Raw genomic sequence first — 57671 nt, forward strand, 5'->3', positions numbered from 1 at the left:
CTTTTGATCTGGCTTCCGGATTGCAAATCCGGAAGAGCTGGTATTGGTCGGTGACGCTCGTTTATCTGATCGTTTTTCATAGTATAAATTCATTCTCGCTAAACACCTACCAAGGCGAGTGGAAAACTCCGACAAGGGCGGAGAATATTTTATACATAATGTTGCCAAACGTTTTTTATTCTTATTTTCAATCAAAAAAGATATTTGTGAGTGCCTATTCCAGCTATCATAAAGTATTTCCCTTTTCTAAATTCATCTTCTGATTCTTCATCAGAAAAATTTTCAGGTATCACAGGTCTCCATAAAGTAAGTCCTAATTCTGGAAAAAAATATCCAAAAGGATCTTTTCCTAGATCTTCAAAATTTGTCAGCCTTGTTAATTCTTTTATAAGTTCATCACCATTCGTTTCAAATAGGTCAATGTTATTGAAAAACAATTTATAAATCTTTGGATTATAAGAAATCTCAACAAAGTCAACTTTATTATCTATATCAAAGAATATTTGCAATGAATTATCCAAATATGCATCAGTCTTCTTTTTAGAATCTTCTGTCTTTTTATATTCATTGAACTTGCTATTCATAGCGATTCTTGATTCCGCTCTATCCATTCCAAGTTTAATAGGGCCGATTCCAATCTTTGGGAAAACATCAAATCGCAAAAAGTTATCCATAAAATGGTTATGATTTAAAATGGTTTAAACGAGTCGGTACACGCAACAGGGTGTTCGCCCTTGTCGGAGTTTCCCGCCAACAAATATATAAATAAGAAACCCATTTCCAGCGGGAGCTCCGACAAGCGTTTGTTAGAGAAAGGCTTTTTTTCTTATATTGAAAAGCTATGGATAAAATTATTTTTCACCCTGAATTTGTAACTGCTACAATTTATAATTGGCAGCATTTATTAAAGAGAATCGAACACAAAGAGATTATTTGCAATAGTTTAAAGTTTTTAGTCGATGATAATCGCATTATTCTATATGCTTATTGCATCATGGATAATCATATTCATTTAATTGGCAGGTTAAAGGTAAATGGAAAACAAGTGATGTAAAGCGTGACTTTTTTAAATATACAGCACACCAACTAAAACGTAGTGTTCAAAAATTTCATCCCTCAGAATTAGAAAACTACCGCGCGACCCAACAAGACAGAACATATCAGATTTGAGAACGTAATTCTCTTTGTATTGAATTATTTACTCCTGCTGTTTTCAATCAGAAATTAGATTACATACATTACAATCCTGTTAAAGCAGGTCTGTGTGAACAGCCGGAGCAATATACTTTTTCCAGTGCTGAATATTATTTGAAAGGTTTAGATAAATTCTCTTTCCTTACTCATATCAACTTTTGAGTAAAACCGAACAACTTGTCGAAGATCCCGCAGACAGAGTACTACATAATGTTAGAATTTATTAGCGGGAAACTCCGACAAGGGCGGAGAGATTACGGTATGTTGCTGTTCGGGATTTGCAATCCCGAACGCAGATAAAAGAGATTTGTAATCTCTATACTAAGCATAGAAACGGATTACAAATCCTTTTGATCTGGCTTCCGGATTGTAAATCCGGAAGAGCTGGTATTGGTCGGTGACGCTCGTTTATCTGATCGTTTTTCATAGTATAAATTCATTCTCGCTAAACACCTACCAAGGCGAGGTATACAATACTCGTCTCCTACCCACAGCCTACCTAACTCCTGGCCTCAGCCATATATATTCCGCCTATGTTCCGTGTATGATCCGGGTACCTTCCGCCTCTGTTCCGCCTCGGCTGCAAAATCTATGATTGTCTTTATGGGTCGTGAAAGTAAAAAATGGGTTACAGCGCTCTGTTAAAGCTTTAAAAATAGATTGATACTGCTGCACAAACATACAAAACAAAACCCCGATGCACAACACCGGGGTTCCTATTATCATTAAGCGTTTACTAATTACGCTAATTGTTTCTTCATTGCTTTTGCCATTGTCTCGCCGATGTCTGCAGGAGACTGTACCACGTGGATACCGCACTCAGCCATGATCTTCATCTTCGCTGCTGCTGTATCATCTGCACCGCCAACGATTGCACCCGCGTGACCCATACGACGGCCCGGAGGAGCTGTCTGGCCTGCGATGAAACCAACTACTGGTTTCGTACCGTGTGCCTTGATCCACTTCGCAGCATCTGCTTCCAGCTGACCGCCAATTTCACCAATCATGATGATACCATCTGTTTCCGGATCGTTCATCAATAATTCAACCGCTTCTTTCGTAGTTGTACCAATGATCGGGTCACCGCCAATACCGATTGCAGTAGAAATGCCGTAACCGGATTTCACAACCTGGTCTGCTGCTTCGTATGTTAACGTACCTGATTTGGATACGATACCGATTCTGCCTTTCTTGAAGATAAAGCCCGGCATGATACCTACTTTTGCTTCTTCCGGTGTAATTACACCCGGACAGTTCGGACCAACCAATGTTACTTTTCTCTTCGTTACATATGCTTTCGCATCGATCATGTCACGTACCGGAATACCTTCCGTGATACAGATGATCACTTTTATACCACCGTCTGCTGCTTCCATGATCGCGTCTGCCGCAAATGCCGGCGGAACGAAGATGATAGAAACGTCTGCTCCTGTTTTAGCAACAGCGTCAGCAACGGTATTGAACACGGGCTTATCCAAGTGAGAAGATCCACCTTTACCTGGCGTTACGCCACCAACTACATTCGTTCCATACTCAATCATTTGTTGTGCATGGAAAGTCCCCTCCGTACCGGTGAAACCCTGTACGATAATTTTTGAATTTTTATTTACCAGAACGCTCATTATATATATTAGCTAAAAGGATTTAAGTTGTACAAAAATATAAGTTTTTGGGGGTAAAAAAAGTCTGAAAGCATTAAAATTGAAGTTATTCCCCCTAAGGTGGACAAATACCTATTGGCGGGGAATGATGTAAACCACCCTGACCATGGCCACAAAATAGCCGTCCAGCCCGAAACGGGTACCCCGTAATTGTCCGGGAGCGGTAGACGAAACATAGGAATATCCGTCGGAAGTGGTCAGAATGGGGTATCCAAGGTCATTCTGGATATAATTCAGATCCCGTTCATGGCCGTTAAACTGGTTGTGGGATTCAGCAGAACGGTTTGAGAAATACCGGGCATCACCATTTTGTAGACTCGCCGGGTCAACGTATTCGCCTTTGGCATCGTCCAGGTAATCGGTAAAGGTAAAGCGATATCCGAATTCCAGTTCCAGATCGATATGGTTGGCCAATTTAAACGACACACCTGCCGAAACAGGAATGTATGCGGTAAAAGCGCTATACGATCTGTTTTCGGTATGGATGGGCCGCAGGTTGCGCCAGTGCCCGGTGGAATCCTTTGCACGCGGGTTGCTGTATAGCACACCCAGGCCAATGGTACCAAAATAATTGACTTCTTTGCGCCTCGTGAAATAATCGATGCAGGGATATAACTCGAAACGGGCGTGCGCACCTACCTCTGCCACATCGTTGCGCATGTGCAGGTTGCGGATGTAATCATCAGCCGTTGAACGCTTTCCGGTTGAAGAAGAGCTTTCATCATCAGCCACCAGGCGGATGTAATTGGCATCTACCGTGAAAGCTATGTTGGACTTTACTTTGTAATAGTATTGCAGTCCCCAGCCCGAACGGATGGTTTTAATGCTTGAAGCAACATCACCCCAGAAATAAGAACCGATTGCCTGCGCGCCAAAAGAATGATACTTCGCCCGCCGGTCTTTGTTCTGAGCAAAAACGGTGAGCTGAAGCAGGCATAGAAACAGGAATAAAAAACTTTTTTGAATCACAACGGTTATTATGGCTTCTGAATGAGCTAATAACGTAAATATACGTGTGTAATTATGAATTATGAATTATAAATTATGAATTTTAGAAGATAGGGTAATTATTTTATCTGGCGAACGCCTTGGTGAAAGAAATAGGAAACGCTCAATTCATTTCACCACGACGAATTCATAATTCATAATTCAAAATTAATACTTGTATTTGCCCTTCCACCGCTTCTGCAGGAATGTTCTCAGTTCCTGCTCACGGGCATTGTTTCCCGGCTCGAATATTTTTTTACCCGACAGTTTATCCGGCATGTATTCCTGCTCCACGAAATTACCTTCGTAAGAATGCGCATATTTATATTCTTTTCCGTAATCCAGATCTTTCATCAGCTTGGTTGGCGCATTGCGCAAATGGATCGGCACGGGTAAGTCTCCGTGCGAGCGCACGAGCTGCTGCGCTTCGTTGATCGCCATGTAGGAGGCATTGCTTTTCGGTGACGAGGCAAGGTATGTTGTTACCTGCGAAAGAATAATCCTGGATTCGGGCCAGCCAATGAAGCGGACGGCGTCAAAGGCTGTTGTTGCCATAACCAAAGCGGTTGGGTTGGCGTTTCCTACATCTTCCGATGCCAGGATCAGCAAGCGGCGGGCAATGAATTCTACATCTTCTCCCCCTTCAATCATACGGGCCAGCCAGTATACAGCTGCATTGGGATCGCTGCCGCGCACCGATTTTATAAATGCGGAAATGATGTCGTAATGCATCTCACCGTTCTTGTCATACGAAGCCACTTTCTTCTGCGCGATCTTCTGTACATAGGCATCGGTGATTACTACAGGGTCCTTGCCCGATGCATCAATCACCAGCTCCAGCAGGTTCAGCAGCTTGCGTGCATCGCCGCCGGATAAACGTAATAGTGAGTCGTGTTCCTTGATTTCAACCGAACGTGTTTTCAGATACTCATCTTTCTCCAGCGCGCTGCGCATCAGTTCTACCAGCTCTTCTTCGCTTAATGGCTGCAGCACATATACCTGGCAGCGCGACAACAATGCGGGAATTACTTCGAACGATGGATTCTCCGTTGTAGCGCCGATCAGCTGGATCGTTCCTTTTTCAACAGCGCCCAGCAAAGCATCCTGTTGCGACTTGCTGAAACGGTGGATCTCATCAATAAACAAAACAGCCTTACCAACATGCTGCGCATTGGAAATTACTTCACGCACTTCCTTTACACCTGAGCTGATTGCCGACAAGGTGTAAAACGGCAAGCCCACGGTTTTAGCAAGCAGCTGTGCCAGTGTGGTTTTACCAACACCGGGAGGCCCCCACAGGATCATCGATGGAATTTTACCTTCTTCCACAAACCGGCGGAATACCATTCCTTCTCCGATCAAATGTTGTTGTCCGTATACATCCTGCAACAAAGTTGGTCGCATACGTTCTGCCAGCGGAATTAATTGCATATATATCTGGTTGAGTCAAGTAGAATGAAATTCATGCTGCCGAAATTTTTATTTCATTTCAGAAGGCAGCCTCAACAAATTTACATAAAATTGCTGTTGAATTCAGTAAAACAAATGAACAGAATCGCGCGCGCCCACATTTTTTTATCCATACTTACCATCATTTCGGGATTTAACTATACCATTGCCAAATGGGCGATGCCTGCACATATTCAGCCTTCCTCCATCATCTGGATCCGCATGTGTTGCACGACCATTTTCTTCCTGGTTTTCATCCTGCTAGCCAAACGTTCTTTTTACATTGCGCCCAAAGACCGCCTGCGGCTTTTTCTCTGCGCCATCTTTGGCATTACCATCAACCAGATTTTTTTCTTTGAAGGACTGAACCTTACCAAACCCATCAACACTTCGCTGATCATGTCGGGTATACCAATCACAGTTTTCGTTTTATCAGCCATTTTTTTAAAAGAAAAAATCAACTGGATGAACACCCTGGGATTGTTATTAAGCGCCGCCGGCGCGGCATTGCTGCTGATCGATTCCAAAGGAAAACTGAATGGTTTGTTTCTGGGTGATTTATTCATCCTGATCAATGCTATTTCCTATGGCATCTTTCTCATACTTGCACGACAACTCATGCGCGGTTATGATTCGGTCACGGTGATCTTCTGGATTTTCCTCATCGGCGCGTGCATTACGTTTCCATACAGCTATATCCGGTATGAATATACCGACTGGGCGCACCTGCCTTCCTACGCATGGGCAGCGCTGGGTTTCATTGTTGTATTTGCAACGATCATTAATTACTACATCGGTGTGGATGTGCTGAAAGATGTGAGTCCGGCGGTATCAAGCATGTATGTTTACATACAGCCTATCATAACAACATTGATCGCTCTGTATTTCAGTTCTGATAAAATGGATCTGCAGAAATTCCTTTATTCACTGGCAATTCTGCTGGGTGTATACCTGGTGAGCAAAGGCACGACAAAAAAATTACCGGAGGCAGAAACAGCCACTGCTGAATAGAGCCGGGTTTTAACCTATGTAAACGTTAAAAGGCGTTTTTTTGAAGGAATCTGGCCTTTCCTGCTTTACTTTTAGTGTGCGAAAGGCAGGATAACCTAAAAAACAGCTGAATTTAATTTAATAAAAAAGGTTAAAGTATAGTTGTTGAATAAAATAAGGTTATTTTTGTACAAACAAGTTACTATCAATTTACACTACGTTATTTATTATTATGAACATCTTTGTTGGAAGCCTTCCATTTAGTTTAGAAGAAAGCGAATTAAGAGAATTTTTTGAAGAGTATGGTGAAGTAAGTTCAGTGAAAATTATCTCTGACAAATTCACAGGAAGAAGCAAAGGCTTCGGTTTTGTTGAAATGCCTGATGATGCACAAGCACAAAAAGCAATCGATGAATTAAATGGAGCAGAAGTTAACGGACGTACAATCGTTGTTAACAAATCTGAAGAGAAAAAAGATGGTCCAAGAAGAAGCAGCTTCAGCGGTGGTGGTAACCGTGGCGGTGGATTCGGCGGTGGTAACAGTGGCGGCGGTTATGGCGGCAACCGTGGTGGTGGAAACTACGGCGGCGGCGGTAACAGCAGAGGTTTCGGCGGAAGCGGAAACGGCCGTAACAGCAGAGGTGATCGTTAATTCATACCCATATACAAAAAAGGCTTTGTAACATTGTTGCAAAGCCTTTTTTGTTTGATATACCAGTAACTGTATATCCAATAACTAGTATCCCTCTCTTATTTTTCGTATATTTAACTATGGAAAATTTCCGTTTAGATAGAACCAAATTAACCATTAGCCGCTTAGATGCACAGGAATCATCTACCTCTTATTGGCGTACATGTTCTGCAGAAAAAGCGATAGAAGCCATACAATTTTTACGCATACAATTTCATCCTGAATTAAATGATTCTACAACCCGACTTCAAAGAGTTTATAGAATTACTCAACGAAAAACAAATTGAATTTCTAATTGTTGGTGGTTATGCTGTAGGTTTCCATGGCAGACCTCGCTATACAGGTGATATGGATTTTTGGATCAATAACACTACTAAAAATGCTCTCCTCATGAAAGAAGCATTAGATTTATTTGGTTTTTCTTCTTTTAATATTCATGCCAGTGAATTCGAAAAAGAAAACCTAGTTCTCCAACTTGGCTACGAACCTGTACGCATTGATATCCTTACCACAATTTCGGGAGTAGATTTCGAAGCATGTTATAGTAGAAAAGTAATTGCACAGATTGATAATATACAAGTACCCTTCATTCATATTGATGATTTAAAAGCAAACAAACGCTCAACTGGCAGAGCAAAAGATTTAGGCGATTTAGAAGGATTAGAAAGTTAATACTTCTCTCTTTCCGCATCATTTAAACGATCTCGTAATTTTTAAATCAAACAATATGAAATACACCTTAAGCGACGGCTTTCTCTATTACATCGAATACCTGGGCAATAAGGATTACCGCAAGCAACTCGCATCCAAAGAAAACTTAGGCTTACTTCATTCTATTTCTGAAGAAAAATCTTCATACAAGTATGCTCCGGGAAAATGGAGCATCAAAAAAATCATCGGTCACCTCAGCGACCACGAACGGATAATGACCTACCGAATGCTTTGCTTCAGCAGAAAAGACTCTACTCTTTTACCAGGTTATGACCAGGATATGTTTGTTGAGAACAGCCGCTTCGACGAACAATCTTTCACACAGCTGCTGAATGATTTTGAAAATGTACGCACAGCTACTTTAAGTTTCATCCGCTCTTTATCCGAAGAACAATTACAACTCACCGGCAAAGCCTGGAAGTTTGAACTGACCATAGAAGATTTTTTAAGATCCATCGCTGGCCATGAACAGCATCATATAGATGTAATCAGAGAAAGATATTTACGATAAGCAGCCTTGCTTCCCCATCATAAAACATCGAAATTTGTTCATATTGCTGATACAATCAATAAGTTTTCCCATTACTTATGGCTATTGCATTTACTCCAAAACATACAGAGCGCTATCCGCTTCACACATTCACTAAAGAAGAATTCCTTGCACTCTTTTATAAGACAGCTCAAACATTGGGCTGGCGGGTACTATACATGAGCCATGCCGGTATGATCGCACATACAGGCATCGGCGCATTTACCCGGAATTCGGAAATCAAAATAACCTTCGAAGAAAATACGGCCGTTATCCAAAGTTCCTCTACGGGCGGCGAAATGGCTGACTGGGGAAAAAATGAGATCAAGGTTAATGAATTCCTATCAACATTAAATACCACGATAGCATCTTCTTCAAAAGAAGAACTACATGCTACGTACATGTTATTAAAAGAACACTTTGTACCGGAGAAAGAAGATATTTTGCTCCTGCCGCCTCCAACAGCAGCAGAGCATACAAAAAATTTCTTTTCTATCTTTATTCCTAACAAGCAACAGCTTTTCACACCGCTTTTACTGAACATCAACATCCTGATCTTTATTCTGATGATCATAAACGGTGCTGACATCCTCTCGCCAACCAGCGAGTCCCTGCTTGCATGGGGAGCAAGCTTCAGGCCGGCAACACTATCCGGCGAATGGTGGAGACTCATAACCAGTTGCTTTGTACATATCGGAATTATTCATTTGCTCATGAATATGTATGCGTTGGTAAATATAGGTCTGATACTGGAGCCTATGATCGGCAAGGCACGGTTTATAACCGCTTACATGCTTGCAGGATTAACATCAAGCATTACCAGTTTGTGGTGGCACGACTATGCCGTAAGTGCCGGGGCTTCAGGCGCAATCTTTGGTATGTATGGTGTCTTTCTCGCGCTGCTTACGAGTAACTTAATTCATAAAGACGAGCGGAAAAGCTTATTATCAAGCATCGGAGTTTTTGTCATTTATAACTTAATGTTCGGCATGCTCGGAAATATTGATAATTCGGGGCATATCGGCGGACTTGCCGGCGGTTTTCTCATCGGTTTGACTTTCATTCCGGGCATGCTTCATCCTGATAAAGCTATATTAAAAATTCCTGTAATCGGTTTATCGATTCTGGCTATTCTTGCAGCCTCATTCTTCGTTTATAAAAATATTCCGAATGACATCGGTATATATAATGAAAAAATGAAAGAATTATCTTTACTGGAAAGCAAGGCGTTAGAACTGGAAGCAAACCTTGGAACGATGACTTCGAAGGCAGAAATTCTTCAGGAACTTACTACAACGGATATAGGCAACTGGAAAAAATGTATAGAGATCATGAATACTACGGATGCGTTAAATTTACCTGGCGCGTATCTGAAACGAAATCGTCTGATCAAAGAATACCTGGAATTACGCCTGGAAAAATCTCAACTGATTTACAAGTCTGTTTCAGAAAACACACTCATGTACGACACAGAAATAAGCAAATACGAACAAAAAATTGAAAGCAAAGTAAAAGAGTTTTCTAAAAATTAAATACACATACTATATGCGTATATATATTTTGTTTCTATTATCAATCAGCGTTTTTACAAATTGTACAGAAAGTAATGAGACGACAACACCAACAATAGCCAAAGAAATAGCTGCAGAACCTGCAAGCACAAGCTGGCTAGGCAAGTGGGAAAGAAACGAATGGCAGAATGAGTCTGACATGGAAATCAAATCAATCAACAAAGACAGTATTATTTTTTCCATTTCTGCTATCAGCGGCGGACACATGGGCGATCTTGAAGGTACTGCCGTTGTTCATAAAAACATTGCAACCTATCTGAACACCGAAGGCGGTGATACCTGCCTCATCGTATTTACACTTTCGGGAGATTCTGTTATCACCGTGGATCAGAAGCAGGGACTCTGTTTTGCAGGCATGGGTGTGTCCTATTCGGGAAAATATATCAATGCAAAGCTTCCATCAGCTCAAGAACAGAAGGAAACATTGCTGAGCCTGGAAATTTTCAATACTACAGAACAGGACTCTCTTTTTAAGAACTTAGTTGGAGATGATTATGACCTTTTTGTAAACTCTACACAGCTTACCTCAGAGTCAGATGACCTTGACAGTCTGCACGCGACAGTTACAGCATCTGGTGTACGCGGATTATTTACTTCCATGGAGAACATCATCATGATCGACAAAAAAAACATGATCTGGGCCGCAGTTATTGATGGTGATGAAGTACTGTATTTCACAAACAGTTCAGCATATAAAAATAAACTTCCCCAAACCATTGAATCCTGGCGGGAACGCTTTAAGGAATATGAAGTGGTTTATAAATAAACCACTTCATATTCTCAATTCCTCGACTGCATACTTACACCAGTCTTCAAAGTAAACTTTTCAAAGAAATCCCAGATTGCCTGGCTACCGTTGAAGTCCTTGCTTTTTCTACCCATCAGCTTAAATGCCTTGGCTGCACCCGGCCAGGTATGCCCGCCGTTTTCTATTTTATAAAACCATACCTCTGCCCCATTCGCGCAATTAGTATATTTAACTAACATGGTTGTAGTATGATCACGTTTAGAACGATTCGGAATGTAAATGGTATCAGGTTTATTTTCACATTGATCTTTTAAGGCCCAGAGTTTAACAACTTCTTCTGCACCAAATGCCTGTTTCATGCCTGTATATTTCATGATGTGATCTTTGGTACCATGCATGTGAAGAATAGGAACGCTTCGTTCCGGATTGCAGTAAATAAGTGTACTATCCGACATCAAGCCAGATACCGAAGCAATCGCCGTAATACGGTCACTCATTTCACAAGCGATACGATAATTAAACGAACCGCCTAAACTTACGCCTGTTGTATAGATACGGGTTTTATCAATTGAAAAAGCGGCTTCCAGGGTATCAAGCAGCTTTTTTAAATAAGCGATATCATCCGGCCCGTTGGTATAAGACCTGAAACCAAGGCCTGCGTTCCAGCCCTGGTGGCTGGACTGCGGATAAACGGCTATAAATCCTTCCTTATCTGCAACTTTATCCATCTGGCAGTAATGCTGGTGTTTCATGGCCTCTGATCCTAATCCATGATAATTCACAACAAGCGGATACCGCTTTGTTTTTGTATATCCTTTAGGCAAATGAAGCAGATAAGTTGTCGCGACACTATCAAACTCAAGCGTGCATTTCTGAGCCAATACCACGTGACCTATATGGATCGCGATAAACAGCAAACATAAAGATTTTAGTTTCATACCAATCATTTTTAAAATCAGTATCATATCAACACTATTGACGCTGTACCCAGACAGAAACACTGCCGCCTTTGGTTTTGAATTCGGTCCAGCCATGTTCATCAATATGAACTTCTTCCTGTATATGGCCCAGGTAATCATAGAAAGTTTTACCGGCATGTCTGGCACCTACTTCCATATGCTTAAAGCCATCTTCTCCATTGGATAAGAGTACAGCACAACCTGTTTTATCATTATCTTCCTTGCCTTCTCTTGTCCACCCGATGCAGTTGGGATGGTCGAAGTAATCTCGCTGATATCCGTATGCGAATTCTTTTCTTGCTTTCAGCAGTCCTTCCAGCGCATCGCATTTAGGCATGTATATTTCATACTCATTTCCATCTTTGCCTTTATCCTTGTAAGTAGAACTGTACAGATCGGGATAAAACACACAAGGGTAACCTTTTTCACGGAGCAGAATCAATGCGTAGGCCAGCGCCTTGAACCAGGGATTGACAGGGGCTTCAAGCGCCTGCAAGGGCTGCGTATCATGATTGTCAATGAGCGTAACAGCCAATTCAGGTATCTCATTGACCAGACTTCCATCGAAGATAGCAGTCATGTTATAATCTTTTCCTTGTTCGGAAGCTGCATATAAATTATGATGCAGCGAAGCATCAAATAAAGACATGCGACCTTCAGTCACGGAGATGTATCTTTTCAGCAATGGCAGATCGCCTGGAGCCCAGTATTCACCCACTACAAACAGATCACTTTTAAGGCTGCGCATGTAATCGATAAATTCAATAATGAATCTCGGAGAAATATGCTTGATTGCATCGAGGCGCATGCCATTAAACTTTGCCGTTTCCAGATACCATTTTCCCCAGTTCTTTATCTCATCACGTACGGCCTGGTTGCGGTACTCAATATCACAACACATGAGATAATCAAAGTTTCCTTTTTCAACATCAATTACTTCTTCCCAGCCATCACCATATTCATTCTGAATGCTGTATATGCCAGTTTCTTTATTACCTGCATCATAATCCACTCCGGAAAAACATTGAGAGTTCCAGATAAAATCCGAATATTGATTATGCCGGCCGGGAAAAGTAAATTTTGTGAATGCTTCAATTTCAAACCGGTCACTGATAAACTCATTCCGGTTTTCAGGATTTACTTTTTTCACCCATACCTTTTCAGTTTCATCACCACCGCCTTTGTGATTCAATACAATATCTGCAATGGCGGTAATGCCATGTTCCTGCAATACCTTTATACAATCAAGATATTCTTCCTTTGTACCATATCGTGTTTTAACAGAGCCCTTCTGATCAAACTCTCCCAGATCATATAAGTCGTATATGTCATAACCTCTGGAATGCTGACCTTCTGTTCCTTTACATGCAGGCGGTAACCAAACAGCCGTTACTCCCAAATCTGCAAGCCGGGGTGCCTCGCTTTTCAGGTAATTCCATAAACAGCCATCTTCCCATGAATACCAGTGGAAAAACTGCATCATTATTCCATTTAACATATCCTTACTTTTTAATTTTATGAAGTTTCTTGTGCGAAGTGAAAGAACATCTGAAATACGATTGATAACAGCTAAAATCAATCGACACATTGAATACAACGAAAATAAGCGTATCTGTTAGCCTGCCAGTTACATCTTTTTGTGTTATTTTATCATAATTATCATTTTACCATCTGGCAGATGAAATGGTAATTATCTGTGTTATTTCTTTTTTTATGTTTTATAATGATCACAGATCGAAAAATCTGCAACTTACGGGAGTGAAAATTTTTGAGGTGTGTTCTTTTAGTTTTATTATCCGGCCGGATCATTTCAGAAGAGCTTCTAAATATGCTTCATCTTTATTGATAGCATAATCAAAAAAATAATGCTGCTGCCACTGCTGTGTCTTCTGTGCCTGTTTGTTTTCAGTCTTATCCCACGGTGCATACACCCGCATGCCACGTTTTCCTCCTTTGCCATTTTCTGAAATAACACCCTGCTCCAGCAAAATTGATTTAGGAAAAATAAACTGTCCTGCTTGCGAGTCTTTTTTTACAGCAATAATAAAAAAATCGAATGCATCTTCCACCGCATACGGTGCTGTGATTCCATCAGCATTACGCTTCCAGATTGTCACAAACTGTCCGGTTTTGGCAGGTGTTATTTTTGCAAGCCTGAATATAATTCTGTGATGCGCAAGTTGGAAGGTCATCGCAGCATATTCAATGCTTTCAGGTGCAATCTCTATGTTTGTGAACATTATACCTGCAGAGCTATAGAATTCGGTTATACCAATCAAAACTTCGTGCTTCATCTCTCAAAGGTAGTACCTTTTAAAAAAATAATACTGATTTCCGGGCACTTTTAAAAAACGCTTCTTACAACTTGGCTATTTCTGATATACTCTGTACCTTTTGTAGTTAATAAATTCTCATATCACTGGCCAGAGCAATCAAACAACCTATGAAGCTACTTATATTGATTCCCATATTTTTTATCACGTCTACTTCCCGCGCTCAAGTTGGATTCATAGAAGATGTTACTAATGAAAATGGTCATTATACTTCTTTTTATGCGGCTTATAAAAATATAAACGACGTAAAAGATTTAACGCTGAAGCATGATAGCATTTCCATTTTTTTACTAAATGCGAAAAAGTTTACTCATCTGGAGGAATTGCATTTACATTTTGGAAACTCTTCGATGAATTATAGTAACCTGCTTGAAATCCCTTCGTTAACAAACCTTAGCATTGATTATTCTTATGTAGTGCATTTGCCTGATAAAATCTATACACTTAAACATCTAAAAAACCTCACATTAACGCATAATGGGATAGATTCTTTGCCATATGATTTCTTTTTAAACAATACAATTGAAGTAATAAACCTGGAAAGCAATAAGATCAGGACATTGAACCATGCTTTTTCCCACACATGTAACATTAAAGTTTTGTCTTTAAAAGATAACTGGATTACGGAACTACCTGAGAGTTTTTATAAGCTTAACAAATTAGAATTTTTAAATGTCAGCAAAAATAACTTCGTTGAATTTCCCAGCCAGATAACCCGATTAAACAATTTAAAAGTTTTGAATATTAGTTTTAATCCTATACCGGCAATACCTGATGATATCTATGCCTTGAAAAATCTGGAGGTGCTTTATTTAACAGGTACGCAAATTAAAGCGTTGCCTAAGACATTTAAAAAACTTAATAAACTACAAAGTGTTTTTATTAGTGAAGATTTGTTAACCGACAGTGAAAAGAAAAAAATCAAACAGTGCTTACCTAAAAACTGTAAACTAACCTGGACAAATGAAGACTATTACCATGATCTTGATTTTACCAGGGAGTTAAAATAAAAATGCCTCGTATTACTACGAAGCATTTTTATTTTATATTGTTTCCGATAATTATGAATTCACTTCGCCGCGGCGAATCATAATTACTTAGCGTATCTTCCGTTGCGCTCGCCGTTCTCCCACTTCCAGGCAGTCGCAATGATTTCTTCAATATTTGTATAGCGTGCCTTCCAACCTAATTCTGACAACGCTTTTTCTGCATTGGCTACCAGATAACCGGGATCTCCGGGCCTGCGTTCACCATACTTTACCGGTACTTTTTTACCAGTAGCACGTTCAGCCGCATCAATCATTTCTTTAACAGAATATCCTTTACCCGTTCCAAGGTTACAGATCACCGGACCTTTACCTGCAAGTAAATAAGTAAATGCTTTGATATGTGCATCTGCCAGATCCTCCACATGAATATAATCACGCATGCAGGTACCATCCGGCGTATCATAATCTGTACCGAATACTGTAATAGCATCACGTTCGCCTTTGATCGCTTTTAAGATCAATGGAATCAAATGCGGTTCCGGATCATGATCCTCTCCGATCAGTCCGTCTGCCGAGCAGCCTGATGCATTGAAGTAACGCAGAAATGCATAATTAATTCCATACGCATGATGATAATCCTTGATTACACGCTCGAGCATCCACTTGCTTGCGCCATATGGATTGATCGGTTCCTGCGGATGCTGCTCATCAATCGGAATATATTTAGGTACTCCGTAAGAAGCGCAGGTAGATGAAAATATAATATTCTTGCATCCTGCTTCACGCATAGCATCCAGCAAGGCAATAGAAGCAGTAAGATTGTTGTTATAGTATTTCGCCGGATCGGTTACAGACTCGCCAACATAAGCAAACGCAGCAAAATGCATAACAGCAGCTACCTGATATTTCTTTATGATATCTTTTACAAGCTCCTTATTTGCGATATCTCCTTCTACAAAACGTACCTCCGGATTTACGATCGCTTCTTTATGACCATATACAAGATTATCCAAAACAATAACCTCGTAATTTAAATTGGCAAGTGCACGTACAGCATGGGAACCAATATAACCCGCACCGCCTGTTACTAAAATTGCTGACATAAATATTATATTATTTAAACTAAACTAATTCAAATCTGCCGTAGAAACAAACAATATGGACCTGACTGTCAATTATTTTATAAAATTATTTTTTTGTTACTATTTTGATTGGACTGCGGCAACGTTTAACTTAGAAATCCAGTCCTGTAAAATTTTGACTTACTTATGAATAGCGAAGAAATACGTTTTTATTGTATACAAAAAAATGCTGTGGAAGAAAGTTTCCCCTTTGACGACACAACTTTGGTCTTTAAGGTTGGCGGAAAGATATTCCTGCTCTTATCCCTGACCGGTGATCCGGTGCAATTCAATGTAAAATGCGATCCGGAAAAAGCCGTTGAATTAAGAGAAACATACGATAGTGTTTTACCAGGTTATCACATGAGCAAAAAACACTGGAACACGGTTATCTGCGACGGCAGTGTTCGTGATAAAATGATTAAAGAATGGATAGACCATTCCTACGAATTGGTTTTTACAAGCCTGCCAAAGAAAATCCAGCAACAGCTTTTATCATAGATTATATGTATTGTCAATCTTCAACCATATACCAGCATTTAATTTCATGAAACAGATCAATAAAGAAAAACCTGTACTGGTTACCGGCGCTACCGGTTATGTAGCAGGCTGGCTTGTAAAAAAATTATTAGAGCAAGGATTCACAGTGCATGCGCCGGTACGCAACCCTGCAGATAAAGAAAAGCTTCAATACCTGAACACGATTGCAGCCACGGCTCCCGGCACAATCAAATATTTCAAGGCAGACTTATTAAAGCCCGGTTCTTATGATGAAGCCATGCAGGAATGTGAACTGATATTTCATACAGCATCGCCGTTTATCAATACAGTTAAGGATGCGCAGCACGACCTGGTGGAACCGGCTTTAACCGGAACAAAAAATGTATTGAATTCTGTAAACAAAACTCCATCCGTAAAGCGTGTTGTACTAACCAGCAGTGTTGCTGCTATTATTGGCGATGCAGCCGATTGCCTGAATTATCCAGACGGGGCTGCTACGGAAGCTTACTGGAACACAACTTCAACAGTTGATCACATGCCGTACAATTATTCTAAAACAGTAGCCGAACAGGAAGCATGGGAAATAAATAAAAAGCAGGACCGCTGGGATCTGGTTGTAATCAATCCATCATTGGTGATTGGTCCTGGCTTAAATCCGTTTGCAACATCTGAAAGCTTTAATATTGTACGCCAGATCGGCGATGGTAGTATGCGCTTCGGCATACCGGATCTCAGCATTGGTGTGGTAGACGTACGTGACGTGGCCGATGCACACGTTATCGCTGGTTTCACGCCAGAAAGCACGGGCCGGCATATCATCTCCGCACAAAACATTAATTTGTTAGAGCTTGCCAATATACTGCGAAAAAAATATGGTAATGCTTACCCATTCCCTATCCGCTTTTTACCGAAGCCGCTGGTATGGTTATTCGCACCTCTTGCAGGCTTTAAACGCAGGATGATCTCCCGGAATGTAGGCTACCCATGGAAAGTAGATAATACGAAAAGTATAAAAGAACTGGGCATTCATTACAGACGGGTTGAAAATTCAATCGTTGAAATGTTTCAGCAGATGCTGGCTAGCGGAATAGTAAAGTAGTCCGGTATTCCCATTCGCTATAATCTCCTTAAATAATCGCGCAAATTAAAAAACAAACATCATGAAAAAAGTAATTGCGGCAATCAATATGACTGTTGACGGTTTTTGCGACCATACAGCTGGTATTCCCGACGAAGAAATACATGATCATTATGCTGACCTGTTAAGAAAGGCCGATACAGTATTATATGGCAGAATAACCTACCAGCTCATGGAGTTCTGGAAAACGCTGGTAAAAGAGCCAAGCGGCGACAAGTCCATGGATGACTTTGCTCTTGTAATGGACAATACTCCCAAACTTGTTTTCTCCCATACACTAAAAACACTGGACTGGGAAAGCGCAAAACTGGCAACAAGAACAATTGAAGAAGAAGTTGCTGCACTTAAACAATCGTACAATGAGAATGGCAAAGATATTTTTGTTGGCAGTCCGAGCTTGATCGTAGAATTAACAAAACTCCATTTAATCGACGAATACCAACTTTGTATTCATCCTGTTGTTGTTGGAAGCGGTTTGCCATTATTTAAAAACATAACCGACAGAATGCTTCTTAAACTCATAAAAACAAAAACCTTTAACGGAGGAGCTATAATTCTTTATTATAAACCGGCCAACAAAGAGAAGTAAAAAATCTTGAAAATGCTACAGCATTTTCAATCCGTAATAAGCGACATTGTTTTTGGGGTATTCTTTCAAACAAGCTTCGTACAATGCCTTTGCTTCTTCTTTACGATCTAAGCAAGCAAGCGTAAATGCTTTGTTCACCATAGCCATTTCGCGGTAACAAAATTTTGAAACGCTGAATATCGCAAACATTCTGAAGCGGTCTATCCATAGATGCTTTGAAAAAAAAGCAAAGCTTTTATCAAAATCAACCAACGCCTGTTCATATTTTCCCTGTCTCAATGCACGCATTCCCTTGCGGTGATCTAGCGGTACAAAATAACGGGTACCATAAGCGATCATCAGATAAATCATTCCGGCCCATAAAGCTGGTTCATCAGCCCCTGAATAATAAAAACCCTGATGTAAAACTGCCAGAAAAAGTATTTGACACAACAAATAGAAATAATTAATGGATCGGATTTGTGGTACAGGCTGTGTCATATTAGATTGGATGTTACTTATTAATTTCAGAAAAATCCCAAGCTTTATCTTTGTCGTAATAAATACCGCCGCTGTAAACTGTAAGCGGTGAAGGAATATTATTGTGATACAGGCCGCCTGTACCGAGTCCTTGAGGCATGTAAACAGGATATGTTGCAGTGAATTGTGAAATTGCATTCAAACCGATATTTGATTCAAGTGCAGAAGTCATCCACCATTCAATCCCTCTGTATTCAGCAGCTTTGATCCACTCTCCTGTTTCCCTGAAACCGCCTAAGAGCGTTGGCTTCAAAATAATAAACGGCGGATCAATTTCCTCCAGTACATTTTCTTTTTCTTCAAATGTATGGATCCCTATCAATTCTTCATCCAGTGCAATATCAAGCGGTGAATCTTTACACAATTGACGCATCAGTTCCGTTTGCTTCGGCTTAATAGGTTGCTCAATGGAATGAATACCATATGCAGCAAGCGTTTCCAGCTTCTGCCATACATCTTTTTCTGTAAATGCGCCATTGGCATCTACACGTAATACAACTTGTTCTTCTGAATATTGCTCCCTGATTTTTTCAAGCACCGAGCATTCTTTTTCGAAATCAATCGCTCCTACTTTCAATTTAATGCAGGAAAAACCTGCTTTAATTTTTTCCAGTGCCTGCGCCAGCATATGTTCCGGTTCATTCATCCACACCAGACCATTGATAGCAATCGGAGATTCAAAACTATAAAAACTGTTTTCGAAAATTTCCTGTTTACTACCATTTAGAAAATCTGCCTGCAAGGTTTCAAGCCCCATGACAATAGAAGGAAAACCAATTAGATTTAATTCCGGTATTAATGAATCTATGAAGCCCATCGTATTCCAGGCATGAATAGAACGTGTATTCAAATGTTCGCATACCGTATCCAGTTTTGTTTCAAAATCCGGCCGGTCATCTATACTCAAGCCTTTCAGCGGTCCGCACTCGCCGTAAAACTGCTTGTTGTCATTTTCTCCAATAATGTACCAGGTATCTTTGTGGGTAAGGATACCTCTGGAGGTGCCTGCCTGAAATGTAAATGCCAGACGATGTTTTTTCCAACGAATCTTCATACTCTACAAACAACTATACTTCCAGCGTATTCTGATTCGGGAACAACAACAAATCTTCAAAGTTGAAATTCAATTTTACAACATCTCCTTCCTGAATGGAAATATCTGTAGTGAAGGCTTTCAGCTGCAACTTATTCGGCAGGCGTAAAAATAGTTTATACTGATCGCCATGAAATTCTTTACGGATAACGGCTGCTTTGGCCAGAGCCTTTCCTTTTGTAATAACTTCTATATCGTGTGAGCGAATACCTGTAACAAAGTTATTTCCAAGTTCCTTTTCACAAGTCTTATATCCTTTCAATTTCACATCTTCCAGTTTAGAAAAGCGGAAGAAATTTATATCGGAGAACAAAGCTGCTACATAAGGAGATGCTGGCTGGTCATAAATTTCTTCAACCGTACCAAACTGAACCATCTTACCATTGCGCATGACTAAAATAAGATCGGCAAGAGCCAGTGCATCTGTGGTCTGGTGTGTAACAAAGACCAGGCTGGTCTTTGTTTTACGTACCTCCTTCATCATATACATGCGGATATGATCTGCCAGCAATACATCCAGGTTACTGAATGGTTCATCCATCAACATGACCTGTGGCGACGCAGCAAAGCAAGTAGCTATAGCAGCACGCTGCTGTTGTCCGCCTGACAACTGATACGATTTGCGATCAAGCAAATCCTGTATATGAAATATTTTTGCCAGGGCATCAATTTTCTGATCCTGTTCTTCTAAAGTAAAATAACGTAAGGGGTATTGTAGATTTTCCTTGAGCGACTGATTCTTTTTCAAACCGTAATCCTGTAATACAATACGGATGTGTTCATGACCAGCTACCAGATTGTGTGAAGGCCCCAATACACGGCTATCGTTCAGATATATCTCACCGGCATTCGGATCAAATAAACCAGCCAGCAATTTTAACAAGGTTGTTTTTCCGCTGCCACTCTCGCCGACAATTGCCAGCTTCTTTCCCTTTTCAAGCTCGAATGAAATATTCTGCACCGCATCAAAAGTGGCTTCATGATAGCGCATGCTTAAATTTTTAACTGATAACATAATGTAAATGTAGGGGAAAAAAGTGAAAGGCTCAACGCTTCATGCTTAAAGCAAAAAGCTTTAGGCGTTCAGCCTTCGGCTCTAGGCTTTTTATTCTAAATTCTTTACACTTTACGCTTTTTTCTGTACCTTTCAACCACTTCATCTTTACCACAATGAGTACAATACGGATAGGCGGCGCAGCGGTAAATCAGACCCCGATTGATTGGGATAATAATGTAAAGAATATTCTTGAGGCGATACAGCAAGCCAGAAATGCAAATGTAGAAATACTCTGCCTGCCTGAATTGTGTATCACCGGCTATGGTTGTGAAGACTTGTTCTTAACAGACTGGGTTGCTGAAACCGCTATTGAATACTGCTTTAAGATTGCCGCTGAATGTACGGATATTACAGTTTCTGTAGGCCTGCCTATGCGTATTGGCGGCGTAACCTACAATTGCGCATGTATGATTGAAAATACCGTTGTGAAAGGTTTTTCGGCCAAACAATTTTTAGCAAATGAAGGGGTGCATTATGAAACAAGATGGTTCACGCCATGGCCCCGCAATCATACTTCTACTTATACGTATAAAGAAAATAAATACCCGTTTGGTGATATTCTTTACAACATCGGTGAGGCACGCATTGGTTTTGAAATCTGTGAAGACGCGTGGCGGGAAGATCGTGTGGCAATCCGCCATTACGAAAAAGGCGCAACGCTGGTATTAAATCCGAGCGCCAGCCATTTTGCCTTTGGTAAATCTGCCATCCGCTATGATCTGGTGATCGGCGGCTCTGAAAAATTCAATTGCACCTATGTATACGCAAACCTGCTGGGTAACGAAGCCGGCAGGATGATCTACGACGGAGAAGTACTGATTGCCCATAAAGGCAAACTCATTCAGCGCAACGACCGCTTATCCTTTAAAAATGTAAACCTGATCTATTCAGATATTGATCTTGCATCTGACGTTGTGGAGCATGTTGATCTGATCCATGACGACCTGGAAAAGGAGTTTGAATTCTGGGAAGCAACTTCTCTTGGCCTTTTTGATTATATGCGAAAAAGCCGCAGCAAAGGTTTTGTACTATCCCTGAGCGGGGGAGCTGATTCTGCAGCCTGCGCCATCATGGTTGCAGAAATGATTCGCAAGGGTTTAAAAGAACTTGGCCTAAAACTCTTCCTTCAAAAATCAGGCATGGAAAATATGTTTGATCAGAATGACTTAACAGATCTGGAGTTTGAAGAACAAGCAAAAAAAATAACATCCGTATTTCTTACAACAGCTTACCAGGCTACAAAAAATTCCGGGGCGGAAACCTTTCAATCTGCACAAACACTGGCAGCTTCCATCGGAGCGACTTTTTACGACTGGAGTGTTGATGAAGAAATTGAGCAATATAAAGCCACCATTGAAAAAATAATTGAGCGCCCGTTAAGCTGGGAAAAAGATGATCTCAGCCTACAAAACATACAAGCTCGTGGACGCGCACCAATCATCTGGTTACTGACAAATATTAAACAAGCCTTGCTGATCACAACATCAAACCGCAGTGAAGGCGATGTAGGCTATACAACCATGGATGGCGATACAGCAGGCGGCATCGCTCCTATCGCCGGGGTAGACAAGGATTTTATCCGAAGCTGGTTACGCTGGGCCGAACGAAACAGAAATCATACAGGCCTGCGTCTTGTAAACGGTCTTTCTCCTACCGCTGAACTCCGCCCTGCCGGCTCAAATCAAACAGATGAGCGCGACCTGATGCCTTATGATGTACTTGCCCGTATAGAACGTAAAGCAATCAAAGAAAGACGTTCACCCAAACAGGTATATGCAGAACTTATAAAAGATGATCTTCATACAAGAAATGAATATAAGTATTGGGTAAAGAAATTTTTCAGAATGTGGTCCATCAACCAGTGGAAGCGCGAACGAATCGCACCTTCTTTTCATATGGATGATTTTAATATTGACCCTCGTTCATGGTATAGATTCCCGATACTAAACAGCGGATTCACGAAAGAGATTGAAGAGCTGGACAAGCTTGATTAAACATCCAGCACCGAATAATCGGTTTTAGTTTTGGGTTTTGTTTTTGGCTTCGGAGAAAAAATAATGTCTCCCGGCATTACTTCAAACATACGATTCACATGCGTTGCTGAAAAAGAATTTCTGAAATTCATTGCAGCGGAAACTAAAGTTGTTTTCATAATCTGTTTGTTTAAAACGTGCTATTACTAAAACCTGATAGTATAAATGTATACAAGCCTCCTTTAAAATACAAACACAACAATCTGTAAAACAATATTTTACACAATACATTCTATTTTTTTCTTAAAATTATACCATAAGTGCCGAAAATTCATTTCAGGTGAAAACAAGTTCTTTATAAAATGCAATTACAAGGAAAAAAGAACTTCTGATATAATTACATACCTTTGTATTCATATTATTTACTACATACGTGTCGCACATCGGTTCTGAAATCTTACAGGCAAAATCAATACTTGAAGCCGGAAAAGCAGTAGCAATACCAACAGAAACAGTTTACGGACTGGCTGCAAATGCGCTGGATGCAAAGGCTGTGGCACAAATTTTTTCTATAAAAAAAAGACCAACCTTTGATCCGTTGATTGTTCACACACATTCACTGGAAGCATTGCAGTCGTTCGTTCTTGAAATACCTGAAGCGGCGCATTTACTCGCCAATGCTTTCTGGCCGGGGCCATTAACTTTGCTGCTTCCTAAGAAGCCAGCTATTCCGGATCTTGTCACCAGCGGACTTGAGCGTGTAGCGATACGCATTCCGAATCATCCGCTTACGCTGCGTCTGCTGCAATCACTCGATTTTCCGCTTGCCGCACCCAGTGCCAACCCTTTTGGCTACATCTCTCCTACTACAGCTCAGCATGTAGCAGATCAACTGGGCGGAGACATTGAATATATCCTGGATGGTGGCGCTGCCAGCATTGGTGTTGAGTCAACAATCGTCGGCTGGGAAAATGGCATAGCAACTGTGCTGCGTGTGGGAGGCCTATCGATTGACGCTATTGAAGAAGTAATCGGCCCGGTACAGGTACAAGCGGTAAGCTCTTCCAACCCTGCTGCACCGGGCATGTTAAAGAGCCACTATGCGCCGCGTATTCCGATGCGTGCGGGTAACATTGCAGAAATGATCAAAGAATATTCCGGTAAAAAAATTGCTATATTATCCTTTCAGCAAGCTTATCCTACAACAGCTATCAATTATATTTTATCCGAATCAGGCAACCTCAACGAAGCTGCTCAACACTTGTTTGCAGCCATGCGTGAACTTGATGGTACAGATGCTGATATCATCCTTACAGAATTTGTACCTGCTACAGGTTTAGGTTTAGCCATCAACGACCGTCTGAAGCGTGCCTGCGCAGAAGAGTAGTTAGTTACCAGACATTAGTTTCCAGATAAAATAATTGCTTGTCGTTCCAGTAAAGCAACAAAGACTTAAAAGCCTTATTGAATGATTACACCGATGAGAAGCGCTGTTAAAGCCAGCGTACAAAGGATTCCACCGGATGCATATAACCAATAGATTATTTTTTCAATTCCTTTTGATGAGGAATGCAAACCTCTTTTGCCCGTCATCGCTGCTAAAAACATTCCTGCAATCATTAAATATGTAGAAACAATCAATGACCAGCCAATTGGTTTTTCATATACACCCAGTTTTATAAAATTCCAGGCGGCGCCTAATGCAATCAACATTGTGCCAGCCATACTGCCGCCGGAGTGTACAACACGCCACGCCACTTCGCGTTCAGGTTTTGTTTTTATTGCTTTTGCAAAAGCATAACCACCTGCTACACTTACATAAAGAATGATAATACCGTTTAGAATGAAAGGATAAACCATAGATTGCCGGATAAAAATTAAAATTTCTTCAACCTATAAAATTCCCTTCGAATATAAAAGTATTGATTGCTCAAACACAGACTTACAAAGAAGAATATATTAAGTTACTGATTGCTAGTCAAATCCTGTATTCTATTGTTTATGCTATAATCGTGCTATTTTTTTTGTACTTTGTACACTATTAAAATTACCATAAAGTATGTTGACTTATATAATCTGGAATGTTGCACCCTATCTGGCAGAGATCGGAAACTTTGAACTGCATTGGTACAGCATCTTATTTGCAGCTGGTTTTTATTTCAGCTTCAGGATCATGACTTCCATCTATGTATCTGAAGGAAGAAAAGAAACCGATGTAGAAAAATTGTCTATATACATGTTTCTTGCGACGTTGATCGGGGCACGTGTAGGGCATTGCGTTTTCTATGATTGGGCGTATTTTCAGCACCACATTATGGAAATCTTTTTACCAGTAGAATTTGAACCGGAATTTCAATTCACAGGTTTCAGAGGACTGGCTAGTCATGGAGCTGCCTATGGTATCATCTTCGCAGTATGGTTGTATTCCAGAAAATACAAGGATCAAAGGTTCTTATATGTATTGGATCGTGTGGTAATCGTTGTTGCCCTGGCAGGTGCCTGTATCCGCATGGGTAATTTAATGAACTCAGAAATTATAGGTAAACCTGCTGATTCAGCTGTGTCATTTGTATTTACCTCTCCGGCAAAGCAACATCTCATTGGAACATTTGGTAAAAAAATGATTCAGGATGTTCGTTTCAAAGAACTTGGTAAAGACTCAATCATTTCTGGTCTGCCAGTCACACAACTGAAAATGACTTTAAAAACCAAACGTATTGACTCTGCCGCTGCCTTTTCAAATTATGCTGTTGCAAATGCTCTCTCCAAGGACAAGAATGCTTCGGAGCATATCATCATACCAAAAGATCAGAATATTTTTCTTGCATCCCGTATTGTGGATGACAAACATCAGGAAATAGATGTACTCGTATATGGCATACCACGTTACCCTGCGCAACTGTTTGAGGCAATATCTTCGTTTTTAATTTTCCTTCTTTTATATGCGCTGTATAAAAAGTACCGCGCAGAAACTCCTGAAGGTTTATTATTTGGTTTGTTCGTGGTCATCTTATTTTCACTTCGTTTCTTCTATGAACTCTTTAAAGAAAATCAATCGGCATTTGAAGATGAAATGGATTGGAACATGGGCCAAATACTCAGTATCCCATTAATCGTGGCAGGATTTTTTTCATTATTCAGGAGTTTTAAATTAATGAAGGATAAAAAGCAATTGCACGATAAAAAATAATCGTAATGGAAAAGAAAAAAATCTTCACAGGTGTCATCAAACAAGTATTTATCATACCTGTGAAGATTTACCAATATAGCATCTCTCCATTGCTGCCCGGCGCCTGCCGTTATTACCCTACCTGTTCGGAATATTGCATACAGGCTATTGAAAAACACGGACCATTAAAAGGAATCTGGCTTGGTACCAAACGCATTTGCAGCTGTAATCCCTGGGGGGGTAGCGGTTATGATCCGGTACCTTAAAAAGTGTAAAGTTTAGAGTGTAAAGTGTATTAGAGTAATACACTTTACACTCTAAACTTTACACTTTTACAATGATCCCTTCTTAATCTCTTCCACCACTTCCGGATCCAGCAAAGTAGAGGTATCGCCCAGACTGTTTAATTCACCTTCAGCAATCTTTCGTAAAATACGACGCATGATTTTTCCTGAACGTGTTTTCGGTAAACCCGGTACAATCTGGATCTTATCGGGCTTCGCAATCGGACCAATCAATTTTACAACGCTGTCTAATATTTCTTTGCGCAGCTGCTCATGGCTTTTATCTGTTTTATCACAGATGACATAGGCGTAAATACCCTGGCCCTTGATATCATGCGGGTATCCTACTACAGCAGACTCAATCACGTCTGCCTGTTCGTTGATCGCACTTTCTATTTCAGCAGTACCAAATCTGTGGCCTGATACATTAATTACATCATCCACCCTTCCCAGGATGCGGTAATACCCCTTCTCATCACGCTTACAACCATCGCCGGTGAAATACAGATCCGGGTAAGTTGAAAAGTAAGTTTGCCTGCAGCGCTCATGATCTCCATACGTAGTACGTATGATCGAAGGCCAGGGGAATTTCATGCACAAATTCCCTTCAACATCATTGCCCTCCAGAATCGCTCCGCTGGCATCTACAATAACAGGCTGTACGCCCGGTAACGGCAGCGTTGCATACGATGGAATCAAAGGAGTAATATTAGCCAGCGGAGAAATTAAAATCCCTCCTGTTTCCGTTTGCCACCAGGTATCAACGATCGGGCATTTTTTCTTCCCGATGCGCTCGTTATACCAATGCCACGCTTCTTCATTGATCGGCTCCCCTACTGACCCAAGTACTTTTAAGGATGTCAGTAAATGCTGTTCCGGGATTTCATCTCCAAACGACATCAATGAACGTATAGCTGTAGGTGCCGTATAAAAATGTGTTACCTTATATTTATCAATGATCTTCCAGAATCTTCCAGCATCAGGATAGGTCGGTACACCTTCAAACATCACCTGTGTAGCCCCCTGCAGCAGCGGACCATACACCAGATAGCTATGGCCGGTTATCCAGCCTATGTCTGCCGTACAGAAATACACATCTCCTTTTTTATATTGAAAAACATTTGCAAAAGAAAATGCTGTATACACCATGTAACCACCGATCGTATGAACCACACCTTTAGGTTTTCCGGTAGAGCCTGAAGTATATAAAATAAACAAAGGATCTTCCGAATCCATAACCTCTGCTTCGTAAACCGGTGTGGTCTTTGTAGCTTCCGCATTCCACCAGTAATCGCGGCCAGGCTTCATAACAACCGCATCACCGGTGCGTTTAGCAACAATGACCGTCTCAACTGTTCCACACTGCTGTAATGCTTCATCAATCAATGATTTCACAGCAATACTTTTAGCACCTCTATATGATCCGTCTGTAGTAATAACCGCTTTTGCCTTGGCATCATTTACGCGGTCAGCCACAGCACTTGCAGAAAATCCTGCAAAGATCACCGAATGCACTGCTCCGATCCTGGCACATGCCAGCACGGCAACAGCCAGCTCCGGAATCATAGGCATATAAATACAGACACGGTCGCCTTTCTGAATACCTTTACTTTTCAATATTCCCGCGAAGACACAAACCTGTTCATATAGATCCTTATATGTAATGGCTTTGCCGGCTTCATCCGGGTTGTTGGATTCCCAATGGATCGCAACCGTATCCGGCATGGCCGCTGCATGACGGTCCAATATATTTTCAGTTATATTCAGCTTGCCACCAATAAACCACTTTACATCCGGATCAGAAAAATTCCATTCCAATGTTTTATCCCATTTCTTTTTCCAAATGAATTGTTCCGCCTGTTCTTCCCAATATTTTTCAGGATTTGAAACACTTGCAGCATATGCTTGGGTATATTCGTCAAAAGATTGAATTGCTTTAATCATGGTATAAAAAACGGTTAAATAACAAATTAAATATATAAATTTAAACGATAATTGTGAAAGTGTGCATTCGATTTTAAGACATATTCTTTTTCTTCTTCCATTTTTTACTATTGCCCAGGCAATCTTCGCTCAGGCAGACTCCACGCTGGCTCCGTATTTCATTATTGACAGCATACACATTGAAGGAAACAAACGCACCAAAACATTTATCATTGAACGTGAACTGGATTTCAAAGTCGGCGATACAGTCTTAACAAAAAATATTGAAAGCCGTCTGCAGCGCACACAGAACCGTTTGTTCAACACCTCTTTGTTTTTAGAAACAACCACACAGCTTGTTTCAACAAATGCGATACATAAAACAGTTAAAGTGACCGTGCGCGAACGCTATTATACCTACATCGTTCCCATTATTGGGCTTGCCGATCGTAACTTCAATGAATGGTGGGTACAACGCAACCACAATCTTAACCGTCTGGATGCAGGACTTTATTTTCTGCAAAAGAATATGCGTGGCAGGAACGAATCCATGAAGATCAAAGTTGAATTCGGTTTTACCAAAAAAGCAGAATTTACTTATACAATCCCCTACTTAACGAAGTCCAGGAAACTAGGGCTGATCTACTACATTGGCTATATATTAAACAAGCAGGTAGCCTACAATACGATAGAAAATAAATTATTCTATATAGAAAGCTCTGCTTTTATCCGCGAACGTTTTGGCACGGGTATAACATTTACCTACAGAAGTAAATTTTACCTGGAACACCAGTTAGGCGCAACGTATTACAACAATGCCATCGGCGATACTGTGGCCCAATTAAACCCTACCTATTTTTCAGAAGGAAGAACCAGGCAGGAATATATTTCCTTAAAATATTCCCTGATCAAAGATCACCGGGACATCCGTTATTACCCGTTAAAAGGAACATACATACGTTTCGACGCAGAACAAATGGGCCTGGGTATCAACAAGGACATTTCACTGACTTCATTTAAAGGAGAAATAAGCATATATAAACCGATCAAAAAACGTTTCAATATTGCAGGTACGGTAAAAGGAAAAGTTTCTACTCCTGTACAGCAGCCATATTTCAATCAGCGCGGTTTGGGTTATGATAAGGAGGCTGTTAGCGGCTACGAACAATATGTTATAGACGGACAAAAATATATCCTGAGCAAAATAAACTTCCGTTTTAAATTATTGGATTGGAACGTACCATTGCATGACTTTCCTGATGAACGTTTTTCCAAAATTCCCTTAAAAGTTTTTTTAAAGGCTTACATGGATATGGGCTATGTATGGGACAACCGGACCACTATGTATGCACAGGGAAACAGACATTATGCGAATACATACCTACCGGGTGGTGGTATAGGATTTGACGTTGTTACGTACTACGATTTTGTTGTTCGTGTTGAATATTCCGTGAACCGGGATTTGCAAAGCGGAATATTTATCAACTTCAAGGCTGGAATTTGATAGGTGCTAGTTACCAGGTAATATACAAAAGAATAGTACGAATTGCAGTCCTTCATCAACTCTTCAATTGAGAAGCAATTACACTTTACACTATAAACTTTACACTCTTTTATCTCTTCAAATAATTACTTACTTTCAGGAATTCATAAAAACAATCGATCTATGTTAAAACGCTTTATTGTCTTTCTTACACTCGTATCGTTGAGTATTGGAAATACCTTTGCAGATGAAGGTATGTGGCTGCCATTTTTATTGGGCAAGAATTACGAGCAAATGAAAAAGCTGGGTCTGAAAATTACAACAGAGCAGATCTATTCTGTAAATAATTCCAGCTTAAAAGATGCCATTGTAAATTTTGGAAATTTCTGTACCGGAGAAGTTATTTCTCAGGATGGTTTAATACTTACCAACCATCACTGCGGGTTTGATGCTATACAATCACATAGCTCTGTAACCAATGATTATATTACAAATGGTTTCTGGGCTATGGACCGTTCAAAAGAATTAAGTAATCCCGGTTTAACCGTTACATTCCTGGTTCGCATGGAAGACGTATCCAGCAGGTTTGAAGGAAAAACAGATGAAGAGCAGGAAGCATTGCTGATTGAACTTGACAAAGAATACAGTGAAGCCGATAAATACACAACTGCTGTTGAAGATTTTTTTGAAGGCAATCAAAAGATCCTTTTTGTATACCAGATCTTTAAAGACATCCGTCTTGTAGGTGCACCGCCATCATCCGTAGGAAAATTCGGTGGTGATACCGATAACTGGATGTGGCCAAGACATACAGGCGATTTTTCTTTATTCAGAGTTTACATGGACAAAGACGGTAAGCCAGCAGAATACTCCAAAGACAATGTTCCATATCACCCACGTACACATTTGTCTGTATCAACAGCCGGTGTAAAGAAAAATGATTTCTCCATGGTAATGGGATATCCGGGTAGTACAGAACGTTACATGACTTCTTACGGTGTAGCCATGAATTACTACCAAAGTAATCCGGCAAAAATAAAACTCAGAGAAAAGAAACTTGCATTGATGAAGGAAGATATGGATGCGGATCCCAAAGTACGTATTCAGTATGCTTCTAAATATGCACGTGTAAGTAACTACTATAAATATTTTATCGGCCAGAACCAGGGCTTGAAAAGACTTCATGTGATTGAAGATAAACAAGAAGAAGAAGCGGCTTTTGAAGCATGGGTGAGACAAGACAGCGCACGTATAAAAGAATACGGGCTTGTACTTGCCAACTATAAAAAAATCTATGATGTATATGGCACTGTAAACTTACCATATGTGTATATACAGGAAGCAGCTTTTGGTACAGAAATTTTAGAGTTTGCTTATAAAGTAAACAAATTAGTAGAAGCCGGAGTAGATACAAAAGAAGGTAAAGCTGCTCTCGCTGCCGCTGCAGACGAGTACTTTAAAGATTATAACAAAAGCACGGACCAGAAAGTATTTGCTGCGTTATTAAAAATGTATTACGATGATATTGACAAAAGTCTGCACCCGGGTATTTTTAAAGAAGTAGAAAAAAAATACAAGGGCAATTTTGAAAAATATGCCGCTATGGTTTTTACCAAATCCATGCTGGCAAACAAGGCAGCCTTTGATGCATTTATGAATGCGCCTAGCGCAGAACTGTTGAAGAAAGATGTTGGCTATATCTGTATGATATCTATTCTGGGCGATTTCAGAGCGAATGTAGGGCCAACGTTGGGCAGTGTATTTAATGCGCTCGAATTGGTAAACAAATCATATTTAAAAGCAGTTTTAGAGATGCGTTCAGGAGAAGCTTTATATCCCGATGCAAACTTTACGATGCGTCTTACTTATGGAACCGTACAGGATTATTTCCCGAAAGATGCGGTCTATTATAATTACTTCACCACGCTTGAAGGTATTATAGAAAAAGAAGATTCAACAAATGAAGAGTTCATTGTTCCCCAAAAACTAAAAGAGTTGTACCTCAGCAAATCGTATGGCAATTATGCAAACGAAGAAGGCAAGCTGCCGATTTGCTTTATTACAACTAACGACATCACCGGTGGTAACTCCGGTAGTCCGGTAATGAATGACAAAGGAGAGTTAATAGGTGTTGCATTTGATGGCAACTGGGAAGCCATGAGCGGAGATATTATCTATGAACCGGCATTACAACGTACCATTTGTGTTGACATACGGTATGTACTGTTTATGATCGAGCAATACGCAGGCGCCGGCCACCTGATCAAGGAAATGACATTGGTTAAATAACATTTCTTTGCTGTAAATAAAAAGCGTTCCGACCCTGCCCCCGATAGCTATCGGGATCAGGGTCGGAACGCTTTTATTCATACCTATTTATATAGAAAGGAACTACTTTAATAAAGCACCAGCCTGTTCGTGCGTAAGTGGTTTTACCAGGTAATTATTAATTCCTAAATGATTCATTTGTAAGATATCCATAATGTCTTCAGAGCTTGACAATGGATAAACGGTTGTTTGTGCAAAGGTTTCAGCTAATTCTCTGTTATACTTTTCTAAAAACTGAAAACCATTCATGATAGGCATATTTATGTCTAAAAAAATAATCCCCTTCCGGGTATTTTGCTGATTTTCCAGCTGAGATTTCAAAATTGCCAAAGCTTCCTCCCCATTTGTGGCAATGTAAATCTTATCCTGGGTTAAATATTTACTTATTATTCGTTGATGTATAAAATTCTGAATCTCATCATCATCTACCAACAATACCCATTCAACCTTTGAATTCATCCCTTAAACAACTAAATGCTATCAACAAATTAATAAATCAACACTGATTTACACAATAAAATATTAAAAAAGGTACAGAAAAATGAACTAAATACAAACTTATTCATTTAAATTCTCGTACAAATGAGTAATACTGTGATTCGCTGGCAAATAGCTATCATTTAAGCAATAAAATGGGTATTACTTAAATTTTGAGCCTATTGCCGATTCTATTCGGAACAATCAAAGATAGAAAAAAAAGTCACACTAATTCGATTTGTTGAATAAAAAAAATTTAAGTGACATGAATACACCTGTACATGCAAGGATCGAAATGATTCTAAAACATTTTAATTTGAATCAGAAACAATTGGCTAAGCAAGCTGGGTTACCGGAAAATACGTTATCCAACGCTAAGAAAGGAAAAAACATTCCTAACATTGAGTTCTTCAATGCTATTTACAAAGCCTTGCCGACAATCAATCCGCATTGGCTGTACATGGGCAATGGACACATGTTAGCAGATAGCCAGAATGGTAGCACTTCTTCTATTGATGAGCAGGAAATTGCTAAGAAAATGGATAGCATGATCAAAGAAATTGATTATTTGCGCGAACAGATCCGCGATAAAGAAGAGATCATCAATCTTCTAAAAACAAATCGTGTTGTATAATACACGGAACATTACAAACAAAAAACGAGAAAAAATATTTGAGTATCTGCATCGCAGGTCTTGAACATAATCGACGAAAACAAAAACAGCGTCCCGATAACCATCGGGACGCTGTTTTTGTTTATATACATTTAATAAATGTATTATTCTCTTCTGCTGGATAGCTTAACCAGTAGTTTCAATATTTCAATATAGAGCCAAACAAGTGTTACCAGCAATCCAAAAGACGCATACCACTCCATATACTTCGGTGCTGCATTAGCTTCACCCTGCTCAATAAAATCAAAGTCAAGCACCAGGTTTAATGCTGCAATTACTACTACAACCAGGCTGAAAATGATCCCGACAATTCCATTTCCGTGGATCAAAGGAATCTGAATTCCAAAAAATCCAAGTACCATCGAAACCAAATAAATCAGCGCAATTGCACCGGTTGCGGCAACAATACCAAGTTTAAAGTTTTCAGTTGCTTTTATTAAACCAGAACGATATGCCAGCAACAAACAAAGAAATGTTGCACAAGTCAACAAAACCGCCTGAATGGCGATACCTGGATACATTGCATCAAAGAAGCCGGAGATCGCACCCAAAAATACGCCTTCGAATAAAGCATAGGCAGGAGCTGTATACGGAGACCATGTTGGTTTAAAGCTTGTTGCTAATCCTGCTATTAAAGCCAGAATTGCTGCGCCAATAACGTATGCAGCGCCTGCATCCGGTTTCAGCATAAAATCCCATGACAGAATTGCGGTACAAAAAACCAGACCGATCAGAATAAAACTTTTGTTGACCGTCCCTCTGATCGTCATTGTTTCTTCGCCACTAATGGCCCTAACGTTAAACGTATTTTCATTCAGGGCCGGATTTGAAGTTCTTAACATCGTTTTTATTGTTGATTGTGAATATTAAATACAATAATACTACAAATTAGTGTTTTTCCATGCTGGAAGAAATAACTAACTTGCACCTTCATTTAGCTGTAACGTACTAGTTCGATAATTCTTATGTCTGAAATTCGCAAAACCTATTCCCCGGTTGAGGTAGAAAATAAATGGTATTCATATTGGCAGGAAAATAAATTCTTTCATTCTGAGCCCAATACAGCTAAAAAACCTTTCACAATTGTAATTCCGCCGCCAAACGTAACCGGCGTTTTACACATGGGCCATATGCTGAATAATACCATTCAGGATGTTTTGATCCGGAAAGCCCGCATGGAAGGCAGAGAGAGCTGCTGGGTACCCGGAACCGATCATGCATCTATTGCTACAGAAGCAAAAGTTGTAGCCTTATTGCGTGAACAGGGAATTAAAAAAAGTGATCTTTCACGCGATAAATTCCTGAAACATGCCTGGGCGTGGAAAGATAAATACGGCGGCATTATTCTGGAACAATTAAAAAAGCTTGGCGCTTCCTGCGATTGGGACAGAACGCGCTTTACCATGGAGGATAATCTTTCAGACGCGGTTATCGAAGTGTTTAATAAGCTATACGAAGACGGTATGATCTATCGTGGGTTCCGCATGGTTAACTGGGATCCGGAAGGTAAAACAGCCTTGTCTGATGAAGAAGTAATTCACAAAGAAGTTCAATCGAAATTATATTACATAAAATACAAGGTTGTCGGCTCAGAAGATTTTGCTCTTGTAGCAACCACACGTCCCGAGACAATTCTTGGTGATACTGCCGTTTGTATACACCCGAAAGATGAGCGCTGGAAACATCTCAAAGGAAAAAAAGTTATTGTTCCGCTTATCAATAAAGAAATTCCGATCATCGAGGATGAATATGTTGATCTTGAATTCGGTACAGGTTGTTTAAAAGTAACTCCGGCGCACGATGTAAACGATTACCAGCTGGGCCAGAAACACGGTCTTGAAGTAATCGACATCATGAATGACGACGGTACCTTCAGTGAAAAAGCACAATTATATGTTGGTCTGGATCGCTTCAAGGTTCGTAAACAACTTTCTGCGGAATTAGAAGAAAAAGGGTATTTGGTAAAAACAGAAAACCTGACCAATAATGTTGGTTATTCAGAGCGTACCAATGCAGTGGTTGAGCCCCGCCTTTCCCTGCAATGGTTTGTGAACATGCGCAGCTTCATGGATAAACATCCGGAAGTGCTGAGCTCTGTAATGAACGATGAAATCAAATTACATCCTGCGAAATTTAAAAATAACTATAAGCTCTGGATCGATAATATTAAAGACTGGTGTATCTCCCGCCAATTATGGTGGGGACAGCGAATTCCTGCGTGGTATCTGGCCGACGGAAAATTTGTTGTAGCCATGAATGAAACCGAGGCGTTGACCAAAGCTAAAGCGTTGACCGGTAATGCAGCACTTACACTTACTGATTTAAAACAGGATGAAGATGTACTGGATACCTGGTTCTCTTCCTGGTTGTGGCCAATCTCAGTGTTTGATGGTTTTAAAGACCCGTCAAATGAAGATATTAAATATTATTACCCAACCGACGATCTGGTAACAGCTCCGGAAATTTTATTCTTCTGGGTAGCCCGTATGATCATGGCTGGCTATGCATTCAGAGGAGAAAAACCATTCAGCAATGTATATTTAACAGGTATTGTACGAGATAAGCAGGGCCGTAAAATGTCCAAGTCACTAGGCAACTCTCCTGACCCACTGGACCTGATTGCTAAGTATGGCGCCGATGGTGTGCGTTTTGGAATGCTGTTAAGTTCTCCTGCCGGAAATGATTTATTGTTTGATGATAAGTATTGTGAACAAGGTAGAAATTTTACCAATAAATTATGGAATGCATTCCGCTTGATTAAAGGTTGGGAAATTGACAGCGCCTTACCTTATGCCAACGAAGCTTCAGTAAATTGGCTGAATGCAAAAATCCAGGCAAGCTTAACGGAGATTGAAGACCACTTCAGTAAATACCGTTTATCAGATGCTTTGATGAGTGTTTACAAACTGGTATGGGACGATTTGTGTGCCTGGTATCTGGAAATGATCAAGCCTGAATTCGGAAAACCAATTGATGCAAAAACGTATCAGGAAACATTAACAATCTTTGAACAGGTGTTAAAGATTGTACACCCGTTCATGCCATTCATCACAGAAGAACTGTGGCATGAGATCAAGGAGCGTGAGACCAAAGATTGTGTAATCATTTCTCAATGGCCTGCGATTAAGCCATATTCACAGGAAGTGCTGATCAACGGAAACGCGATCATGGAAATTATTACACAGCTGCGCAATATTCGTGTTTCTAAACAGTTAGCCAAAGATGTCCGCCCTGAATTATATATTAAAACAACTCAAAAAGAAACCTATCTGGCTTTTGAATCTGTAATAAAAAAACTAGGTTTAGCCGGAGAAATCAATTTTGTACAGGAAAAAGTTGAAGGCTGCGCATCATTTGTGATAAAAAATGATGAATTCTTTTTCTCCATTCAATCTTCTCAAGTAGATGTGGCTGAGGAAAAAGCGCGAATTGAGAAAGAACTTGAATATACAAAAGGGTTTCTTGCATCCGTTGAAAAGAAACTTAGTAATGAAAAATTCGTACAAAATGCGGCGCCGCATATACTGGAGAACGAAAAACAAAAACAACAGGATGCGCTTTCAAAATTAAAATCACTGGAAGAAGCGTTAAAAGAAATAGTTGCTTAATTTATAAATCGTTTACGAATCCCTAACAGAATGAAACATCTTCTACGAATCCTAATTTTATTGCTGGTCGTATCGGCAACAGGTACTTTTGAAGTTGCTGCACAAAATCCGGCACAGAGCAAGAAGTACAAAAAGAAAGCAAAGGCTGCTAAAAAGAAAAAGAAAGATGCCTATACACCAACCTATCATGATGCAGACTCTGATCATGACGGAGTACCTGATAGCCGTGACCAGTGTATACACACTCCGAAAGGCGAACCCGTAACACCATTCGGTTGTCCTTATGACGTTGATTTTGATGGCATCTATGATTACGAAGATTCATGCCGCAACGAAGCTGGTCCGAGAGAAAACCATGGTTGCCCATGGGGAGATAAAGACAATGATGGTATTATGGACAACGTAGACGAATGTCCTACCATACCAGGTTTGAAAATGTACCATGGCTGTCCGGATACAGATGGTGATGGTATTCCGGATAACAAGGATAAGTGTCCGAAAGAACCAGGCACTGCTCAGTACGATGGCTGTCCTCCGCCATTCAAAGATTCAGATGGTGATGGTGTAGATGATTACACAGATTTATGTCCAAGTACACCTGGATTAAAAACAAACAGAGGTTGCCCTGAATTGAAACCTGCAGAGAAGGCAGCCCTTCAGAAAGCATTCGACAACTTGTTATTCGAAACAGGTTCTGATGTAATTGTTTCTTCTTCATTCCAATCACTGGATGAGCTGGCAAAAGTATTGAGAAACAACCCTACTTATAAGCTATACATCGAAGGCCATACAGATAATGTAGGTGATGATGAAGCCAACCTGGATCTTTCTAAACGCAGAGCAATTTCTGTGAAAAACTACCTTGTTTCAAAAGGTGTTGGCGCAACAAGATTGAGTACGGATGGCTTTGGTGAAGCAAGACCGGTTGATACAAATGAAACTCCGGAAGGACGTAAGAAAAACCGCCGTGTAGAAATGCACATTATTCAATAGATAGAATAACACTTCATTTTATAAAAAAGTCTGCCTGTTAAACAGGCAGACTTTTTTGTTTTACTAAACGGCCTTTCATCACTGAAATATAACTTTCATAAGTTACGGTTACCTTGATTGTCTAAATAAGATTAAATAACTGTAAAATTCTTACTTTATAATTTCACAGAATATAAGGTGGAATAAAATTATTAACATCCAATATTCTAAAATCATCTTCAATAATTTGAATGTTAATTACTTGATGTAATATTCCATTAAAATATCGTTTGATTTTGTTAACTTTAGATAAAATTATCCGTTATAAAACTTAGCTATTTTTACACTAATTCTAGAAATAAGTATATGACCAAATTTCAATCAATGAAAAAAATATTTTCGTTTGTTCTTTTTGTAAGTATTTTCTTACCTAAGAATACTGAAGCTCAAACCTGTCGTACAGATTTGTTGCTGGGTCAAAACATGGTTACGAACGGTGATTTTTCTCAAAGTTATTCAGGCTGGACCTATACTCCTGATACAGACGGTGATTTAAATACGGGTCCGGATGGTTACAAACAATTTACAGGTGGTTTTTCTGTTCCGGGTAATATTTACGTTGGAACAGGTGCAGATATGTATAACTTCAATAATGCCTTTAACAAGCCTTTCAACGGTCATACTACGGGTGCTGCATCAGATAACTTTTTAATGGTGGATGGGGTTTGCGTTGTTGGGATCAAATTATGGAGACAAACCAATATTCCTGTAGTTGCCAATACCAGATACTATTTCTCTGTATGGATCAACTCCTTAAAAGATAACCCGAACTATCCGGGTATCCTGAACTTTGACGTAAACGGTACCAACCTGGCAACAGGAATCGTGGCTCCGCTTATAGGTGGAGGTAGTGCCGGCGGTGCATGGAAAAAAGTCGAAGCCTTCTGGGATTCGGGTCCTACTCCTCCGGCTACTGTAACAATCAGTATTGAAGGTAACCAGACAGTCGGTTGCGGCGGTGTGACGGGTGAATCGGATTTTGCTATCGATGATATTTCATTTGTACCTGGTTGTTCTTATGGTGATCCGGGCCCTCAGCCGGATCTTGGACCAGACCAGACTCTTTGCGGTAAAGGAGGATCTATTACATTAAATACAAACGTAACACCTAAAGCAAGTATCACAGTTACCTGGAACGATGGTACTACAGGTACAGGATTAGGTGCTCCTTATACAAAAGTAATAACTACTCCGGGTATCTATGCTGTCTGCGTAACCGATGGTTCTTCCTGTACAAAAGCCGATGTTATTGTTATTACCAATACATTCAGTATTAATATCGGCGGTCCGTATAATTTCTGTTCAACCAGTTCACAAACATTGGATGCAGGTTTTAGCGGTATTGGCGTTACGTATCAGTGGTATAAAAACGGTACGCTTGTTCCATATCCCAATGACACAAAAACATATACAGCCACCTCTGCAGGTACCTACAGAGTGGATGTTACTGTACCAGGCTGTGGTACCCAATCCAGCACAACAACTATTACATCAACAGCTCCTGTCACTCCTATTGATGCATACTTCTGTGCGACTTCAGGAGCTGTAACGGGTGTTACTTTAGGGGCAACCAACTCAAACAGCGCTAATTTAAGCTGGTACACCACAGCTACAGGCGGTACTGCCATAGCATCAGGTGTAAGTACACCAAATGGCACTACATCACAGCTTGCATTACCTTCGATCCCGATGGGCACAACGGCTACGCAAACTTATTATGTTGAAGATAATACCCAGGCAACCGGTACCATGGGGCCAACTGCTCTGGTAGGTTCTGACCAAAGTTTCTGGTCCGGTAACCTTGGTAATATTGGTATGTATTTTACTGCAAATCAAAATATAAAGATCAGTTCTGTCCAGATTCCAATCATCATTACTTCGAACAGCGGCTCTCCAATGAATATTTCTTTCGATTATACAGTTTTAAAATCCAATGGATCGGCGTTATCTACTCCAATATCCGGAACAACCAATACAGTAAGTGTACCTGGTACAACTTCAAGCTATACAATGTTTACGTTTAACACTCCAGCGATTGATATTCCCCAAGCACTTGCAGTTTCTGACGGACCTAATTTCTTATTAAGAATAACAGGAAAAACCAGCAGCTATGGCGATGGATCGTTCAGAGTCGGGGTAACTACCGGTAGTACAGCCTACCCATATGCAGCTTCATTAGGTTCAAGTGTAGCATCCATTACTTCGGGTTATGTGTATGGAAACCAGTCAGGCCAATATGGAGGTTTGTATAACTGGAGCGTATCAACTAAAACTGTTTGTTCCCGCACACCTGTACGTGCCATCAGCAACTGTCCGCAACCGGTTACATGGACCAGCTTCTATCTTGTTCCGCAGGATAACAGCTGCAAAATTGTGTGGGGCACAGCAAACGAAATCAACAACAAATATTTTAGTGTTGAACGTTCTTCTGATGGTATTAATTTCCAAACCATTGGTACGATTACCGGAGCAGGAACCAGAGATTATGCATCGAACTATGTATTCATAGATGAAGCTCCGTTAGATGGCTTGTCGTATTACAGAATCACACAGCACGACATAGATGGCAGCACTAGTTCTACACAGATGAGACCATACAATGGCAAGGCAACTACATCAATCAGTGCCTACCCAAACCCTTATCAGCATGCCACAACACTGGTAGTTTCAGGAACAGATCTGAATCCATATGTATATGCAATCTATACTGTAAGCGGTCAGCTGGTTGAATCAGGAGAAGGAAATTACAACGAACCAATATCAGTTGGCAGTGATATTGCCAAAGGTATGTATATGCTAACTGTTACAAACAGTACAGAAAAAGTAACGACAAAGATTGTGAAACAATAAAAAAGCAATACGTTCAGTTAAAATAAAAAAAAGGAAGGTTGTGACTTAGTTACAACCTTCCTTTTTTTTATTTTAACTGACTTGCGGTGTAAAGTTTAGAGTGTAAAGTGTAACGATACTTTTACACTTTTACACTCTAAACTTTAAACTACATTAAAACATACTTGCCGTTAACAATTTTATGTCCTTATAAGATTCGTTGTATTTTTTTGCCATGATGGCGTTGGTTAAATAACCTTTGTACGCGTAGATCCCGTTCATGAACCATTCTTTGTGATGTATCATCTCTTCCACTCCGCCTGCTTCTGCGATCTGCAATAAAATCGGAGCAAATATGTTACTCAACGAAATCGTTGCGGTACGGGCAACACGTGAAGGTATGTTTGGCACACAGTAATGGATAACATCATATTTGCGATAAATCGGATTCATGTGGTTGGTGATCTGCGAAGTTTCAAAACAACCACCCTGGTCAATACTCACATCTACAACAATTGAATTTGGTTTCATTTCGGTAACCATTTCATCCGTTACCAGACAGGAAGTACCTTCTTCAGCACGCAGGGAACCAATAACAACATCTGCCTCCCTAAGCTCTTTGCGTAGATTAACAGTATCAATTACCGATGTATATACCTGCAGGCCTAAGTTTAATTTTATTCTACGTAATCTGTATAAATGACTATCGAATACTTTTACTTCAGCACCCAGGCCAATTGCCGTACGCGCAGCATATTCGGCAACAGTACCGGCACCCAAAATAACAACCTTGGTTGAAGGTACACCCGTTACACCACCAAGGATAACGCCCATGCCGTTCTTTGAGATCAGGTATTCTGCCGCAATCTGCATAACAGCGCTGCCAGCAATCTCACTCATAGATTTCACTACTGGTTTTCCGCCTGCTTTATCTTCAATGAATTCGTACGCCAAAGCCGTAATCCTTTTTTTATTTATCTCACCAATGTATGCCGGATCAAGTGTTGACATCTGCAAAGCAGAAATCAATGTCTTTCCTGTTTTCATGAAAGAAATTTCTTCCATGGTTGGTGGATCTACTTTCAGGATGATCTCCGACTCAAAAACTTCTTTTTTCGTGTAAACAATTTTCGCGCCTGCTTCACTGTATTCCCGGTCTGAGAATTTTGCATTCAGTCCCGCCCCTGTTTCTACCTGAACAATATGTCCGTTATTGACCAATAGTGCTACCGCCTCAGGCGTTAAACATACCCTGTTTTCAATGCCATCAATTTCTTTCGGAATACCAATGCACAACTGCGGATGCTGTTTACGCACTTTCATCAATTGTTCTTTAGGATAAAAAATCTGTTCCTTTACCAATACGCCTAATTCAGTTTTTGTTTTCATGACGCGTGTACGTTCTGTAGGGTTTCAGTGCTCGTTAAATAGTTCGTTTAATAGCTGTATTCTTATGTGTAATGGTATACGCACGCGAATGTTCATTGATGCTATCTATTTTTATTTGTAAATAAGTTTCCGGAAGTAAAGAAGGGATACGTGAAGACCACTCAATAAAACACATATTTCCTGAATAAAAATAATCTTCAACACCAATTTCAAATGCTTCACGCTCTGAATTGATTCTGTAAAAATCAAAATGATAATAAATTTTTCCGCTGTTTGATCTATATTCGTTCACGATGGAAAAAGTCGGGCTTTGCACGGATTCCACAAATCCTAAAAATTCACCAACCTGACGGACAAAAGTAGTTTTTCCGGCTCCCATATCCCCTTCCAATAACCATATCTGCTCCCCTTGGGCAAAATCCATCAATGCCCCTAAAAATGAAGTTGTTTCTTCCGGTGAATGACATTCAAAGCGTAACACATCGCTGTTGGTTTCTTTCGTAAACATTCTTCGTTCTATCTTACGTTGAATGTACTAAGAAAAAATGGTCTATGAAAGTGTCGTCTTAATAAATTGCTCATGTAAGGCTATTACCTGCGGTACAAGCAAGTGTTCTTCATCATTGAAAATGACATGATCGGCCAATTCAATTTTCTTTTCATCGGGCCATTGGCGGTTAATTATATCCACCACTTGTTTTTCTGTACGGTGCTTGTCGCGGCTGAGTACCCTTTTTATTCTTAATCCAAGAGGAGCAGTTACTACAATCATACAATCAAGATCCTTATAGCTACCCGCCTCGTATAATAATGCAGCCTCTTTTAATACATAAGGAACACCTTGCTGAGCCGCGGTCCATTCAATGAAATCCTCACGTACAACCGGGTGAATAATACTGTTCAGGAAATCTGTCTGAGCAGCATCCTTAAAGGCCGCAGCAGCAAGAAACGAGCGGTTCAAAATACCACCTGCGAATACCTCCGGACCAAATTGTCTGATTAATGCTTCGCGGATACCGCTATGATTTTCGGTAAGCCATTTAGCGCGGGAGTCAGCATCATAACAAGGAATACCCAATGCAGAAAAAATACGGCATACAGTCGATTTACCCGTACCAATACCTCCGGTGATCCCTACTTTGTACATACTGATTACTCCGTAAAAGGTCTTTTGAACTTTGTCACACCAAAAGCTACTTCAACTTTTTTTGTATCATAGCTAACCAAATCACTGGCCGGTTCAGGAATAGATATTTCTTCTTTGTATGCATCTGCAATATCTGAATCCGAAAGTCGGATGACGATTTTGTGTGCCATGGAATCCAATACGGAAGAAGGTCCGGTAGCCATTACATATTCCGGACTGATACGAATTGTTCCATCGATTTTATAATCTTTGGCCAGGTCAATTTCTTCACGGTCAAGGTAAACTTTCATTTTTACTTTCTTCACCTTATCCAAACCTGTGTAAATGGTATCTGTCAAAAAATACCGGATATCAAGTTCCGGTAACCTGTCTTCCAGATAAGGTCTGATCTGCGAAGACAAAATGTATTTGAATTTCTTTTTATTCTGGATATTGATTTCTATGGGATCAACAAACCAGTTTAATTTCAGTTTTAATAAATCCCAGCCCTGGCCATAAGCGTGAAAAGCGATTTCTTTCTTTGAATCTCTGCTGGTCATCAATTCCTGGTTATCGAATTTGAATACCACCGGGTAGGAAACATCAGCCAAGTGATCTCTATTCATAGAATTTAACAGCCAGAAGAGTATGGTTGCTATCAAACAGATAAACATTACCTTCCAGTCGTACTTTCTCTTAAATAATCTCAATATAGCTTTCAAAATAGTATACTGTTAAAGAAGACAAATATGAACAACACCTGCATCCTATGAAAATACATCATAAGGTGCAGGTGTATTATGAATATAAATTATTCAGCTTTTGTAGACAGGCCCTGGATAGCAGTCTTTTCAAATTTCATACGGATACGATCAACAAGCAAGATCACAGTGCCGTCGCTTTCAATGCTCGCTACTTTTCCGTGTAAGCCACCGATTGTCTGAACGCTGTCTCCAGGTTTTAATGACGAACGGAAAGCTTCCTGTTCTTTTGCTTTCTTTTGCTGAGGACGGATCATGAAGAAATAGAATACACCCAGCATTAAGGCAATCATAACCGGTGTTACCCATGCAGGACCACCTTGTGCTTGTAATAAGATTAATTGAACGTTTGACATTTTAGTTGTATTTAAAGTAAAGTTTTGATTGAATTATTTAGCTTCATTAATATAAGGTCCTGTAATCTCCTGTGGCTTGCCAATCACATGCCCTTTAATTGTGATTACAGTAGCTTCCGGATCTGTGTTCGCCAATACGGTTACAGATTTGTTGAAATCTCCCGGACGGCCCTGACTATTGAATTGTACAAGTATTTTCCCTTCACCTCCCGGTGCAATGGTATCTTTGGTCCACTGGGGTGTTGTACATCCGCATGATGCTTTTGCATCACGCACATACAAAGGTTCTGTTCCGGTATTTTTGAAAACAAATTCATGTTTTGCAAAATCACCTTCTTTAATTTCTCCAAATGCATGCTCTGATTCTACAAAAGCAATGGAAGTTGTTTTTAATTCCTGCAGCACTTTAGCCGGTTCCTGAGTAACTGCCGCTTCTTCATCTTTTTTCGCATCACAGCAAACAGTTCCAGCCACGATTGCCATTAAGAATGTACAGGTCGCAATATTTCTCATAGATTTAGTTAAATTTTTAATACTACTAAATTAGTTAAAATTAGGTTAGATACGCGTTATCTTACAAATTTATACATTCCATGATCATGGCCACATATTTTTCGGTATTAAGAACACCACCCTGGTCAGGCGTCGTTTGGTCCGGGTGTTCAAGGAACATGCTTTCAATTTGATTTTCAATTTGTTGAGCAAGTGTTTCCAGGCCGGCTACCGATAGTAATCTGCATAAGGCCATCAAAAGCGCATATGGATTGGCAATACCCATTCCAACAATATCGGGCGCATGTCCATGCATCGGCATGGTAATGTAACCATCTTCCACTTCGATTAAAGTATATGCACGATTGAGCGATTTGTACATCGACGCATAAAGTGCTTTCAGTACATTGGCGCCTTCCAGCGAACTAACCACCTGCCTGGCCTTGTTGTATTGACCATGTTTTATAAAGGATAGCACGTTCGCATCTTCAAACTTCCATTCATAATTTGAAAACGCAAGTTTGGTCCAGGCTTTCATGGCATCCTCCCATACCTGCGGCTGTTCCTGATATTGCTGGATCATTACTACCTTCTGTGCCGGGTCAAAGCTGGAGCGGATTACAGACAAGTCTTTAAGCGCTCCCGAAGACTGCTTCTGATTCAATGGAATTGCCAGTATCCCGGCATGCCCTTTCTTTTCATCAGGAATGGATGTATAAGCATATTGCATAACTAAGGGATTGAGTTCCCTGGCCTGCTGCTGTTCAGACTCAAACGGTCCGCTAAGCACGTAATACGGCTTGTTTAGCGCTGATAAATCCTGGAAAGAGGTCAAATAATGAAACTCAACTTGTTCTTTCAACAAACTAAAAAAAGGCCGCAGAGCATCAAATAACTCCGGGCCTATGCCTTCACCTTCGTATAGAAATATATGTGTTTTCATTTCAGGCCTTCCCTGATTGTATTTTACGGATTAACTCTTCAATTTCATTCACCAGTTTTTCTGCCGCCTGCTTTGTATCCTTCACTTCTTCTGATGCAGCAAAGGATTCCTTGCGTGCTTCGAACTCCTGCAATAAATCCATCAATTGTTCTTTGTAGCCAGCCAGCTTGAATTTTAAGCGCGCACGGGTATTGGATCCTTTATCGGGAGCAAACAAAACGCCCAATACCGCGCCTGCAGCAACTCCGATAAGAAGAGCGGTTAGAATACCGTTGCCTGAGTTGTTATTTCGTTCTGATGCCATCATATCTTAGTTGTCAGTTATCAGTGGTCAGTAGTCAGTTGTCCCAAAAAGCACCTGATCCTGTTTACTGACTACTGTCTACTACTTATTATCCATCAACCCGCGACCGCTTTTCCGGATGAGACCGCTTTTCTGTAAGTCAATAGAAATCGTATCCAGCAAACCATTCACAAACTGCTTACTTTTCGGCGTGCTGTATGATTTGGATAATTCAATATACTCATTAATGGTAACTTTTACAGGGATATTCGGGAATTTGACCATCTCTGTAAGCGCCATTTTCAATATGATGCGGTCGGTAAAAGCCAGACGTTCGATATCCCAGTTCTGCACTTTATCAGTGATCAGCTTTTCAGCTTCATCATCAAAACCCGTGGACTGTTTGTAAAGCTCAAGCATAAATTCCTGGTCGTCTTCCCAATTCGGAGAAAGGGATGGCAATTGATAATTTTCATCACTGCTTTCGGTAATCCCTTTAATGGCCTTCAATGTAAGACTGCGGATAGCCTCGTCATTTTCGTTCCAGTTATAATCCAGGTCTTCCCAGTACGCATCTAACTGTTCGTTTTTGAACAGATAGGTTTTTACCAGGTGCAATACAATTTCTTTATCTTTTTCGAACGTTGTGTCCGGATTTTTCTGGTAATCGATATACAACGGATCCTGCTTGATCTTTTTCTTGTAAACCGTTTTCAGATGATCTACAGGAGGATTCAGTTTATGTTTTTCAACAAAATTGCGCAGGGATTTATTTTTTTCAATGGCCTGTAAAACGGCGTTGTTTTTCAGTTTATAAAAATATTCCGGTACTTCGCTTTTCACAACGGTGTGTATTCCTTCGGTAGCATCCGCTTCAGCAATAGCCATTAAGCGGGTCGCGCTGAACAATACCAGCTTATACATGGATTCCACGCGGGCTACATCTTCCAGCAACATTTTTTTGAAATGTTCAACATCCCTGCCGTGTGCATTATGATATTGATTGATAGCGTCTGTAATTGCTTTACGAATCTCTGGTTCCTGGTTTAGATAACCGGTATCCTTTTTTTCAAAATAAGCTTCGTAAGAGGTCTGGGCAGTTTTCTTTTTTAAGTCTAATGCTGGAAGATCCTGAACGTCGGGCGACATCAAATCAGGGGCAAAAACTTCTCCAATTTCATCTATACCCAGATGGTAATTAGAAACTTTGGTCTGGTATAATGCATACAACGATTGCATTACCTTAATCCGGAGAATTCTTCTATTCAGCATATTTTAAAAGAACATTTATTGTTTACAGAACTATTTCTGTGAATTATTACTTAAGTATTACTGTTTGTTTAAAACAAGAAACAGAAATTTCTTACTTTGTGATGAATTACAAAGGTACTCTTTTTACAAAAAGAATCCAATTCAATGTGGCCGCAGGTGTGTGAAATTTGCGAAAAACGCATTAAAATCGATCGAATTAGTTACAGAAACATAGATTAGTATTGTGAAGAACTGGGCATTAAGTCATTTAAATAAATACTTTTTAGAATATAAGTATTATCTGCTGCTGGGTATAACCTTTGTCTTTTTAAACAACTTCTTCGGAAGCTACCAGGGACCGGTTATACGCGAAACCATCAATTACCTGGAACAATCCCTCCCACACCTTAAACAAGCTTCTGGTGTAGAAAAAGAGGCTCTGCAAAGCGAATTCAGCAAACAGATTGTATACCTGGTGCTGCAAATTCTTGGTTTAACTGTATTGAGCGGCGTGTTCCTGTATTTTCAGCGTAAAATCATTATTGGTACGTCCAGAAGAATCGAATACGACCTGAAAAATGAGATCTATGATCACTACCAGCAGCTGCCGGTAAGCTTCTACAAACGCAACAATACAGGAGATATCATGAACCGGATTTCTGAAGATGTGAATCAGGTACGGAATTACCTGGGACCGGCGATTATGTATGGCATCAACTTATTTGCCATCTTCATTGTTACCGTGCCGATCATGTTGTCTGTAAATGCAGAATTGACACTATATACACTTATTCCCCTGCCCTTTCTGGTAATCAGCATTTATACGGTGCAGAATGTTATTACCAAACATTCCGAAGAAATCCAGCGCAGCATGTCGCAGCTCTCTTCTCTGGTGCAGGAAACATTTTCAGGCATCCGGGTGGTGAAATCCTTTGGCCGGGAAACGACCATGACAACTCAATTCGACCAGCAAAGCAATGAATACAAATTAAAATCCATCCGGCTTACACAGATTAACGCATTGTTCTTTCCGTTGATGGTATTTCTGATTGGTGCTTCTGTAATCTTTATTGTATGGGTTGGCGGTAAACAGGTTATCGAAGATGAAGGCGTCACCAATGGCAACATTGCAGAATTTATTTTCTACCTGAACAAACTTGCCTGGCCGGTAACTTCATTGGGCTGGATCACCGTAATGATCAAACGTGCAGAAGTTTCGCAGGCACGTATCAACCAATTCCTAAAAGAAAAAAATTCCCTGGAGAAAGGAAAAGAAAATACAAGTCCGATTCAGGGCGACATTGAATTCAAGCATGTTTCCTTTACCTATCCGGATACAGGCATTGTTGCGGCACGCAACCTCAGCTTCCAGGTAAAACCCGGACAAACCCTGGCGATCATTGGTAATACCGGTTCAGGGAAATCTACTATTGCTTCTCTTCTTTGTCGCCTGTACGATGTGTCTGCCGGCGAGATCAATATTGACAAAGTAAATATCCGTGATTACAACCTGCAATATTTGAGAAGCCAGATCGGCTTTGTGCCGCAGGATGTATTCTTATTCTCCGATACGATCCGCAACAATATTGCCTTTGGTTTTGATAATGTAACAGAAGAACAAATCATTGCTGCAGCGAAATTTTCGGACTTATATACTTCCATTCAGCATTTCCCGAATGGCTTGGATACGATTTTAGGCGAACGCGGAATAACCTTATCCGGCGGACAAAAACAACGTTTGTCACTTGCGCGTGCCTTTATCCGTAATCCGCGTATTTTCATACTCGACGATTGTTTGTCGGCCGTAGATACCAAAACAGAGGATACCATTTTGACCAACTTAAAAGATGTATTAGGCGACCGCAGTACTATTATTATTTCACATAGGGTGTCTTCGGTGAAACTTGCAGACACAATTATCGTTTTAGAAGATGGTGAAATTGTACAGAACGGTTCTCATGATGAACTGATCCAGGAAGAAGGTATTTACCGCAGTATTTATCTGAAGCAGTTGCATGAGACAGTGTAAGAAGCCGAAGGCTTCTTAGTACCGAGTACAGAGTATGAAGTACCAAGACGACAAAATCACGGCTGATTGCTTAATAATCGGATTCAATGTATTTGAATTTTACTTATTACTTTTAATTCACATACAAGATATATATTAATGAAACAATTTTGTACTTAGTACTTTATACTTTTAAGAAACCCATGAAAAAAACTGCTACTATTTTTACACTGCTTTTCGCTTTATTAAACATCAGCGTTTCAGCACAGACACAACTTGTCCTTACAAACATTGCGAACGGGAAAGTGAAATCTTTTGCCGTTGGAAAAACCATTCATATCAAAGGGTTGGAAGATACCGATTTTGAAAAGGTGAAAATTCAAAAGATCACAGATAAAACGATTGTGTTTTATCTGCCGAATGCAGATGAAGAATCGCCGGTTAGAGAACTGGCATTAACGGAAATTCAAAGCATTAAAAAATCAACAACCATTCATAGTATTACAAAAGGTATTGGCGCATTTTTCATGTTGGGCGGCGCTTACACTATGGCGAGTTCCAGCGCACTAGCCGGCGACGATGGTTCTACCGGCGCTTACATTGGTTTGGGTGCAGGTATGTTTGCCGCAGGTCTGGTGCCTTATCTGTTCAAGCCACGCGTGTATATTTTAGGCAAGACACATACAGCGGAAATTAAGTAGTGTAAGAAACGAGAATAATTGTATTAAACAATGCCAGACATCTTTTCAAATAATTTCTAAACCATGACCGATATTGAATTAAAAGAAATTATCAATAACCTTAGAGACTTTACATTTAAAGAACGTAAAAAAATTTGACAAGAACCGTTGATCTTTTTTTTGTTAATACTATTGAAATTGCTTGTAACCTGACAGAGTTAGGAATAGTACAAAAACGGGCAATCAAAAAAGAAGAAAAAAATATTGGTTTGAAGGATCTTATCATATGAATTTTTGGGAACCTGAAATAGAACGCAATTTTTATGGACCAATGGCCAATGAAGTAGCCCAAAGGAACTGGTTTCAATAATTTTAATGTTCTGTTGGGATCACAATCCTTCCCTATCCGCTGCAGCTACCTAACCTACAGCCAGCAATGCTCAACATATCATTGAAATATATAAACAACAAAGAGTAATTTCATTACCTAGAAAAAATATTTTACTAAACTTTCGTTATGGAATCTACCACACCAAATTGGCAGCCGGCCAGTCTTGAAAATAATATTTTAAAACTTGTACCACTTCAGGAATCTGATTTTGAAGCATTGTTTGAAGTTGCCGCTGACCCACTGATCTGGGAACAGCACCCAACCAAAGACCGATATAAAAAAGAAGTATTTCAACTCTTTTTTGACGGTGCCCTGGCAAGTAAAACTTCTTTTTTAATCATTGATAAAGTAAGCGGTAAACTTATCGGTTCTACCCGTTATTACGATTACAGACCGGAACAATCCAGCATTGCTGTTGGCTATACATTTTTAAACAGAGCTTACTGGGGAAGTGCATACAACAAAGCATGCAAGAAGCTGCTGCTGGATTATGCTTTTCAATTCGTAGAGAAAGTATATTTCCATATTGGCGCCAACAACATCCGTTCACAAAAAGCAATTCTGAATATTGGTGCTGCCAAAACCGGTGACGTGGATTTCGATTATTACGGAAAAAAATTACTACACTATGAATATGCGATCAACAAAGCAGAGTGGACAAACCAACAGATTGTATAATCAATTAAGTCAATATAAACCTATTTGTAATCATAATGCCTTTTAAAAAAATATTCCAGAAAATGAACTAATAGGTTATCGTCTTTTTGACTTTACCTTTCTTGTTGTAATATGTCCAGGTGCCGATAGGTAAATTGTTAGACATATTCCCTTTTGCTTCCATGTATCCCTTCTCTGAATAATACACCGCCGGCCCTTCCTGCAGGCCGTTTACATAGGTACAAACCTCTTCCAGCTTACCGTTGATATAATAAAATTTCCATTCACCTTCAGGTAGCCCATTGATATAAGAACCTACAGATTTTATCGTTCCGTTTTCATGGTATGCATGCCATACACCTTTATAAGCGCCATAAGAATAAATTCCGGCACGCTTTAACTGACCGTTGCTATGATAATACCAGGCGCTGTCCTGCTCCATTCCATGCGACCATTGTTCTTTCGACACAATATGATTCAGAGTATCATAATAAATCGCCAAACCATTTAATTCATTTTCGCTATAATGTTCAATAGCGGAAATGTTTCCATTCGGATAATAAAATTTCCATTCACCGTCCTTCTGTCCGTTCTTGTTTACACCATACGCCTTTAGTTTTCCGTGTACATAATATTCTTTAATGGAATCATACTTCTGTGCAGAAGCCATGATTCCGATAAAACCAAACAGCAATACGATCAGGAATGTTTTCATCTATTCTTCGTCTTCTTCATCAACTTCGGTATTTTCAATACGAACGAGTTTTCCTTGTTCGTAGTATTTCCAGATGCCAACTAATTCATCATCCTTGTAATCACCTTCAGCCTCAAGCAAACCCAGGTCATCGTAGAATCTCCAGTGTCCCTGGCGCAGACCGGCAACCATCTCACCGTCGCCGGATAAATAGCCGTTGCTATGGTAGTACTTCCATTTCCCGTCAGGCAAGCCATCTTTGAAATTCCCTTCTGCCGAAACTTTGCCGTTCGAATGATAGCTTTTCAAAATTCCATTTCCATCCTTGAAAGAACCTTTTGCCAATTTTGCTCCGGTCATGGAAGTAATATCACTCACCGACATTAAGCGTCCATGCTCATACACTTCTTCAGACATCAGGATACCATTACTCCAGTAATTTTTCCATTTTCCTTCTTCCAGTCCGTCTTCGTAGCTACCTTCAGAAGCAAGCTTCCCATTTGGATGGTATTCTTTCCACGCTCCAACTTCACTGCCCATTACATAAGAACCTTCCAGCTGCATGCGGCCGGTTTCGTAATAGATCTTCCATGGACCATCTTCATATCCCTGAACAAAATTTCCATCCATGGATAGTTTACCGTTTTCAAAATAACTCTTCCACGCACCTTCTTTCAAGCCATCTACATAATATCCTTCAGATGTCTTTTTCCCGTTCGGATAATAATCGATCCACAAACCAACCGGCTTGCCGTGTTCGTATTCACCTCTGGAAGCGAGCGTATCATTATCATAATGCTCCAGCCATTCTCCTTCTTTCAATCCTTTTACATAATACCCTTCGCTGAATACTTTACCGTTCGCATGATATTCAAACCAAACACTGTCTTCGAGGCCATTCTTATAAGAACCATACACCAGGATCGTACCATCTGTTCTGAATTGCTTGTATGTACCATTTTCTACATCGTGCTCATATGTCGTGAGCGCGGCCAATGTACCCGAAGGATAATATTCTTTCATCATGGCTTCCTGTAAGCCATTTTCATAATAGATCTCAGCCTTGATGAAACCATTTTCATAATAACTCGTTGCCAAGCCATTTTCCAGTCCGTCTTTAAAGGGTATATCCATCATCAAAGCACCTTTTGGATAATAAATATTCCGTGTCCCGTTTCCATCCTTCAGCGATCCTGCATCAAGTGCTACGCCTGCTTCTGAATAAAATTCAGGTGCAGCCATTAGTTTATCTGCGCTCCAGATCTCCACGCTCTTTTTAGACCCTGTTGCATTCTCATAAAAATAAGTCCAGGTACCGTCTGCCTTACCGGCTTTATAATTCCCCGAAAATAATTTTACACCTGTGTCTGAATAATCTTCAAACAACCCATTTTCAAGACTGTCGGTATAATGCGATAAAGACTGAATCTTTCCGGATTCGAAATAATGTTTCCATTCACCATCCATTACACCATGTGTGTATGTGCCCGTAATCTTAGGTTTGCCATCCAGATAATTCCACACAACTGGGCCTTCAATCTTACCATTCACATAATTTGCCTTATGATATAAAACACCTGTTGCATAATATTCTTTCCACTCACCTTTACGAACTCCGGCTTCATATACACCATCAATCTTGATCTGCTTGTTCGGATAATATTCTTTCCACGCACCATCTTTTACATCCAGCTTATACGTACCATCAATCGATGGCTTACCGTTGGCATAAAATTCTTTGTATACACCGTTTCTTTTACCACCCATAAATGTTGCCTGCACAGCCAGCTGTCCGTTGTTGTAAAACTCTTTCCAGTCACCTTCTTCCAGGCCATTAGCGTAATTTCCCTGCAAGGAAATTTTTCCATTCGGATGGTAATTGATTACAGAACCATTGAATTTGTTTTTGCTGTAATTTTCTTCGGCTTCAATCTTACCGGAAGAATAGTAGCTCTTCCACAAGCCTTCACGCTTACCATTCACCAGGTTGCCTTCAGCTTTTACTACTTTGGTATTCTCGTAATATTCTTTGGTAATCTGTGCCTGACCGGCAAATACGATACAGAAAAATAACAGGAATAAATATCGGTGCATATGTGATACAGTTAAATCTGATTTATTAATGAGTAAAATACAAAAAAACCATGAGTTTACAATAGTTAAACGTCTGTGAAACATTGAACGATGCCAATGTGGATACTTTCTGAAACCAACCAGCAGTATGCCAGAGCTATTGTAATATTCAATCATTTGATTGAAGCTGTATTCTACTTCAACACATCTGTATCCTTAACTTAACAATCGATAAAAAATAATTTCGAAATTGGTCGACCCAGCTAAAAGCCTTTACTTTGAAGGATTTTTAATTGAGTTATGAAGTTTTTTATGTTGCTGGTATTTTTTTCGCCGGCTTTTTTTATGCAGCTATGCCATGCACAGGATTTCACGTCAGGTGCCCGAACAAGGGCCTTGGGGAGCGCCTGCATTGCCGATACAAACGCATGGTCTTTGTTTACCAATCCGGCTGGAATGGCGCATAACAAAACAGCTTCTGTTTTAGTAAGCGACGAATACCTGTATGGCATAAAAGAAATAAAATCCATCACTGCTGGTTTATCTCTACCAGTGAAAAAGGAATTCATCATGGGGATAAGTTTTATGAAACAGGGTTATACCTGGTTCAACGATCAGCAGTTGGGAATTCACGCGGCTCATGCCCGCGGTCCGTATGCGTTGGGCATCAGCTTTATCTTATGGCAACGCGTTGCAGGAGAAACATTCCGGGCCACCTATCCCCTCCTAAACATTGGTGGCACTATGTCGGTCAACAAAAGTCTTCAGCTGGGTTTACACATCATGAATGTGAGCAACACACAAAACGAACTGCAAAATATTCCATTAAAAATTCAGGGCGGCTTGCTGTATAAAATCTCAAAAGAAATTTTGCTGTATGCAGACCTCTCCAGACAAAGTAATTCCGATGTAAAATTTCATTCAGGTATAGAATACAAAATTCACAAATATTTTTTACTCCGTTGTGGTATACAAACCAATCCGATGAAACTGAATGGCGGACTGGGTTTCATTGCTAAATCTATCCGCATCGATTACAGTATCAGTTACCAGAATCCGCTTGGTTACAGGCACCAGCTTTCCGCATTGATTTTCATTCATAAAAAGAAATGAAATATTTTTTCCTGCTTGCCAACATCTGGTTGATCTTATTTCATTCATCCGCGCAATCGCTCGAAGATTCCGGCATCATAGAAAATTTATCCGCCAATGAAGATGTTATTGAAAACAATTCAGAAGCAGCAGAAAATTTAGCGATGCTGACTAAAAATCCCTTTGACCTGAACAAAGCTGATGAATCCATATTACTGAGCGTTGGTTTTTTGAAAGAAATTCAGATCCAGGAAATACTGGTTTACAAAAATACTTACGGACCGCTCATCAATATCTACGAGCTGCAGACACTACCTTCCATGAATGAACAGACTTTCTTATGGATCAAAAGCTGTTTTACTGTGCAGGAAACCATTTCGGATCCCAGATTATTGAAAAATATTGTTGGAAAAGAACAGAGCATGTTGTTGCTGCGCTATGGCGCTGCACCTGCTTCTGTACCGAAAGAATGGCTTGGCAGCGGCGATAAGGCTTCTATCCGCTTCCAGACTTTTATTCCAAATAAAATGCGTTTTGGATTCAGCCTGGAAAAAGATGCCGGCGAACAACTGCACTGGAATACAGCCAAGAATCAATACCTGTTCGATAACATCAATGTCTACCTGCATTATATCCCCGGAGGCAAATGGAAACATGTAACGCTGGGCACCCAACGTCTGCAATTCGGACAAGGGGTATTAATGGGAGCCGGATTTTATGCCGGTAAAGGATCTGAAACCATTACCACACTCCGCAAGGCCGGCCGCGCAATTATCCCTGTCGGCGGTACAACTGAATACGGACGGCTGTTTGGCATCAGCAGTACTTATCAGCTCACCAGACGCATTTCCGTTACGGGCTTTTATTCACGGACCAAAGAAGATGCTTCTGTAGATACGCTCACAGACAATGAATCTTTTATTCAATCCATCTCTGAAACCGGCTATCACCGTACTGCAGCCGAGCTTGCCAAACGTAAAACCATCACGGTACAGCTCGCTGGTTGCCATCTGCGGTATGAGCGCAGAGGATTTTCTTTAGGAGCCACCTGTATCCATCGTGAATTGTCAACAAGCCTGATGCCTGCTCAATCATACTATAATCAATTTTATATTTCGGGAAAACAATTCACGGGTACATCCATAGATCTGCAATGGAATCATCAGAATCTATTGTTCTTTAATGAAACTGCTATTACCGGCACTGGCGGAAAAGCATTGATGGCAGGACTTATGGTGGCATTAAACCGGAAAGCAGACATTTCCTTTTTGTACCGCAACTATGGTAAATCGTACGTGAGTCCGTATGCACAGGCCTTTGGCGAATCCAGCGGCGTATCTAATGAGAAAGGTTTTTACATCGGTTTTAAACTTCGACCTAAAAAAGAATGGAGCATACATACCTATATCGATGTATTTGTATTTCCCTGGCTGAAATACCGCGTACATACACCTTCTTCAGGTGATGAATGTTTTATAAAAGCTGAATACAAACCCAGCAAGAGAACAACTATGTACATACAATACCGCAGGGAACAGAAGATGTGGGACATCAGCAGCACACAACTCACAGAGCCCGCAGTAAGACAAACCACCATTATTTATTTTGAACATAAAATTTCAATGACCGTTACGCTACGCACGCGCATCCAGTGGGGCAGCTATGAAATCAATAACATGATTTCGAGAGGAAACTTATTTGCGCAGGATATTATCTACAAACAACGTAAATATCAATGTACCCTGCGCTGGATGTGGTACGATGTAGACGACTACAATGCCCGTCAGTATGCTTATGAGCCGGATGTGCCTTATAGTTTTTATATTCCTGCTTACACAGGTAAAGCCGTGCATCCATTCATCATCATCAAATACAATCTATTCAACAACATGGATTGCTGGTTCAAGTTCGGGCTGACAAAGCCAATGGTTCAGGGCGGAATCAATGACGTAGCTTTTTCTACAAAAACTCTTTATACCGGTACATGGCAGGTACGGTGGACATTTTAGTTAAATTCCAAATAACAAAAAACAAATCCCAAACGGAAGAAATAGTACAAATATGAAAGCTTAATACAAGGCGACATTTCTAAACAAAAACAATATACTTTGCCTGTGAATTTTATACTTTCCGTTTGGAATTTATTTTTTGTTATTTGGAATTTGCCACCCGTTGTTCGTACTTGCATCTGAAATAACCCATCCATGTCTACCAACTATTACGATCTGCTTGAAATACCAAGGACTGCTACTGTCCAGCAGATCCGTAAGGCTTATCGTTCCAAGGCAAAGGTCTATCATCCGGATATAAACATGCAATCAAATGCACATATGCATTTTTTAATTCTTACGCAGGCTTATGAAACTCTGATGGATCCGAATAAAAGACATATATATGACATGGCGCTGATTTCAAATTCAGAGCACCTGCTGACTTACGAACAATGGAAAGAAGTTGAAAAAAGAAAACAGCAGGAAGATGAGGAACTTGCCTATGCTGATTTTCTGAAACGCAAAAAAGCTTTTCAACAATCCGTATATTTTAAACCTGCGCGGGTTGCTTTTTATATTGTTCCTATACTCAGTTATCTGTTCAGCATCAGCATTCTTTTATTCTGCGCCTGGATCATGTGGAGTTACCATCCGGTATTCTTTTTTGTATTTCTTCCCGTTTTATGTCTTTCCGTCTATTTAATTTTCGCAACGCCCAAATGGCTGAATGAAGCTAAAAAGTATTTCTAATATTTTTAGCAATTACTATATTTTTTAGTAATTTTATGAAACGCAATCAGAAAATTTCCGGCACTTATTGAAAAAAATAATCAGTTCTACAGCAACTGTTTTATCGGATCAACTTCGCTTAAAGA

The 57671-nt window shown here is 40.2% G+C and carries 54 protein-coding genes; 27 read left to right on the plus strand and 27 right to left on the minus strand.

Features of this window, described 5'->3' with window-relative positions; all coding sequences use genetic code 11:
* Window positions 1–191 precede the first annotated feature (191 nt).
* Window positions 192–674: a hypothetical protein gene (locus ACTHJT_RS10990; protein ID WP_440238076.1), complete on the minus strand. Its 483-nt coding sequence runs from the start codon at window positions 672–674 to the stop codon at window positions 192–194.
* A 167-nt stretch (window positions 675–841) separates the two neighbouring features.
* On the opposite strand from ACTHJT_RS10990, the gene ACTHJT_RS10995 reads away from it, so the two are divergent.
* Window positions 842–1054: a hypothetical protein gene (locus ACTHJT_RS10995; protein WP_440238078.1), complete on the plus strand. Its 213-nt coding sequence runs from the start codon at window positions 842–844 to the stop codon at window positions 1052–1054.
* 880 nt (window positions 1055–1934) lie between these two features.
* On the opposite strand, the gene sucD is transcribed toward ACTHJT_RS10995, so the two are convergent.
* From sucD to ACTHJT_RS11010, 3 genes are all read right to left on the minus strand, one after another.
* Window positions 1935–2816, minus strand: coding sequence for a succinate--CoA ligase subunit alpha (gene sucD, locus ACTHJT_RS11000; RefSeq protein ID WP_440238080.1), 882 nt, complete (start codon window positions 2814–2816; stop codon window positions 1935–1937).
* A gap of 111 nt (window positions 2817–2927) precedes the next feature.
* Window positions 2928–3824 (minus strand): DUF6089 family protein, encoded by an 897-nt coding sequence (locus ACTHJT_RS11005; RefSeq protein ID WP_440238082.1) that lies wholly within the window; start codon window positions 3822–3824, stop codon window positions 2928–2930.
* Window positions 3825–4010: 186 nt separating this feature from the next.
* Window positions 4011–5273 (minus strand): replication-associated recombination protein A, encoded by a 1263-nt coding sequence (locus ACTHJT_RS11010; RefSeq protein ID WP_440238084.1) that lies wholly within the window; start codon window positions 5271–5273, stop codon window positions 4011–4013.
* Window positions 5274–5387: 114 nt separating this feature from the next.
* Between ACTHJT_RS11010 and ACTHJT_RS11015 the strand changes: the two genes are divergently transcribed.
* The 6 genes from ACTHJT_RS11015 to ACTHJT_RS11040 all read left to right on the plus strand — a co-directional run bounded on the left by ACTHJT_RS11015 (window position 5388) and on the right by ACTHJT_RS11040 (window position 10549).
* Complete coding sequence (locus ACTHJT_RS11015) at window positions 5388–6302, plus strand: DMT family transporter (protein ID WP_440238086.1); 915 nt, start codon at window positions 5388–5390, stop codon at window positions 6300–6302.
* Between the two features lie 211 nt (window positions 6303–6513).
* Entirely contained in the window at window positions 6514–6933 is a 420-nt protein-coding gene (locus ACTHJT_RS11020; RefSeq protein ID WP_440238088.1) for an RNA recognition motif domain-containing protein, read from the plus strand.
* 267 nt (window positions 6934–7200) lie between these two features.
* Window positions 7201–7644 carry a nucleotidyltransferase gene (locus tag ACTHJT_RS11025; protein ID WP_440238090.1) on the plus strand — a complete coding sequence of 148 codons (444 nt, stop codon included), beginning with the start codon at window positions 7201–7203 and terminating at the stop codon, window positions 7642–7644.
* Between the two features lie 55 nt (window positions 7645–7699).
* The gene (locus tag ACTHJT_RS11030) at window positions 7700–8194 is read left to right on the plus strand and encodes a DinB family protein (RefSeq protein ID WP_440238092.1); all 495 of its coding nucleotides are present in this window, start codon (window positions 7700–7702) and stop codon (window positions 8192–8194) included.
* A 77-nt stretch (window positions 8195–8271) separates the two neighbouring features.
* Window positions 8272–9744 carry a rhomboid family intramembrane serine protease gene (locus tag ACTHJT_RS11035; RefSeq protein ID WP_440238094.1) on the plus strand — a complete coding sequence of 491 codons (1473 nt, stop codon included), beginning with the start codon at window positions 8272–8274 and terminating at the stop codon, window positions 9742–9744.
* A 13-nt stretch (window positions 9745–9757) separates the two neighbouring features.
* Window positions 9758–10549, plus strand: a complete 792-nt coding sequence (locus tag ACTHJT_RS11040; RefSeq protein WP_440238096.1) for a hypothetical protein — start codon at window positions 9758–9760, stop codon at window positions 10547–10549.
* Between the two features lie 14 nt (window positions 10550–10563).
* Here the strand turns inward: ACTHJT_RS11040 and ACTHJT_RS11045 are convergent, their stop codons facing one another.
* The 3 genes from ACTHJT_RS11045 to ACTHJT_RS11055 all read right to left on the minus strand — a co-directional run bounded on the left by ACTHJT_RS11045 (window position 10564) and on the right by ACTHJT_RS11055 (window position 13784).
* Window positions 10564–11469 (minus strand): extracellular catalytic domain type 1 short-chain-length polyhydroxyalkanoate depolymerase, encoded by a 906-nt coding sequence (locus ACTHJT_RS11045; RefSeq protein ID WP_440238098.1) that lies wholly within the window; start codon window positions 11467–11469, stop codon window positions 10564–10566.
* Between the two features lie 34 nt (window positions 11470–11503).
* Window positions 11504–12988, minus strand: a complete 1485-nt coding sequence (locus tag ACTHJT_RS11050) for an alpha-amylase (protein ID WP_440238100.1) — start codon at window positions 12986–12988, stop codon at window positions 11504–11506.
* Window positions 12989–13295: 307 nt separating this feature from the next.
* Window positions 13296–13784, minus strand: a complete 489-nt coding sequence (locus tag ACTHJT_RS11055; RefSeq protein WP_440238102.1) for a MepB family protein — start codon at window positions 13782–13784, stop codon at window positions 13296–13298.
* Window positions 13785–13933: 149 nt separating this feature from the next.
* Between ACTHJT_RS11055 and ACTHJT_RS11060 the strand changes: the two genes are divergently transcribed.
* A complete protein-coding gene (locus tag ACTHJT_RS11060) occupies window positions 13934–14833 on the plus strand; it encodes a leucine-rich repeat domain-containing protein (protein ID WP_440238104.1) in 900 nt (299 codons plus the stop codon).
* A gap of 83 nt (window positions 14834–14916) precedes the next feature.
* Here the strand turns inward: ACTHJT_RS11060 and galE are convergent, their stop codons facing one another.
* A complete protein-coding gene (galE, locus tag ACTHJT_RS11065; RefSeq protein WP_440238106.1) occupies window positions 14917–15915 on the minus strand; it encodes a UDP-glucose 4-epimerase GalE in 999 nt (332 codons plus the stop codon).
* Window positions 15916–16080: 165 nt separating this feature from the next.
* On the opposite strand from galE, the gene ACTHJT_RS11070 reads away from it, so the two are divergent.
* From ACTHJT_RS11070 to ACTHJT_RS11080, 3 genes are all read left to right on the plus strand, one after another.
* Window positions 16081–16434, plus strand: a complete 354-nt coding sequence (locus tag ACTHJT_RS11070; RefSeq protein ID WP_440238108.1) for an MmcQ/YjbR family DNA-binding protein — start codon at window positions 16081–16083, stop codon at window positions 16432–16434.
* A gap of 46 nt (window positions 16435–16480) precedes the next feature.
* Window positions 16481–17533 (plus strand): NAD-dependent epimerase/dehydratase family protein, encoded by a 1053-nt coding sequence (locus ACTHJT_RS11075; protein ID WP_440238110.1) that lies wholly within the window; start codon window positions 16481–16483, stop codon window positions 17531–17533.
* A gap of 61 nt (window positions 17534–17594) precedes the next feature.
* Entirely contained in the window at window positions 17595–18161 is a 567-nt protein-coding gene (locus ACTHJT_RS11080; RefSeq protein WP_440238112.1) for a dihydrofolate reductase family protein, read from the plus strand.
* 15 nt (window positions 18162–18176) lie between these two features.
* Here ACTHJT_RS11080 and ACTHJT_RS11085 read toward each other — a convergent pair whose 3' ends face one another.
* From ACTHJT_RS11085 to ACTHJT_RS11095, 3 genes are read right to left on the minus strand one after another with little or no spacing between them, the layout of a single operon-like run.
* Window positions 18177–18641: a tetratricopeptide repeat protein gene (locus ACTHJT_RS11085; protein WP_440238114.1), complete on the minus strand. Its 465-nt coding sequence runs from the start codon at window positions 18639–18641 to the stop codon at window positions 18177–18179.
* Window positions 18642–18654: 13 nt separating this feature from the next.
* On the minus strand, window positions 18655–19734 hold the full coding sequence (locus ACTHJT_RS11090) for an o-succinylbenzoate synthase (RefSeq protein WP_440238116.1): 1080 nt from the start codon (window positions 19732–19734) through the stop codon (window positions 18655–18657).
* 13 nt (window positions 19735–19747) lie between these two features.
* A complete protein-coding gene (locus tag ACTHJT_RS11095; protein WP_440238118.1) occupies window positions 19748–20788 on the minus strand; it encodes an ABC transporter ATP-binding protein in 1041 nt (346 codons plus the stop codon).
* A gap of 155 nt (window positions 20789–20943) precedes the next feature.
* Between ACTHJT_RS11095 and nadE the strand changes: the two genes are divergently transcribed.
* Window positions 20944–22824 carry an NAD(+) synthase gene (gene nadE, locus ACTHJT_RS11100; protein WP_440238120.1) on the plus strand — a complete coding sequence of 627 codons (1881 nt, stop codon included), beginning with the start codon at window positions 20944–20946 and terminating at the stop codon, window positions 22822–22824.
* Here nadE and ACTHJT_RS11105 read toward each other — a convergent pair.
* Window positions 22821–22982, minus strand: coding sequence for a hypothetical protein (locus tag ACTHJT_RS11105; protein WP_440238122.1), 162 nt, complete (start codon window positions 22980–22982; stop codon window positions 22821–22823). The two genes, nadE and ACTHJT_RS11105, sit on opposite strands and share 4 nt — an antisense overlap.
* Before the next feature lie 254 nt (window positions 22983–23236).
* Here ACTHJT_RS11105 and ACTHJT_RS11110 point away from each other — a divergent pair, with 254 nt between their 5' ends.
* Window positions 23237–24190 (plus strand): L-threonylcarbamoyladenylate synthase, encoded by a 954-nt coding sequence (locus ACTHJT_RS11110; RefSeq protein ID WP_440238124.1) that lies wholly within the window; start codon window positions 23237–23239, stop codon window positions 24188–24190.
* A 74-nt stretch (window positions 24191–24264) separates the two neighbouring features.
* Here ACTHJT_RS11110 and ACTHJT_RS11115 read toward each other — a convergent pair whose 3' ends face one another.
* On the minus strand, window positions 24265–24663 hold the full coding sequence (locus ACTHJT_RS11115; RefSeq protein ID WP_440238126.1) for a hypothetical protein: 399 nt from the start codon (window positions 24661–24663) through the stop codon (window positions 24265–24267).
* 199 nt (window positions 24664–24862) lie between these two features.
* Here ACTHJT_RS11115 and ACTHJT_RS11120 point away from each other — a divergent pair, with 199 nt between their 5' ends.
* A complete protein-coding gene (locus tag ACTHJT_RS11120) occupies window positions 24863–25993 on the plus strand; it encodes a prolipoprotein diacylglyceryl transferase (protein WP_440238128.1) in 1131 nt (376 codons plus the stop codon).
* Between the two features lie 5 nt (window positions 25994–25998).
* Window positions 25999–26238 carry a membrane protein insertion efficiency factor YidD gene (yidD, locus tag ACTHJT_RS11125; RefSeq protein ID WP_440238130.1) on the plus strand — a complete coding sequence of 80 codons (240 nt, stop codon included), beginning with the start codon at window positions 25999–26001 and terminating at the stop codon, window positions 26236–26238.
* A gap of 66 nt (window positions 26239–26304) precedes the next feature.
* Here the strand turns inward: yidD and acs are convergent, their stop codons facing one another.
* Entirely contained in the window at window positions 26305–28200 is a 1896-nt protein-coding gene (gene acs, locus ACTHJT_RS11130; protein WP_440238132.1) for an acetate--CoA ligase, read from the minus strand.
* Window positions 28201–28261: 61 nt separating this feature from the next.
* Between acs and ACTHJT_RS11135 the strand changes: the two genes are divergently transcribed.
* Window positions 28262–29683 carry a BamA/TamA family outer membrane protein gene (locus ACTHJT_RS11135; protein WP_440238134.1) on the plus strand — a complete coding sequence of 474 codons (1422 nt, stop codon included), beginning with the start codon at window positions 28262–28264 and terminating at the stop codon, window positions 29681–29683.
* Window positions 29684–29845: 162 nt separating this feature from the next.
* A complete protein-coding gene (locus ACTHJT_RS11140) occupies window positions 29846–31951 on the plus strand; it encodes a S46 family peptidase (RefSeq protein ID WP_440238136.1) in 2106 nt (701 codons plus the stop codon).
* 102 nt (window positions 31952–32053) lie between these two features.
* Here the strand turns inward: ACTHJT_RS11140 and ACTHJT_RS11145 are convergent, their stop codons facing one another.
* A complete protein-coding gene (locus tag ACTHJT_RS11145; RefSeq protein ID WP_440238138.1) occupies window positions 32054–32449 on the minus strand; it encodes a response regulator in 396 nt (131 codons plus the stop codon).
* 283 nt (window positions 32450–32732) lie between these two features.
* On the opposite strand from ACTHJT_RS11145, the gene ACTHJT_RS11150 reads away from it, so the two are divergent.
* Window positions 32733–33101 carry a helix-turn-helix domain-containing protein gene (locus ACTHJT_RS11150; protein ID WP_440238140.1) on the plus strand — a complete coding sequence of 123 codons (369 nt, stop codon included), beginning with the start codon at window positions 32733–32735 and terminating at the stop codon, window positions 33099–33101.
* 143 nt (window positions 33102–33244) lie between these two features.
* Here the strand turns inward: ACTHJT_RS11150 and ACTHJT_RS11155 are convergent, their stop codons facing one another.
* The gene (locus tag ACTHJT_RS11155) at window positions 33245–33982 is read right to left on the minus strand and encodes a Bax inhibitor-1/YccA family protein (RefSeq protein WP_440238142.1); all 738 of its coding nucleotides are present in this window, start codon (window positions 33980–33982) and stop codon (window positions 33245–33247) included.
* A gap of 123 nt (window positions 33983–34105) precedes the next feature.
* On the opposite strand from ACTHJT_RS11155, the gene ACTHJT_RS11160 reads away from it, so the two are divergent.
* From ACTHJT_RS11160 to ACTHJT_RS11170, 3 genes are all read left to right on the plus strand, one after another.
* Entirely contained in the window at window positions 34106–36748 is a 2643-nt protein-coding gene (locus ACTHJT_RS11160; RefSeq protein WP_440238144.1) for a valine--tRNA ligase, read from the plus strand.
* Window positions 36749–36778: 30 nt separating this feature from the next.
* On the plus strand, window positions 36779–37741 hold the full coding sequence (locus ACTHJT_RS11165; protein ID WP_440238146.1) for an OmpA family protein: 963 nt from the start codon (window positions 36779–36781) through the stop codon (window positions 37739–37741).
* A gap of 363 nt (window positions 37742–38104) precedes the next feature.
* Window positions 38105–40630 (plus strand): T9SS type A sorting domain-containing protein, encoded by a 2526-nt coding sequence (locus tag ACTHJT_RS11170; RefSeq protein WP_440238148.1) that lies wholly within the window; start codon window positions 38105–38107, stop codon window positions 40628–40630.
* A 153-nt stretch (window positions 40631–40783) separates the two neighbouring features.
* Here the strand turns inward: ACTHJT_RS11170 and ACTHJT_RS11175 are convergent, their stop codons facing one another.
* The 9 genes from ACTHJT_RS11175 to nusB all read right to left on the minus strand — a co-directional run bounded on the left by ACTHJT_RS11175 (window position 40784) and on the right by nusB (window position 47231).
* On the minus strand, window positions 40784–41998 hold the full coding sequence (locus tag ACTHJT_RS11175) for an alanine dehydrogenase (RefSeq protein ID WP_440238150.1): 1215 nt from the start codon (window positions 41996–41998) through the stop codon (window positions 40784–40786).
* A 34-nt stretch (window positions 41999–42032) separates the two neighbouring features.
* Window positions 42033–42506 (minus strand): tRNA (adenosine(37)-N6)-threonylcarbamoyltransferase complex ATPase subunit type 1 TsaE, encoded by a 474-nt coding sequence (tsaE, locus tag ACTHJT_RS11180; protein WP_440238152.1) that lies wholly within the window; start codon window positions 42504–42506, stop codon window positions 42033–42035.
* 42 nt (window positions 42507–42548) lie between these two features.
* On the minus strand, window positions 42549–43145 hold the full coding sequence (gene coaE, locus ACTHJT_RS11185; protein WP_440238154.1) for a dephospho-CoA kinase: 597 nt from the start codon (window positions 43143–43145) through the stop codon (window positions 42549–42551).
* Window positions 43146–43150: 5 nt separating this feature from the next.
* Window positions 43151–43750, minus strand: a complete 600-nt coding sequence (locus ACTHJT_RS11190) for a hypothetical protein (RefSeq protein WP_440238156.1) — start codon at window positions 43748–43750, stop codon at window positions 43151–43153.
* A 185-nt stretch (window positions 43751–43935) separates the two neighbouring features.
* Entirely contained in the window at window positions 43936–44241 is a 306-nt protein-coding gene (yajC, locus tag ACTHJT_RS11195) for a preprotein translocase subunit YajC (protein WP_440238158.1), read from the minus strand.
* Window positions 44242–44274: 33 nt separating this feature from the next.
* Complete coding sequence (locus ACTHJT_RS11200) at window positions 44275–44754, minus strand: DUF1573 domain-containing protein (RefSeq protein WP_440238160.1); 480 nt, start codon at window positions 44752–44754, stop codon at window positions 44275–44277.
* 61 nt (window positions 44755–44815) lie between these two features.
* Window positions 44816–45676, minus strand: a complete 861-nt coding sequence (locus ACTHJT_RS11205) for an isocitrate/isopropylmalate family dehydrogenase (RefSeq protein WP_440238162.1) — start codon at window positions 45674–45676, stop codon at window positions 44816–44818.
* A 1-nt stretch (window position 45677) separates the two neighbouring features.
* Window positions 45678–45983 (minus strand): YtxH domain-containing protein, encoded by a 306-nt coding sequence (locus ACTHJT_RS11210; protein WP_440238164.1) that lies wholly within the window; start codon window positions 45981–45983, stop codon window positions 45678–45680.
* A gap of 78 nt (window positions 45984–46061) precedes the next feature.
* Window positions 46062–47231 carry a transcription antitermination factor NusB gene (gene nusB, locus ACTHJT_RS11215; protein ID WP_440238166.1) on the minus strand — a complete coding sequence of 390 codons (1170 nt, stop codon included), beginning with the start codon at window positions 47229–47231 and terminating at the stop codon, window positions 46062–46064.
* A 223-nt stretch (window positions 47232–47454) separates the two neighbouring features.
* On the opposite strand from nusB, the gene ACTHJT_RS11220 reads away from it, so the two are divergent.
* The 3 genes from ACTHJT_RS11220 (at window position 47455) to ACTHJT_RS11230 (ending at window position 50967) form a co-directional block, all read left to right on the plus strand.
* Window positions 47455–49239 carry an ABC transporter ATP-binding protein gene (locus ACTHJT_RS11220; protein WP_440238168.1) on the plus strand — a complete coding sequence of 595 codons (1785 nt, stop codon included), beginning with the start codon at window positions 47455–47457 and terminating at the stop codon, window positions 49237–49239.
* A gap of 182 nt (window positions 49240–49421) precedes the next feature.
* Window positions 49422–49919 carry a hypothetical protein gene (locus ACTHJT_RS11225; RefSeq protein WP_440238170.1) on the plus strand — a complete coding sequence of 166 codons (498 nt, stop codon included), beginning with the start codon at window positions 49422–49424 and terminating at the stop codon, window positions 49917–49919.
* 496 nt (window positions 49920–50415) lie between these two features.
* Window positions 50416–50967 carry a GNAT family N-acetyltransferase gene (locus tag ACTHJT_RS11230; RefSeq protein ID WP_440238172.1) on the plus strand — a complete coding sequence of 184 codons (552 nt, stop codon included), beginning with the start codon at window positions 50416–50418 and terminating at the stop codon, window positions 50965–50967.
* Between the two features lie 67 nt (window positions 50968–51034).
* Here the strand turns inward: ACTHJT_RS11230 and ACTHJT_RS11235 are convergent, their stop codons facing one another.
* Window positions 51035–51661, minus strand: coding sequence for a toxin-antitoxin system YwqK family antitoxin (locus tag ACTHJT_RS11235; protein ID WP_440238174.1), 627 nt, complete (start codon window positions 51659–51661; stop codon window positions 51035–51037).
* The gene (locus ACTHJT_RS11240) at window positions 51662–53734 is read right to left on the minus strand and encodes a toxin-antitoxin system YwqK family antitoxin (RefSeq protein ID WP_440238176.1); all 2073 of its coding nucleotides are present in this window, start codon (window positions 53732–53734) and stop codon (window positions 51662–51664) included.
* Window positions 53735–54025: 291 nt separating this feature from the next.
* Here ACTHJT_RS11240 and ACTHJT_RS11245 point away from each other — a divergent pair, with 291 nt between their 5' ends.
* The 3 genes from ACTHJT_RS11245 to ACTHJT_RS11255 all read left to right on the plus strand — a co-directional run bounded on the left by ACTHJT_RS11245 (window position 54026) and on the right by ACTHJT_RS11255 (window position 57546).
* Window positions 54026–54826 carry a hypothetical protein gene (locus ACTHJT_RS11245; RefSeq protein WP_440238178.1) on the plus strand — a complete coding sequence of 267 codons (801 nt, stop codon included), beginning with the start codon at window positions 54026–54028 and terminating at the stop codon, window positions 54824–54826.
* The gene (locus ACTHJT_RS11250) at window positions 54823–56814 is read left to right on the plus strand and encodes a hypothetical protein (protein WP_440238180.1); all 1992 of its coding nucleotides are present in this window, start codon (window positions 54823–54825) and stop codon (window positions 56812–56814) included. Before ACTHJT_RS11245 ends, ACTHJT_RS11250 begins: the two co-directional genes overlap by 4 nt.
* Before the next feature lie 195 nt (window positions 56815–57009).
* Window positions 57010–57546, plus strand: coding sequence for a J domain-containing protein (locus ACTHJT_RS11255; protein WP_440238182.1), 537 nt, complete (start codon window positions 57010–57012; stop codon window positions 57544–57546).
* Window positions 57547–57671 lie beyond the last annotated feature (125 nt).

The sequence above is a fragment of the Cytophaga sp. genome, assembly GCF_051961495.1.
Lineage (GTDB): Bacteria > Bacteroidota > Bacteroidia > Cytophagales > Cytophagaceae > Cytophaga.

Bases quoted from the DNA above. Each gene is read 5' to 3' on its own strand.
- ACTHJT_RS10990 (WP_440238076.1), bottom strand. From the start codon at position 674: ATGGATAACTTTTTGCGATTTGATGTTTTCCCAAAGATTGGAATCGGC.
- ACTHJT_RS10995 (WP_440238078.1), top strand. From the start codon at position 842: ATGGATAAAATTATTTTTCACCCTGAATTTGTAACTGCTACAATTTAT.
- sucD (WP_440238080.1), bottom strand. From the start codon at position 2,816: ATGAGCGTTCTGGTAAATAAAAATTCAAAAATTATCGTACAGGGTTTC.
- ACTHJT_RS11010 (WP_440238084.1), bottom strand. From the start codon at position 5,273: ATGCAATTAATTCCGCTGGCAGAACGTATGCGACCAACTTTGTTGCAG.
- ACTHJT_RS11015 (WP_440238086.1), top strand. From the start codon at position 5,388: ATGAACAGAATCGCGCGCGCCCACATTTTTTTATCCATACTTACCATC.
- ACTHJT_RS11020 (WP_440238088.1), top strand. From the start codon at position 6,514: ATGAACATCTTTGTTGGAAGCCTTCCATTTAGTTTAGAAGAAAGCGAA.
- ACTHJT_RS11025 (WP_440238090.1), top strand. From the start codon at position 7,201: ATGATTCTACAACCCGACTTCAAAGAGTTTATAGAATTACTCAACGAA.
- ACTHJT_RS11030 (WP_440238092.1), top strand. From the start codon at position 7,700: ATGAAATACACCTTAAGCGACGGCTTTCTCTATTACATCGAATACCTG.
- ACTHJT_RS11035 (WP_440238094.1), top strand. From the start codon at position 8,272: ATGGCTATTGCATTTACTCCAAAACATACAGAGCGCTATCCGCTTCAC.
- ACTHJT_RS11040 (WP_440238096.1), top strand. From the start codon at position 9,758: ATGCGTATATATATTTTGTTTCTATTATCAATCAGCGTTTTTACAAAT.
- ACTHJT_RS11045 (WP_440238098.1), bottom strand. From the start codon at position 11,469: ATGAAACTAAAATCTTTATGTTTGCTGTTTATCGCGATCCATATAGGT.
- ACTHJT_RS11050 (WP_440238100.1), bottom strand. From the start codon at position 12,988: ATGTTAAATGGAATAATGATGCAGTTTTTCCACTGGTATTCATGGGAA.
- ACTHJT_RS11055 (WP_440238102.1), bottom strand. From the start codon at position 13,784: ATGAAGCACGAAGTTTTGATTGGTATAACCGAATTCTATAGCTCTGCA.
- ACTHJT_RS11060 (WP_440238104.1), top strand. From the start codon at position 13,934: ATGAAGCTACTTATATTGATTCCCATATTTTTTATCACGTCTACTTCC.
- galE (WP_440238106.1), bottom strand. From the start codon at position 15,915: ATGTCAGCAATTTTAGTAACAGGCGGTGCGGGTTATATTGGTTCCCAT.
- ACTHJT_RS11070 (WP_440238108.1), top strand. From the start codon at position 16,081: ATGAATAGCGAAGAAATACGTTTTTATTGTATACAAAAAAATGCTGTG.
- ACTHJT_RS11075 (WP_440238110.1), top strand. From the start codon at position 16,481: ATGAAACAGATCAATAAAGAAAAACCTGTACTGGTTACCGGCGCTACC.
- ACTHJT_RS11080 (WP_440238112.1), top strand. From the start codon at position 17,595: ATGAAAAAAGTAATTGCGGCAATCAATATGACTGTTGACGGTTTTTGC.
- ACTHJT_RS11085 (WP_440238114.1), bottom strand. From the start codon at position 18,641: ATGACACAGCCTGTACCACAAATCCGATCCATTAATTATTTCTATTTG.
- ACTHJT_RS11090 (WP_440238116.1), bottom strand. From the start codon at position 19,734: ATGAAGATTCGTTGGAAAAAACATCGTCTGGCATTTACATTTCAGGCA.
- ACTHJT_RS11095 (WP_440238118.1), bottom strand. From the start codon at position 20,788: ATGTTATCAGTTAAAAATTTAAGCATGCGCTATCATGAAGCCACTTTT.
- nadE (WP_440238120.1), top strand. From the start codon at position 20,944: ATGAGTACAATACGGATAGGCGGCGCAGCGGTAAATCAGACCCCGATT.
- ACTHJT_RS11105 (WP_440238122.1), bottom strand. From the start codon at position 22,982: ATGAAAACAACTTTAGTTTCCGCTGCAATGAATTTCAGAAATTCTTTT.
- ACTHJT_RS11115 (WP_440238126.1), bottom strand. From the start codon at position 24,663: ATGGTTTATCCTTTCATTCTAAACGGTATTATCATTCTTTATGTAAGT.
- ACTHJT_RS11120 (WP_440238128.1), top strand. From the start codon at position 24,863: ATGTTGACTTATATAATCTGGAATGTTGCACCCTATCTGGCAGAGATC.
- yidD (WP_440238130.1), top strand. From the start codon at position 25,999: ATGGAAAAGAAAAAAATCTTCACAGGTGTCATCAAACAAGTATTTATC.
- acs (WP_440238132.1), bottom strand. From the start codon at position 28,200: ATGATTAAAGCAATTCAATCTTTTGACGAATATACCCAAGCATATGCT.
- ACTHJT_RS11140 (WP_440238136.1), top strand. From the start codon at position 29,846: ATGTTAAAACGCTTTATTGTCTTTCTTACACTCGTATCGTTGAGTATT.
- ACTHJT_RS11145 (WP_440238138.1), bottom strand. From the start codon at position 32,449: ATGAATTCAAAGGTTGAATGGGTATTGTTGGTAGATGATGATGAGATT.
- ACTHJT_RS11150 (WP_440238140.1), top strand. From the start codon at position 32,733: ATGAATACACCTGTACATGCAAGGATCGAAATGATTCTAAAACATTTT.
- ACTHJT_RS11155 (WP_440238142.1), bottom strand. From the start codon at position 33,982: ATGTTAAGAACTTCAAATCCGGCCCTGAATGAAAATACGTTTAACGTT.
- ACTHJT_RS11160 (WP_440238144.1), top strand. From the start codon at position 34,106: ATGTCTGAAATTCGCAAAACCTATTCCCCGGTTGAGGTAGAAAATAAA.
- ACTHJT_RS11165 (WP_440238146.1), top strand. From the start codon at position 36,779: ATGAAACATCTTCTACGAATCCTAATTTTATTGCTGGTCGTATCGGCA.
- ACTHJT_RS11170 (WP_440238148.1), top strand. From the start codon at position 38,105: ATGAAAAAAATATTTTCGTTTGTTCTTTTTGTAAGTATTTTCTTACCT.
- ACTHJT_RS11175 (WP_440238150.1), bottom strand. From the start codon at position 41,998: ATGAAAACAAAAACTGAATTAGGCGTATTGGTAAAGGAACAGATTTTT.
- tsaE (WP_440238152.1), bottom strand. From the start codon at position 42,506: ATGTTTACGAAAGAAACCAACAGCGATGTGTTACGCTTTGAATGTCAT.
- coaE (WP_440238154.1), bottom strand. From the start codon at position 43,145: ATGTACAAAGTAGGGATCACCGGAGGTATTGGTACGGGTAAATCGACT.
- ACTHJT_RS11190 (WP_440238156.1), bottom strand. From the start codon at position 43,750: ATGAATAGAGATCACTTGGCTGATGTTTCCTACCCGGTGGTATTCAAA.
- yajC (WP_440238158.1), bottom strand. From the start codon at position 44,241: ATGTCAAACGTTCAATTAATCTTATTACAAGCACAAGGTGGTCCTGCA.
- ACTHJT_RS11200 (WP_440238160.1), bottom strand. From the start codon at position 44,754: ATGAGAAATATTGCGACCTGTACATTCTTAATGGCAATCGTGGCTGGA.
- ACTHJT_RS11205 (WP_440238162.1), bottom strand. From the start codon at position 45,676: ATGAAAACACATATATTTCTATACGAAGGTGAAGGCATAGGCCCGGAG.
- ACTHJT_RS11210 (WP_440238164.1), bottom strand. From the start codon at position 45,983: ATGATGGCATCAGAACGAAATAACAACTCAGGCAACGGTATTCTAACC.
- nusB (WP_440238166.1), bottom strand. From the start codon at position 47,231: ATGCTGAATAGAAGAATTCTCCGGATTAAGGTAATGCAATCGTTGTAT.
- ACTHJT_RS11225 (WP_440238170.1), top strand. From the start codon at position 49,422: ATGAAAAAAACTGCTACTATTTTTACACTGCTTTTCGCTTTATTAAAC.
- ACTHJT_RS11230 (WP_440238172.1), top strand. From the start codon at position 50,416: ATGGAATCTACCACACCAAATTGGCAGCCGGCCAGTCTTGAAAATAAT.
- ACTHJT_RS11235 (WP_440238174.1), bottom strand. From the start codon at position 51,661: ATGAAAACATTCCTGATCGTATTGCTGTTTGGTTTTATCGGAATCATG.
- ACTHJT_RS11240 (WP_440238176.1), bottom strand. From the start codon at position 53,734: ATGCACCGATATTTATTCCTGTTATTTTTCTGTATCGTATTTGCCGGT.
- ACTHJT_RS11245 (WP_440238178.1), top strand. From the start codon at position 54,026: ATGTTGCTGGTATTTTTTTCGCCGGCTTTTTTTATGCAGCTATGCCAT.
- ACTHJT_RS11250 (WP_440238180.1), top strand. From the start codon at position 54,823: ATGAAATATTTTTTCCTGCTTGCCAACATCTGGTTGATCTTATTTCAT.
- ACTHJT_RS11255 (WP_440238182.1), top strand. From the start codon at position 57,010: ATGTCTACCAACTATTACGATCTGCTTGAAATACCAAGGACTGCTACT.